Origin of the sequence: Pseudomonas sp. HR96, from assembly GCF_034059295.1 — a bacterium.
Classification (GTDB): Bacteria; Pseudomonadota; Gammaproteobacteria; order Pseudomonadales; family Pseudomonadaceae; genus Aquipseudomonas.
The window spans coordinates 2,715,402-2,773,072 of the sequence record NZ_CP139141.1; the positions used below are offsets into that span (position 1 = coordinate 2,715,402).

Annotated in this window: 39 protein-coding genes and 1 pseudogene (2 of these 40 cut by a window edge); 21 read left to right on the plus strand and 19 right to left on the minus strand. The window is 66.7% G+C overall.

Translation table 11 applies throughout. From position 1 onward, the window contains the following. The 3 genes from SFA35_RS12240 to SFA35_RS12250 form a co-directional block, all read right to left on the minus strand. Positions 1-397: the 5' portion of a type II toxin-antitoxin system YhaV family toxin gene (locus tag SFA35_RS12240; protein WP_320578693.1), read on the minus strand. The gene continues 62 nt to the left of window position 1, outside the view; only the first 397 of its 459 coding nucleotides appear in the window; it begins with the start codon at positions 395-397; the stop codon falls past the left edge of the window. Beyond that, positions 394-711, minus strand: coding sequence for a type II toxin-antitoxin system PrlF family antitoxin (locus SFA35_RS12245; protein WP_320578695.1), 318 nt, complete (start codon positions 709-711; stop codon positions 394-396). Before SFA35_RS12245 ends, SFA35_RS12240 begins: the two co-directional genes overlap by 4 nt. A 345-nt stretch (positions 712-1,056) precedes the next feature. Further along, positions 1,057-1,971: a LysR family transcriptional regulator gene (locus SFA35_RS12250; protein ID WP_320578697.1), complete on the minus strand. Its 915-nt coding sequence runs from the start codon at positions 1,969-1,971 to the stop codon at positions 1,057-1,059. 215 nt (positions 1,972-2,186) lie between these two features. Between SFA35_RS12250 and SFA35_RS12255 the strand changes: the two genes are divergently transcribed. The 6 genes from SFA35_RS12255 (at position 2,187) to pgm (ending at position 12,089) form a co-directional block, all read left to right on the plus strand. After that, on the plus strand, positions 2,187-3,203 hold the full coding sequence (locus tag SFA35_RS12255) for a zinc-dependent alcohol dehydrogenase family protein (protein WP_320578699.1): 1,017 nt from the start codon (positions 2,187-2,189) through the stop codon (positions 3,201-3,203). Between the two features lie 209 nt (positions 3,204-3,412). Further along, the gene (locus SFA35_RS12260) at positions 3,413-4,936 is read left to right on the plus strand and encodes a hypothetical protein (protein WP_320578701.1); all 1,524 of its coding nucleotides are present in this window, start codon (positions 3,413-3,415) and stop codon (positions 4,934-4,936) included. After that, positions 4,933-6,327 (plus strand): PLP-dependent aminotransferase family protein, encoded by a 1,395-nt coding sequence (locus SFA35_RS12265; RefSeq protein ID WP_320578703.1) that lies wholly within the window; start codon positions 4,933-4,935, stop codon positions 6,325-6,327. Before SFA35_RS12260 ends, SFA35_RS12265 begins: the two co-directional genes overlap by 4 nt. Positions 6,328-6,390: 63 nt before the next feature. Beyond that, positions 6,391-8,082 (plus strand): VRR-NUC domain-containing protein, encoded by a 1,692-nt coding sequence (locus SFA35_RS12270; protein WP_320578705.1) that lies wholly within the window; start codon positions 6,391-6,393, stop codon positions 8,080-8,082. Next, positions 8,079-10,343: an ATP-dependent DNA helicase gene (locus tag SFA35_RS12275; protein WP_320578986.1), complete on the plus strand. Its 2,265-nt coding sequence runs from the start codon at positions 8,079-8,081 to the stop codon at positions 10,341-10,343. Before SFA35_RS12270 ends, SFA35_RS12275 begins: the two co-directional genes overlap by 4 nt. A 105-nt stretch (positions 10,344-10,448) precedes the next feature. Beyond that, positions 10,449-12,089, plus strand: coding sequence for a phosphoglucomutase (alpha-D-glucose-1,6-bisphosphate-dependent) (gene pgm / locus SFA35_RS12280; RefSeq protein WP_320578707.1), 1,641 nt, complete (start codon positions 10,449-10,451; stop codon positions 12,087-12,089). Positions 12,090-12,366: 277 nt separating this feature from the next. Here the strand turns inward: pgm and SFA35_RS12285 are convergent, their stop codons facing one another. Next, positions 12,367-13,065, minus strand: coding sequence for a pirin family protein (locus tag SFA35_RS12285; RefSeq protein ID WP_320578709.1), 699 nt, complete (start codon positions 13,063-13,065; stop codon positions 12,367-12,369). A 208-nt stretch (positions 13,066-13,273) separates the two neighbouring features. Between SFA35_RS12285 and SFA35_RS12290 the strand changes: the two genes are divergently transcribed. Beyond that, complete coding sequence (locus tag SFA35_RS12290) at positions 13,274-15,547, plus strand: UvrD-helicase domain-containing protein (protein ID WP_320578712.1); 2,274 nt, start codon at positions 13,274-13,276, stop codon at positions 15,545-15,547. A 7-nt stretch (positions 15,548-15,554) separates the two neighbouring features. Here the strand turns inward: SFA35_RS12290 and SFA35_RS12295 are convergent, their stop codons facing one another. Then, positions 15,555-15,815 carry a DUF1652 domain-containing protein gene (locus SFA35_RS12295; RefSeq protein ID WP_320578713.1) on the minus strand — a complete coding sequence of 87 codons (261 nt, stop codon included), beginning with the start codon at positions 15,813-15,815 and terminating at the stop codon, positions 15,555-15,557. 386 nt (positions 15,816-16,201) lie between these two features. On the opposite strand from SFA35_RS12295, the gene SFA35_RS12300 reads away from it, so the two are divergent. Continuing rightward, on the plus strand, positions 16,202-17,827 hold the full coding sequence (locus SFA35_RS12300) for a methyl-accepting chemotaxis protein (protein WP_320578715.1): 1,626 nt from the start codon (positions 16,202-16,204) through the stop codon (positions 17,825-17,827). A 57-nt stretch (positions 17,828-17,884) separates the two neighbouring features. Beyond that, positions 17,885-19,075 (plus strand): pyridoxal phosphate-dependent aminotransferase, encoded by a 1,191-nt coding sequence (locus tag SFA35_RS12305; RefSeq protein ID WP_320578717.1) that lies wholly within the window; start codon positions 17,885-17,887, stop codon positions 19,073-19,075. Positions 19,076-20,866: 1,791 nt separating this feature from the next. Here the strand turns inward: SFA35_RS12305 and SFA35_RS12310 are convergent. From SFA35_RS12310 to SFA35_RS12340, 7 genes are all read right to left on the minus strand, one after another. Then, entirely contained in the window at positions 20,867-21,841 is a 975-nt protein-coding gene (locus SFA35_RS12310) for an NAD(P)-dependent oxidoreductase (RefSeq protein WP_320578719.1), read from the minus strand. Between the two features lie 21 nt (positions 21,842-21,862). Then, positions 21,863-23,167, minus strand: a complete 1,305-nt coding sequence (locus SFA35_RS12315) for an MFS transporter (protein ID WP_320578722.1) — start codon at positions 23,165-23,167, stop codon at positions 21,863-21,865. A gap of 27 nt (positions 23,168-23,194) precedes the next feature. Next, positions 23,195-24,145, minus strand: coding sequence for a sugar kinase (locus SFA35_RS12320; protein WP_320578724.1), 951 nt, complete (start codon positions 24,143-24,145; stop codon positions 23,195-23,197). After that, entirely contained in the window at positions 24,138-24,929 is a 792-nt protein-coding gene (locus tag SFA35_RS12325) for an AP endonuclease (RefSeq protein WP_320578726.1), read from the minus strand. The genes SFA35_RS12320 and SFA35_RS12325 overlap by 8 nt, the downstream gene beginning before the upstream one ends. 72 nt (positions 24,930-25,001) lie before the next feature. Next, positions 25,002-26,012: a LacI family DNA-binding transcriptional regulator gene (locus SFA35_RS12330; RefSeq protein WP_320578728.1), complete on the minus strand. Its 1,011-nt coding sequence runs from the start codon at positions 26,010-26,012 to the stop codon at positions 25,002-25,004. A 102-nt stretch (positions 26,013-26,114) separates the two neighbouring features. After that, a complete protein-coding gene (locus tag SFA35_RS12335) occupies positions 26,115-26,756 on the minus strand; it encodes a DUF1345 domain-containing protein (RefSeq protein ID WP_320578988.1) in 642 nt (213 codons plus the stop codon). A gap of 146 nt (positions 26,757-26,902) precedes the next feature. Next, complete coding sequence (locus SFA35_RS12340) at positions 26,903-27,916, minus strand: aldo/keto reductase (protein WP_320578731.1); 1,014 nt, start codon at positions 27,914-27,916, stop codon at positions 26,903-26,905. Between the two features lie 145 nt (positions 27,917-28,061). On the opposite strand from SFA35_RS12340, the gene SFA35_RS12345 reads away from it, so the two are divergent. From SFA35_RS12345 to SFA35_RS12355, 3 genes and pseudogenes are all read left to right on the plus strand, one after another. Next, a complete protein-coding gene (locus tag SFA35_RS12345; protein WP_320578733.1) occupies positions 28,062-29,168 on the plus strand; it encodes a sugar diacid recognition domain-containing protein in 1,107 nt (368 codons plus the stop codon). Between the two features lie 111 nt (positions 29,169-29,279). After that, on the plus strand, positions 29,280-30,416 hold the full coding sequence (locus SFA35_RS12350) for a glycerate kinase (RefSeq protein ID WP_320578735.1): 1,137 nt from the start codon (positions 29,280-29,282) through the stop codon (positions 30,414-30,416). A gap of 257 nt (positions 30,417-30,673) precedes the next feature. Further along, a pseudogene (locus SFA35_RS12355) lies at positions 30,674-30,811 on the plus strand (glycerate kinase); the annotation flags it as partial. Positions 30,812-31,154: 343 nt separating this feature from the next. Here the strand turns inward: SFA35_RS12355 and SFA35_RS12360 are convergent. Continuing rightward, the gene (locus tag SFA35_RS12360; RefSeq protein WP_320578738.1) at positions 31,155-32,351 is read right to left on the minus strand and encodes a hypothetical protein; all 1,197 of its coding nucleotides are present in this window, start codon (positions 32,349-32,351) and stop codon (positions 31,155-31,157) included. 180 nt (positions 32,352-32,531) lie between these two features. Here SFA35_RS12360 and xerC point away from each other — a divergent pair, with 180 nt between their 5' ends. Further along, a complete protein-coding gene (xerC, locus tag SFA35_RS12365; protein WP_320578990.1) occupies positions 32,532-33,398 on the plus strand; it encodes a tyrosine recombinase XerC in 867 nt (288 codons plus the stop codon). Positions 33,399-33,492: 94 nt separating this feature from the next. On the opposite strand, the gene SFA35_RS12370 is transcribed toward xerC, so the two are convergent. After that, the gene (locus tag SFA35_RS12370; protein WP_320578740.1) at positions 33,493-36,891 is read right to left on the minus strand and encodes an EAL domain-containing protein; all 3,399 of its coding nucleotides are present in this window, start codon (positions 36,889-36,891) and stop codon (positions 33,493-33,495) included. 247 nt (positions 36,892-37,138) lie between these two features. Between SFA35_RS12370 and SFA35_RS12375 the strand changes: the two genes are divergently transcribed. The 6 genes from SFA35_RS12375 to garD all read left to right on the plus strand — a co-directional run bounded on the left by SFA35_RS12375 (position 37,139) and on the right by garD (position 46,800). Then, positions 37,139-40,000, plus strand: a complete 2,862-nt coding sequence (locus SFA35_RS12375) for an EAL domain-containing protein (RefSeq protein WP_320578742.1) — start codon at positions 37,139-37,141, stop codon at positions 39,998-40,000. A gap of 146 nt (positions 40,001-40,146) precedes the next feature. Then, on the plus strand, positions 40,147-41,064 hold the full coding sequence (gene panE, locus SFA35_RS12380) for a 2-dehydropantoate 2-reductase (protein ID WP_320578744.1): 918 nt from the start codon (positions 40,147-40,149) through the stop codon (positions 41,062-41,064). Between the two features lie 36 nt (positions 41,065-41,100). Beyond that, on the plus strand, positions 41,101-42,531 hold the full coding sequence (locus tag SFA35_RS12385; protein ID WP_320578745.1) for an NAD-dependent succinate-semialdehyde dehydrogenase: 1,431 nt from the start codon (positions 41,101-41,103) through the stop codon (positions 42,529-42,531). Between the two features lie 180 nt (positions 42,532-42,711). Further along, positions 42,712-43,623, plus strand: coding sequence for a 5-dehydro-4-deoxyglucarate dehydratase (kdgD, locus tag SFA35_RS12390; protein WP_320578747.1), 912 nt, complete (start codon positions 42,712-42,714; stop codon positions 43,621-43,623). Positions 43,624-43,796: 173 nt separating this feature from the next. Continuing rightward, positions 43,797-45,152: an MFS transporter gene (locus SFA35_RS12395; protein ID WP_320578749.1), complete on the plus strand. Its 1,356-nt coding sequence runs from the start codon at positions 43,797-43,799 to the stop codon at positions 45,150-45,152. A gap of 94 nt (positions 45,153-45,246) precedes the next feature. Continuing rightward, on the plus strand, positions 45,247-46,800 hold the full coding sequence (gene garD, locus SFA35_RS12400) for a galactarate dehydratase (RefSeq protein ID WP_320578752.1): 1,554 nt from the start codon (positions 45,247-45,249) through the stop codon (positions 46,798-46,800). Positions 46,801-47,733: 933 nt separating this feature from the next. On the opposite strand, the gene SFA35_RS12405 is transcribed toward garD, so the two are convergent. The 5 genes from SFA35_RS12405 to SFA35_RS12425 all read right to left on the minus strand — a co-directional run bounded on the left by SFA35_RS12405 (position 47,734) and on the right by SFA35_RS12425 (position 54,558). Further along, entirely contained in the window at positions 47,734-48,429 is a 696-nt protein-coding gene (locus SFA35_RS12405) for a GntR family transcriptional regulator (protein WP_320578753.1), read from the minus strand. A gap of 39 nt (positions 48,430-48,468) precedes the next feature. Continuing rightward, positions 48,469-50,397, minus strand: a complete 1,929-nt coding sequence (locus SFA35_RS12410; RefSeq protein WP_320578992.1) for a cation-translocating P-type ATPase — start codon at positions 50,395-50,397, stop codon at positions 48,469-48,471. Between the two features lie 107 nt (positions 50,398-50,504). Continuing rightward, the gene (locus tag SFA35_RS12415) at positions 50,505-51,548 is read right to left on the minus strand and encodes a protease modulator HflK (protein ID WP_320578755.1); all 1,044 of its coding nucleotides are present in this window, start codon (positions 51,546-51,548) and stop codon (positions 50,505-50,507) included. Continuing rightward, positions 51,545-52,588, minus strand: a complete 1,044-nt coding sequence (locus tag SFA35_RS12420; RefSeq protein WP_320578756.1) for a protease modulator HflC — start codon at positions 52,586-52,588, stop codon at positions 51,545-51,547. Before SFA35_RS12420 ends, SFA35_RS12415 begins: the two co-directional genes overlap by 4 nt. Beyond that, positions 52,585-54,558: a protease modulator HflK gene (locus SFA35_RS12425; protein ID WP_320578758.1), complete on the minus strand. Its 1,974-nt coding sequence runs from the start codon at positions 54,556-54,558 to the stop codon at positions 52,585-52,587. Before SFA35_RS12425 ends, SFA35_RS12420 begins: the two co-directional genes overlap by 4 nt. 165 nt (positions 54,559-54,723) lie before the next feature. Between SFA35_RS12425 and SFA35_RS12430 the strand changes: the two genes are divergently transcribed. Then, positions 54,724-56,232 carry a glycosyltransferase family 39 protein gene (locus tag SFA35_RS12430; protein ID WP_320578759.1) on the plus strand — a complete coding sequence of 503 codons (1,509 nt, stop codon included), beginning with the start codon at positions 54,724-54,726 and terminating at the stop codon, positions 56,230-56,232. 72 nt (positions 56,233-56,304) lie between these two features. Next, on the plus strand, positions 56,305-57,671 hold the 5' portion of the coding sequence (locus tag SFA35_RS12435) for a glycosyltransferase family 39 protein (protein ID WP_320578761.1). 142 nt of this gene lie beyond the right edge of the window; the window shows 1,367 of its 1,509 coding nt (coding positions 1-1,367); the start codon lies at positions 56,305-56,307; its stop codon lies beyond the right edge, outside the window.

Genomic DNA, 57,671 nt, shown 5'->3' on the forward strand with positions numbered 1-57,671 from the left:
TGCCCCGGCCCAGCATCCTCTCGAACACGGCGTAAGGATCTGACCGGCTGCCTGCCGAGCGCAGGGTCTGCTCATCGTTGACCCAAGCGTAGACGATGACCCTGGACTTGGAGTCATAGCGGAAGAACAGTCGAAATCGCCGGCCGACCTTCGCTCTTCGCCAGTGGCGGTAAGCGGTACCCAGCGTATTGCCCTGGCGGAACTCGTCTCGCGCCGGATCGCCGGGAACCGTGTCGAGCATCAACTGACTCAGCGCGCGCAGCAGTTTGACGTTGGCGTTGTTTGCGCATCCCTCAGGATCATGCTGCTCGGCTCGCCGGGCGGCCTCTTGCAGCCGGCGTAATTGTGCGACCACGCCTTCGTGAAACAGCAGTGTCCAGCCATGGCGCTGCGTCAAAGCGCAACCTCGCCCTCGATATCTTCATCCAGGTTCAAATCATGGCCTGTATAGCCCTGCAAGGTATGGGTCAAATCGGCTGGCAACGCCGTCAGGTGGCGCCCCGCGCGAATGTCCGCCTCCAGCAGGTCGAGAAACGCGCCAATGGCCGGGTCTTCATGCGGTGTAGCGGCTCGCGTGACGATGATCTCGCCATCGCGAAGGTCGAAAGCGATCTTGCCGCCCGTATCAAGCCCTAACAGTTGTCGAACGGCCTTGGGCAAGGTGATCTGCCCCTTGGAGGTCAGCGTGGCGGTTTCATGGATGGCTGGCATGGCGGTGCTCCGGGTCCGAATGGTCATAAAGTAAGGAAATATCCTTACTTAGTCAAATGGGTCACGTAGAGCCGAAGCGTGTAGATGGGTCAATTTGCCTTCCTTGGCAATGGTACCCGACGCAGCATCCTTGATCGGCTAACGGTGAGCGATGATCGAGAAACGCGATGGCGTACCAGGAAACCAGTCCAGAGCCAGGAGCACCGAGGATGCCCTAGTACACCTGCCTCGCCGCGACATGCTTCGATTTCGATCGCTTGGTCTTCAATGCGCTTATAAGTCTGCGTATGAACATCGGTGGTGTCAGCGAGCCTGTCTGGATCGCTGGGCCTGCCATTCCGGTTGTCAGAGGCTATCCGGATCCCCAAAAAACATCTGAATCCGCGACCGCAACCAACGCTCACCCGGATCATTATCCTGCGACCCGCGCCAGGCCATGTGCAGCTCGTAGGTCTGCATCTCCAGCGGCGGATCCTCGGCGCGAACGCCGCCAGCGGCGGTCAGGGCCTCGGCGGTGTAGTCGGGGACCATGGCGATGATGTCGGTACCGCTGATCAGCGTGCTCAGGCCGTTGAACTGCGGCACGGCGAGGACCACGTGGCGCTTGCGGTCGAGTTTTTCCAGGGCGGTGTCGATGAAGCCGCTCAGGTCCCCGGCGTAGGACACCAGCGCGTGCGGGCGGGCGCAGAAGTCGTCGAGGCTGAGTGGGCCGGGCACGCTGTCGGCGCGCAGCAGCTTGGGGGTGCTGCGGCGCAGCACCTTGCGCTTGGCGTTGGCTGGAAGTTCGTTGGTGTAGCTGACGCCGATGGAGATCTCCCCGGAGGCGAGCAGCGCTGGCATTAGGATGTAGTTGGCGCGGCGCACCACCAGCACGATGCCGGGCGCTTCGGCGCGCAGGCGCTTGAGCAGCAGCGGCAGCAGGGCGAACTCGGCGTCGTCGGACAGGCCGATGCGAAACACCGCGGTGCTGGTGGCCGGGTCGAAGTCGGCGGCGCGGCTGACGGCGGTGGAGATAGAGTCCAGCGCTGGCGACAGCAGGGCGAAGATCTCCACCGCGCGCGCCGACGGCTCCATGCTGCGCCCGGTGCGCACGAACAGCGGGTCGTCGAACAACCCGCGCAGACGCGACAGCGCGGCGCTGATGGCCGGCTGGCCGAGGAAGAGTTTTTCCGCGGCGCGGGTCACGCTGCGTTCGTGCATCAGGGTTTCGAAGACGATCAAGAGGTTCAGGTCGACGCGGCGCAAGTCGTTTCGATTCATCCGGGTTCGCTTCGCTGAAAATGAAGAAGATGGGACGCGGCGTGAATCTTACGGGTAAAGGCTGTTAATCTGCACCGGAAAAATGAGTTTTCCTGCAGCCTGCAGGTCCATTAATCAATGGCAGGCATGGTGACTATCAATCGCCACTGATGGTCTGGCGGCCTAAGCCCGTATAGAGTTCAGGGCATTAGAGGTTCAATAAGGCGAGGTTTGCGATGTCCCGCACGATTCGTTTCCACAAGTTTGGTCCGGCCGATGTGCTCAAATGCGAAGAGCATGCGGCGCCGTCTCCGGCAGCCGGGGAAGTGCAGGTGCGGGTCGAAGCGATCGGCATCAGCTGGTACGACATTCTCTGGCGGCAGAACCTGGCGCCCTCCCAGGCACGTCTGCCGGCTGGTATCGGTCAGGAAATGGCCGGGGTGATCACCGCCGTCGGCGAGGGTGTCAGCGAGTTCGCCGTGGGCGACAAGGTGGCCAGCTTCCCCGGTCAGAGCCCCAACGACTACCCGGTCAGTGGCGAGCTGATCCTGATGCCGACCCACTCGCTGACCCGTTATCCGGAGATCCTCACCCCGGTCGAAGCCGCCGTGCACTACACGCCGATGCTGCTGGCCTGGTTTGCCTACGTCGAACTGGCCCGCACCAAGCCCGGGCAATACGCTCTGGTGACGGACGCCAGCCACTGCGCAGGGCCGGCCTTTGTCCAGCTGGGCAAGGCCTTGGGCATCAAGGTGATCGCCGCGACCAAGCAGCCTGAACAGCGCGAATACCTGCTGGCCCTGGGCGCCGAGAAGGTCATCGTCACCGAAGAACAGGATCTGCTGTTGCAGATCCGCAAGTACACCCAGGATCGTGGCGTGGACATGGTCCTCGATGGCCTGGGCGGGCCGCAGATGGCCCTGTTGGGCGATGTCCTGGCGCCGCGCGGCAGCCTGGTGCTGTATGGCCTGCAGGGCGGCAACCAGACGCCGTTCCCGGCCTGCGCGGCGTTCCAGAAGAATATCCAGTTCTTCGTGCACTGCCTGGGCAACTTCATCGGCAAGCCTGAGCTGGGCATTGCCCAGGACAGCGAAGCGGTGCAACGAGCCCTGCGCGACATCAACCAGCTCACGGCCGATCGCGTGCTGGTGCCCCAGGTGACCAAGGTGTTTCCTTTCGAGGAATTCGTCGCGGCCCACCGTTACATGGACCAATGCCCGTGCGGAGGCCGTGTGGCCCTGCAGATCGGCTGACCACTGCCGATCGAACCTGTAAAACGGCTCACGCCGCCTGCCTGAAACCCTGTGGAATCTGACCGATTCCACAGCCCTCGCAACATTTGTCAGAAATTTCCCTATTCATTTTCGGAAAACGGGCGTTGTTCCGCACCCGTCCCATGGGTTGTCATCACCTGGCGAATTTTCAGTGTCGGTCGCTGACACTCCAGCCGTCGGGTATCTCCATGAGTGCAACTTCCAGTCGTAGTGCAATTCATAGCCAGGCCATGTGCCGCATCCATGAACAACTGCTCACCCGCCTGTGCGCCGCACTGGCGCCCAGCCAGCGGGCGGCGGTGCAGTTGCTGGCCCAGCGGGTACGGATCGCCGCCGGGGGTGGTGGCAACCTGGGCCGCTTCCGGGTCCTGGTCGGCTGTACCGGTGGCAAGGACAGCCTGCAGGCCCTGGCATTCCTGCGCGCGGCGCAGTTGAACATTGCCCGCAGCCACCCGCGCACCTTTATCCTGCGCGTGGCCCTGTGCCGGCCCGCCGGGGCCCATCCGCAGGCGTTCGACAACCTGATGCGCGCCTGCGACGCGTTGTTCCTGCAGGAAGATCACCGCGTCGAGCTGTTGCTGCACGAGGGGCAGGAGCTCACGCTGCTCGGTGCCGCCGATGCGCCGCCGGCGCCGAACGAGGCCGCTGAAGTCCAGGTCAAGGGCGAGCCGCTTGACGAGCGCCTGAATCTGCTGGTCAGCGGCCACCTGAGTGGCGGCAACGAGCGGGTGATGTTCGGCAACGGTCATTATTTGGCGATGGCCGCGACCTGCCAGCGGGCGCTGGCCTGGGGCGGCCAGGTCGGCGCCATGGTAGTGGCCGAACCGCCGCGCCGGCTGCGTCACTACCTGGCCTGGGGCCTGCGTGCGGCGCGCCAGGCCGGTTTGCCGGCCCATGCGGGCAACCTGATGGCAGCGCTTGAGGGGCTCGCCGACGCTTATTATCGTGAGCTGCACGGCCGGCCAATACCGCCGCCCAGCGGCCTGGCGGCAGGCGCACGCGCGGCGGTGGAGCTGATTGGCCTGCACGATGTCCTGGAAGGGCACAGCCCCGAACACTGGCGTCTGCTGACGGATTTTCTCGGTTACCGCTACCTGGGCCTGGACAGCGCCTGTCATGAGCTCGACAGCGCGCGGCCATCGTTGCTGGCGCACCTGCACGGGTTGCGCTGCGAATACCTGCGTGGCAAGGGCTACCCGCGCGGTGTGCACGACTACCTGCGTGCGGCGGTGCCGCTGTTGCGCTCGCGCGGCATGCCGGAGGCGTGGATCCGCCGCAGCCTGGCCGAGTGGCACGGCGACAGTGGCACTGCCGAGCAGCGCGCGCTTGCCAACCAGGACGCCCTGGCCGGTTACGGCATCGACGAGGGGCAGTGGGTGTGCATGCTGTTTGCGCCCTTCGTGGGGCATGGCGCGGGCCTCAAGCATTATCTGCAGGTCTGCCACCCGCAGCGTCTGCCGGCACTGGCCGAGCTGCATGGCGCTCTGCAAGGCCAGCCGGCCACGGCGCGCAGCCGCGCCTGGCTGACGGCGGTCAGTGGCCTGTCGGCCGCGACCTTGCGCCGGCTGTACCACTTGCCGGCGCTGGCCCAGCGCGATGGCCGGCCCAGCCTGCTGGCGGGGCTGCTGGCCAGCGACCCGCAACGTTACCTGCGCCCGCCGGCGCCCTTGACCGGGCCGGCGGTACGCGACCTGATCGCGGGGCGCTCATGAACGGCGCACGCTCGCAGTTCGCCTACCAGGCGGTGTATCGCTACCTGTGCGGCCTGATCGACGCCGGCGACAGCCAGCCTGGGCAACGCCTGCCGGCCCTGCGCGCACTGGCCCGACAGCTGCAGGTGTCGATCGCCACGGTACAGGCCGCCTACTCGCTGCTGGAGGCCCAGGGCCGAGTCTATTCGGTGGTCAAGTCCGGTTATTACCTGAGGCATCCTGCCGTTGACAGCGCCGGTGACGGTGACGGTGACGATCCGCTGTTGCAGCGCATGAACGCCTGCGCCCAACAGGCGCGCATGTGCGTGCTCAGCCACAGCCACGACCCGGGGCTCACCGGCGCCTTGCAGCAGCGCGAGCGCGAGCTGTGGCGCCGCAATGCCAGCAGCCGGCCGGCACATCCCTGCGGCGACGCCGTCTTGCGCCGGGCATTGGCGGCGCGCTACAGCCGCTCGCCGGGCGACTGCTGGCATGCCGACCAGGTGTACGTCGCCGCCGACGCCTGCGCGGTGTTGCAGGCGCTGGTGCTGGCCCTGGCGCTCAAGGGCGCCACGGTGCTGGTCAGCGTGCCCTGTGCCTGGCCCTTGCTGCACAGCTTGCGCAGCTGCGGTGTGCGGGTGCTGGAGGTCGCCCTGTGCCCGCGCGGGCGGCTGGACCTGGAGCAGCTGGCGCACCTGCTCAAGACCCATGCGGTCAAGCTGATACTGCTCGACTCGCGGGTCAGCTGGCCCCAGGGCACGCTGATGCCCTTGAGTCAGCGCCAGGCGCTGGTACGGCTGTTGGCCCTGCACGGCACCTGGCTGCTGGAAAACGACAGCATGGGCGACCTCTGCGTGCGGCCCAGCCCCTGCCTGCGCGAGCTGATGGACCCCGACCGGCTGCTGGTGTTCGCCTCGCTGCAGCCCACTCTGGGCCCCGAAGGCGCCTACGGCTATCTGCTTGCACGGCATCTGGGCCGCGAGCTGCGCAGTGTATTCATGGCCCGGGCGGGCAGCCTGGCGCCGCTGCGGCAGCAGGCGATCGGCCAACTGCTGGACAGCGGCCAGGCCGACCGCCATCTGGAGCAGCTGCGCGCCAGCCAGCCGGGGCGGATGGCCGCCATGCACCGCGCCCTGGCGCTGCACCTGCGCGACCACCTGGACTACCGCCTGCCGCTGGCCGGCAGCGCACTGTGGGTGCGCAGCCGGCGCCCGGTGGAGATGCCGCAGGTGTTCGAGCAACTGCTCGAGCGCGGCATCGTCATCGCGCCGGGCGAGCTGTTCAGCCTGCAAGGCCACTGTCGCCAGCACCTGCTGCTGGCTCAGCCCGCAGCCGACGTGCACGCCGCGCCGTGGCCGGCGCTGGCCGAAGTGCTGGCCGGACAGGCCGCTGGTCCAGCGGATTTGCCATGAGGGTGGTCTGTATGTATAACCAGTGTCCTGCCGTTCTTGATAACCCGCTGATACCGCCGTGCCGTGAACATCGACGCCTTCGACGACCCTTTCTATTACCTGGCCAACTTCCGCCGTGTGCTGGCCTGGCTGGCGCAGCGCTATGCCGACTTGCTGGATGCCGAGGAGCAGGCCTTCATCGCCGGTTTCGAGCAGGCGCCGCAGGCCTCCCAGGCCCTGCTGGTGCGCATGGTCATGCGCAAGGGCGAGCATTTTCGCGAGAGCGCGCTGGCCTACGCCGAAATCGGCTGCCCACGACAGGCTGCCCAGGCCTTGCTGGCTGCCGGCTGGCTGCAGGGCCAGGCGCCGATGAGCCTGGCCGAACTGTTCGATGTGCTGCGCAAGGCCGAGCTGCTCAGCTGCTTCACCGAGCAGTTCGCTCGCCTGGGCGCCCGCGCGGCGCTGCGCAAGGCCCAGCTGTATGACGCACTCAGCGAGTGGCATGAACAGCAGCAGCCGTTCGCCCAGTGGTGTCCGCAGCATCCTGAACAGGTCTACAGCCTGCAGGTGCGAGCGCTGTGCGATCGACTGCGGCTGATGTTCTTCGGCAACCTGCGCCAGGGCTGGAGCGAGTTCGTGCTCGCCGACCTGGGTGTGTTCCGCTACGAAAGCGTCAGCCTGGACAGCGCGTCCCGGGCCTTGCGCCACCGCCATGACCTGCAGCAGTACCTGGCCCTGCATGCCTGTCGCCAAGCCCTGGAGCAGGGCGCCGACCTGCACCACAGCGGTCGCGCCATCGCCGCCCTGGACAGTGACAACCCCTGGCTGCTGGCGCGGCGCGACAAGGCCCTGTTCCAGATCGGCCAGTTGCACGAAAAACAGCAGGATTGGCCGGCTGCGCTGCAGGTCTATGAACAGTGCACCTGGCCGGGGGCCCGCCTGCGCCGCATCCGCGTGCTCGAACGCAGCGGCGCCGATGCCTTGGCCCTGGCCCTGGCCGACAGCGCCAGCGCCGCCATCGAGAACGCCGCCGAAGCCCAGGCCTTGCAGCGCATCGTGCCACGGCTGCGGCGACGCCTGCAGTTGCCGGTGCCCGCGCGGGCCCGCGCCGCCAGCGTCGCCCGGCTGGACCTGACCCTGCTGTTGGACGCCACTCCCGCCAGCGTCGAAGTACGCGTGCGCGATCATCTGCATCAGGACCAGGCGCCGGTGCATTACGTGGAAAACACCCTGATCAACTCGCTGTTCGGCCTGTTGTGCTGGCCGGCGATCTTCGCCGCCGTGCCGGGGGCCTTCTTCCATCCGTTCCAGAGCGGCCCGGCCGACCTGCATCAGCCCGACTTCCACAGCCGCCGCGCGGCGCTGTTCGACGCCTGCCTGGGGCAACTGGACGATGAGCGCTGGAAAGCCAGCATCCGCACTTGCTATGCGCAGAAGTGGGGGTTGCAGTCGCCCTTCGTGTACTGGGGTGCGCTGACCCCCACGCTGCTGGAGCAGGCCCTGGCCTGCCTGCCGGCGCAGCACCTGCGCCACTGTTTCGTGCGCCTGCTGGAGGACATCCGCCACAACCGAGCGGGGATGCCCGACCTGATCCAGTTCTGGCCCGAGGAAGGGCGCTACCGCATGATCGAGGTCAAGGGGCCCGGCGATCGGTTGCAGGACAACCAGCTGCGCTGGCTGGAGTTCTGCGCGCTGCACCAGATGCCAGTGGAAGTCTGCTATGTCCAGTACACCGTGCAGTACACCGGCGGCGCCGGCGCGGCCGAATGCGCCTGATCTACCAGATCGCCGTGCGCGCGCTGTGCGAGTTCACCGCCAAGGTCGGCGACCTCGACCTGCGTTTCACCCCGTCGCCCACGGCCCAGGAGGGCATGGCCGGGCACCGTCGGGTCGCGGCCGGGCGCGGCGGCGACTATCAAAGCGAAGTATCGCTCAGCGGCGGCTACGGGCCGTTGCAGGTGCGCGGCCGCGCCGACGGCTATGATCCGCGGCTCAACCGGGTGGAGGAGATCAAGACCCATCGTGGTGACCTGGCCCGGCAGCCGGCCAACCACCGCCAGCTGCACTGGGCGCAGGCCCGGGTGTACGCCTGGCTGCTATGCGACCAGCTGCAACGCAGCGAAATGCGCGTGGCGCTGGTCTACCTGGATGTCGACAGCGACCGCCAGACCCTCTTCGAGGAGACCTGGAGCGCCGCCGACCTGCGCACCTGGTTCGAGCAGCAGTGCGAGATCTTCCTAGCCTTCGCCCGCCATGAGCTCGAGCGCCTGGCCGAGCGCGACCAGGGGCTGCGCGAGCTGCGCTTTCCCTATGCCGATTTTCGCGCCGGCCAGCGTGACCTCGCCGAGACCGTGTACAAGGCCGTCAGCACCGGCCGCTGCCTGCTGGCCCAGGCCACCACTGGCATCGGCAAGACCCTGGCCACACTGTTCCCGCTGCTCAAGGCGGTGGTGCCCCAGCAGCTGGACAAAATCCTCTTCCTCACCGCCAAGACCCCGGGCCGTCAGCTGGCCCTGGACGCCTTGCAGCAGCTGCAACGCAGCCAGCCCGGGCTGGCCCTGCGCAGCCTGGAGCTGGTGGCCCGCGACAAGGCCTGCGAATACCCGGACAGAGCCTGCCACGGTGACGCCTGCCCGCTGGCCAAGGGGTTCTACGACCGCCTGCCCGCCGCTCGCACGGCGGCCCTGGCGCGGCCCATGCTCGACCGCCAGAGCCTGCGCGAGGTGGCCCTGGCCCATCAGGTCTGCCCGTACTACCTGAGCCAGGAGCTGGCGCGCTGGGTCGATGTGGTGGTCGGCGACTACAACTACTATTTCGACCTGACCGCCTTGCTGCATGGCCTGGCCCTGGCCAACCAGTGGAACCTGGCGCTGCTGGTGGACGAGGCGCACAATCTGGTCGACCGCGCGCGCATGATGTACAGCGCCACCCTCGAGCAATGGCGCCTGAAGGCGCTGCGCAAGGCGCCACCGGCGCGGCTCAAGAGTGCCTTGCAGCGCCTGGACCGCGAGTGGAACGCGCTGTACCGCGAGCAGGGCGCGCCCTACCAGGCGTATCCGCGGCTGCCGGACAAATTCCTGCTGGCGCTGCTGCGCTGCGTGTCGCTGATCGGTGAGGAGATGAACGAGCAGCCGTTGACCCTCGATCGACCCTTGCTGGACTTCTACTTCGAGGCGCTGCAATTCACCCGCGTCGCCGAGCTGTTCGACGAGAACTATGTGTTCGACATCAGCCTGCGCGAGACGCCCGGGCGCAAGCCGCTGGCCAGCCTGTGCGTGCGCAACGTGGTGCCGGCCAGCCTGCTGGCGCCCAGGCTCAAGGCGCCGCGCAGCAGCGTGCTGTTTTCCGCCACGCTCAACCCGCAGCGCTACTACCGCGACTTGCTGGGCATGCCTGCCGACTGCGCGTGGCTCGACGTCCAGTCGCCGTTCCATTCGGCGCAGCTGCAAGTGCGCATCGCCGATCACATATCCACCCGTTACGCCCATCGCCAGGCCTCGCTGGCACCGATCGTCGAGCTGATGGCGCAGCAGTACGCGCAAGCGCCGGGCAACTACCTGGCGTTCTTCAGCAGCTTCGACTACCTGCAGCAGGTGGCGACGCTGATGGCCCGCGAGCACCCGCAGATCACCCTGTGGCAGCAGCAGCGGCAGATGGACGAAGCGGCGCGGCGGGGCTTTCTCGAGCAGTTCGCCGAACACAGCCAGGGGATAGGCTTCGCCGTGCTGGGCGGCGCCTTCGGTGAGGGCATCGACCTGCCGGGCCGGCGCCTGATCGGCGCGTTCGTCGCCACTCTGGGGCTGCCGCAGCTCAATCCGGTCAATGAGCAGATCAAGCAGCGCATGGCGGCACTGTTTGCCGCCGGCTACGACTACGCTTACCTCTACCCCGGCCTGCAGAAGGTGATACAGGCGGCCGGCCGAGTGATCCGTGGGGTCGAGGACCAGGGCGTGGTGGTGCTGATCGACGACCGCTTCGCCGAGGCCAAGGTGCAGCGTCTGTTTCCGGCGTGGTGGGCCTTGCAGCCACCGCCCTGAGTTATTTGTACGGGGCCGGGGATAGAACCGCGGGCAGGATAGTCAAAGTGCCAGTAAACTGTCACACGATCCTTCACCGTCATCTTTTTGTACCCGAGGTTTTGCATGAAGCTCAGTCCGTTTGCGGGCAAACCTGCTCCCGCCGAGTTGCTGGTCGACATCCCGCGACTGGTCACTGCCTATTACACTGGCCAGCCCGACGCCAGCGTCGTTACCCAGCGCGTCGCCTTCGGCACCTCCGGCCACCGCGGCAGCTCTTTCGACCTGGGCTTCAACGAAGGCCATGTGCTGGCTATCAGCCAGGCCATCTGCCTGTATCGCCAGAGCAAGGGCATCGATGGCCCGCTGTTCGTCGGCATCGACACCCACGCCCTGTCGACTCCGGCCGGGGCCAGCGCACTGGAAGTGTTCGCCGCCAACGGCGTACAGGTGATGATCGCCGAAAACGACGAATACACCCCGACCCCGGCGGTGTCCCACGCCATCATCTGCTACAACCGCGGTCGCGAGCGTGGCCTGGCCGACGGCGTGGTCATTACCCCGTCGCACAACCCGCCGCAGAGTGGTGGTTTCAAGTACAACCCACCCAACGGCGGCCCGGCTGACACCGACGTCACCAAGTGGATCGAGGCCAAGGCCAACGAACTGCTGGGCGAGGGCCTCAAGGGCGTCAAGCGGATCAGCCTGGAGCGTGCCCTCAAGGCCGACACCACGCACCGCCATGACTACCTGAACACTTACGTCGCCGACCTGGAAAACGTCATCGACTTCGCCGCCATCCGCAACGCCGGCCTGCGCCTGGGCGTCGACCCGCTGGGCGGGGCCGGCGTGCGCTACTGGTCGGCGATCGCCGAGCACTATCAGCTCGACCTGACCGTGGTGAACCAGTACGTCGACCCGACCTTCCGTTTCATGAGCGTCGACTGGGACGGGCAGATCCGCATGGACCCATCCTCGCCCTATGCCATGCAGGGCCTGATCGGCCTCAAGGACCGCTTCGACGTGGCATTCGCCTGCGACCCGGACCACGACCGCCACGGCATCGTCACCCCCAGCGGTGGCTTGCTGGCACCGAACAATTACCTGGCCGTGGCCATCGACTACCTGTACCGCAACCGTCCGCAATGGCGCAGCGATGCCGCCGTGGGCAAGACCGTGGTCAGCAGCGGGCTGATCGACCGCGTCACCGCACGCCTGGGTCGGCGCCTGTACGAGGTGCCGGTGGGCTTCAAGTATTTCGCCGACGGCCTGTTCGAGGGATCGCTGGGCTTTGGCGGTGAAGAGAGCGCGGGCGCCTCGTTCCTGCGCCGTGATGGCACGGTGTGGAGCACCGACAAGGACGGCCTGATTCCATCGTTGCTGGCCGCCGAGATGACCGCCACCCAGGGCAAGGACCCCAGCCAGCTGTACCTGGACCTGACCGCCGCGCTGGGCACGCCGTATTCGACCCGGGTCGAAGCCAAGGCCAACCCGCAGCAGAAGGCGTTGCTGGGCAAACTGTCGCCCGAGCAGGTCAAGTCCAAAGAGCTGGCGGGCGAGCCGATCGAACAGATCCTCAGCCACGCACCGGGCAACAACCAGGCGATCGGCGGGCTGAAGGTCAGCACCGCCAACGGCTGGTTCGCCGCGCGGCCATCGGGCACCGAGGATATCTACAAGATCTACGCCGAGAGCTTCGTCGACGAGGCGCACCTGCAGCGCCTGGTGGCTGAGGCGCAGGTGCTGGTGGATACCGCCATTTCCTGATGGGTCTGCCCGGGAGTTGCCAGGCCCCACCGGCCGCCTGCGCGGCCTGTCGCCAGCTACGCCGGCTCCTACGTCCCGATCCATATGCATCTAACGGCACCGATAACCGCCTTCGATGTCAGGCGGTCTATCGCCAGGCACCAAGGCGGTCATAGGTAATGCCACTGGAACGGCGCGTTCGAAGCAAATGTGGGAGCCGGCGAAGCTGGCGATAGGCCGCGCGGGCGGCCGGTGGCGGCCGTGATTGAGTCTAAGGCCGGCCCAAGCTGGCCAACCCTCAAGCCACATCCACCAGCACAATCTCGCTGTCCTGCAGCGCCGTCACGCGCAGCAGGCGCTCGTCTTGCACGGCCACGCCATCGCGCTCGGCCGCCTGCAGCCCGTTGACCTCGATCAACCCGGTGGCCGGCACCAGATAGGCCTTGCGCCCGGCATCCAGGGCATATTGCGCAGTGTCCCCAGCCTTGAGCTTGGCTGCCACCAGGCGCGCGTCGGCGCGGATGCGCAGGCTGCTGTCATCGTCCGCACGGCCGCTGGCCAGGGTCACGAAGCCTTCGCCGCGCTCGCCCTTGGGAAAGGGTCGTGCGCCCCAGCTCGGGGCTTCGCCGGTCTTGTCCGGGATGATCCAGATCTGGAAGATGCGCGTGTCGCCGTCTTCCAGGTTGTATTCACTGTGGGCGATGCCGGTGCCGGCACTCATGACTTGCACGTCGCCCGCTTCGGTGCGGCCCTGGTTGCCGAGGTTGTCCTGGTGGGTAATCGCCCCTTCGCGCACGTAGGTGATGATTTCCATGTTCTGGTGCGGATGCTGCGGGAAGCCGGTGCCGGAGGCGATGACATCGTCGTTCCACACCCGCAGGTTGCCCCAGTGCATGCGCTGCGGGTCATGGTAGCTGGCGAAGGAAAAGTGGTGGTGGGCGTCCAGCCATCCATGGTTGGCGGCGCCAAGGGTGTCGAACGGTCTGAGTTGCAGCATGGGAACTCCGATGGGTTGACTCGGCACGTCAGCATGACCGAGTACTACGGGCGGAATGATCGATCAGCCCCTGTCCGAATAAAAGCGCATATATTCCACCGAACCTATCGATTAATCAGATGCAAAACCTCAGGCTTCAGTGTGGCATAGTGGTCCAATTCATTGATCTGCCTCGAATGTTTCCGTTTTGTGTGCCACTGGAGCCCGAATGTCGCCATCATCGCCCGACCGACCGTTCATCCAGCGCCTGTCGCGGCGCCTGTTCGGCGCCCGTGAGCCAGCCACGGTAGGCGAACCGGTGATTGCCCAGGTGCCTGCTGCGACGCTGCCAGAGACGCCGGTGCTGTTCGACGACTGGACCCTGCCGTTGCCCTCTGCGCTGCGCAAGCGCATCCAGGCTGAGGTAGCGCAACGCCTGCCAGCGCAGGCCCAGCCCAGCGCGGCGCAATGGCGGATGATCTTCAGCCGCACCCCGGCCACCCAGGTGGTGGCGGGCGCCGGCGCCGGCAAATCGACCTCGCTGGTGCTGCGCCTGCTGGTGCTTCACCACTACCTGGGCTACGAGCTGGCGAGCACTACGGTCATAACCTTCACCCGCGAGTCACGTAACGACTTCATCAAGAAAATGCTGCAAGTCTTTGATTTATGGGAAATAAAGCTAAGCCAGCAGCAGGCCGGCGAGGTGGTGCGCACCTTTCACTCGCGGCTGCTGCCGCTGGTGCGCAGCCTGCCCGGGCTTGCGCAGGTGCAGGCCTTCGAGACCCTTGGGGTGCAGGAGCAGGGCGCCAGCGGTAACCCGTTCGATCTGCGTATCAATGACGCCCAGCGCGCCTTGCTCAATGCCTGCTACAGCGCCTTGCTGACCCGCGACTCCCGGTTTCGCCAGCTGATCGCGGCGCTGCGCCTGCAAGCCTTTGCCCTCAAGCGCCTGGATCGCGACCACCCCGAAGTGCGCAAACGCATGACGGTCACCGCACTGGCCGCCGGGCGTGATGAAGAGCTGTGCGACCTATTGGAAGATCAGTGGTACCACGCCGGGGTCTGGCCCATCGAAGGCATCGAGCCGCAGCGCAAGGCCGTCACCATCAACGGCGGTACCTTTCATTGCCACGGCTACATCGCCGAGCTCGACGCCTGGGTCGTGCTGGGGGTGGACCCCAGTGCCGACGCGGATATGACACGTAAGGGGGCCAGGCTGCCAGTCCGTGCGGAGTGGGCGGTCAAGCGCACCCTGTTTCAAGCTTTCTGCGATAAACCCTTGATATGGTTGGATACTTATCAGCAGGGTCAGCGCCTCTGGGGCGCCCTGGCCGGCAGTTCGGTGGCCGGTCCCGGTTTCGATTATCAGGTCAAGGGCGATACCGCCGCAGCGCCGTTGCTGGACGCTTTCGCGGCCACCGCCGGCTTTATCGAAAACCTCGGCCTGGACGTCAGCGCCGCGATCGGAGCCATGGACCACGCGCTGCTCGGTGATGACAGTGGCTTCCTGCAGGCGCTGGCGCTGTTCTGGCCGACCTTCAACGACTTCCTGCACCAGCAGCCGCCGCCGGTCATGACCTACAACGCCATGTTCGCCACCCTGGGCGAGCAGGCGCCGGAAAATCTGGCGTTGGTGCCCGATTCGCTGCTGCAAGGCATGACCCATCTGATGGTCGACGAATTCCAGGACATCTCCCCGCAAATCGTCGGCTGGGTGCGCGCTTGCCTGACGGAAGTGCGTCGCCGCGCGGTGCAGCGGCCGGCGGCGACGTCGTTGTTATGTGTCGGTGATGATTGGCAGTCGATCTATGGCTGGCGGGGCAGCGCCGCGCATTATTTTCTCGCGTTCGATCGTGAGTTCCCCGCAAGCAAAACCACCCGCGTGCTGCTCAGCGACAACTATCGCAGTCACCAGCACATCATCGACGCCGCCGAGCATCTGGTGCAGCCGGTGCGTTCGTTGCCAGGCAAGCGGGGCAAGGCCCGTGAGGGCCTGCCGACAATTGCGGTGCAGGTGTTCGAACGCAATGATCGGCAGTTGGCACAGCAGGTACGAGCGCACCATGAAGCAGGCGATTCGATCTTGATATTGTTTCGAAAATCCTCAGATAAATCACTGATCTATAACGAATTATCAAATCTACTTAAAGTGGATTATAGCAGTGGCGAACGGCGCATTCGCCTGCTCACCTACCACAGTGCCAAGGGCCTGCAGGCCGATGCGGTCTTTCTGGTGGGCGACTGCCGCTATGCCAGTGAGCCGCCGTATCGCAATGAAGTGTATCGCCTGGCCGGGTTTGCCGAGCCGGGGCAGGCTGACGCCTACGATGCGGCCCAGCGAGAGGAAATCCTGCGGCTGGCCTATGTGGCGGTCACCCGCGCCGTGCGCCATTGTTATTGGTATGTGGAACCCGCCCGTGGGGAAACGGCCGCTGTCGCCCGGGCCAGTGACAGGGTCGCGGGCAACAAGCCGTGGTTCGAGGATAGGCGCGGGGCGCAGTGAGTCGGGCCTAGCCGACTTCGCACAAGGTCCGTGGGGGTTCGAACGCTTCAAGTTCGGCCTCGACCGCCTCGATGATGCGTTCGACATCGGCTGCGTTCATCACGCTGGCGCAGGGCAGGCCGGCAATCGCGATGCGCGTCTCGCCGGTGGCGCGGTCGAACAGGCGCGCGACCATACTGGTGGGTGTGTCCATGCTGCCCTCGAAGCCGAGGGGGTGAAAGTGCCAGCGCATCACCTGGCAGGCGTTGGGAAAGGTCATCTTGTTCATGGTGCCCACCTTGAAGAAGAGCGGCCTGTGGCAGCCGCTGGCAGGAAAGACCAGAGCGTGAACTCATACGTGCAGTGCAATTAAACCTAGCATTGGTGCGCGACAAAGTTGTGAATATTTTGCCCCTTCCATCAACTATTCCCGGGTTTGTTGATGACGATCACGTTTGCGCCGACCGGTGGCATTTTTTATACGCATCAGTGGCAAGTGCCACTATTTTGATACTTTGCCACACAAGCGATGAACTTCAGTGGCTCAGCCCGGGTACCTCGGTAACAACCTTATTTATTTGCTGCAAGCCCTTCATTTGCTGGAGATATGGCCGATAGACCGGTAACCGCAGGAAGCGACAATCAGATTCTCCTCCCTTACAAGAGCAATCGGCCATGTCCTTCAGATCGCTGAATATCGCGCCTCGTGCCTTCCTCGGATTTGCCTTTATCGCCTTGCTGGTCGTTGCCCTCGGGGTATTCGCTTCCAGTCGCATGGCCATCATTCGCCAGGCGTCCATCGACATGACCAGCAATCAGCTGCCAAGTCTCGAGTACCTGGGCAACATGACCGAAGACGTGCTGCGCCTGCGCATCGTCTCCTTCCGCGTGCTGGTCAATCGCGAGCCGGCGGCCTTGAGCGACAGTGAACGGCGCATTGCCGAGCTGGTGGGCAAGCTGCGTCAGGCCCAGGGCAGCTATGCCGCATTGCCTGCCGATGCCGACGAGGCCGCACTGTACAAGACCTTCACGGTGACCCAGGAGGCCTACCTGCAGGCCCAGAACGACATGCTGGCGTTGTCCCGCGAGAACAAGCTGGAGCCCATGCGCGAGCTGATCAACACGCGGATCAAGGGCGGCACCGACCAGATGGGCGAGCAGCTCAACGGCCTGGTGGCGATCAACAAAGCCGGCGCCCTGGCCGCCGACCGTGCGGCAGCCGCGCGCTACGAACAAGCCAACTGGACGGTCATCGGCGTGGCGCTGTTCGCCTGCCTGGCCACGGTGCTGCTGGCCTGGCTGCTGACCCGCAGCATCGTCGCACCGCTGCAGCAGGCGCTGGCCGCCGCGCAGCGGATCGCCGGGGGCGACCTCAGCCAGGCCATCCCGGTCGACGGCGGCGACGAGCCGGCCCGGCTGCTCGGCGCGTTGGCCGAGATGCAGACCAGCCTGCGCCAGACCATCGAACGCATTTCCGGCTCGGCAACTCAACTGGCGTCCGCCTCGACCCAGTTGTCGGCGGTCACCGAGGAGGCCTCCCGCGGCCTGCTTCAGCAGAACAACGAGATCGAGCAGGCGGCCACTGCCGTCAACCAGATGACCAGCGCGGTGGAGGAGGTGGCGCGCAACGCCGTGTCCACCTCCGAGGCGTCCCAGGACTCCAGCCGCGTCGCCCAGCAGGGCCGCGACCGGGTCGGCGAAACGGTCAGTGCCATCCAGGCCATGACCGGCGACCTGGGCCACACCGCGACCTTGCTGCAAGGCCTTGCCGTGCAGGGCCGCGACATCGGCAAGGTGTTGGACGTGATCCGCGCGATCGCCGAACAGACCAACCTGCTGGCCCTCAATGCCGCGATCGAAGCGGCCCGTGCCGGTGAAGCCGGGCGCGGCTTCGCCGTGGTGGCTGATGAAGTGCGCGCCCTGGCGCACCGCACTCAGCAGTCGACCCGGGAAATCGAACAGATGGTCGCCGGCATCCAGCAGGGCACTGGCGAAGCGGTGAGCTCGATGCAGTCCAGCAGCGAGCGCGGGCAGACCACCTTGCAGCTGGCCCAGGCCGCTGGCGGTGCCCTGCAGCAGATCACCGAGTCGATCGGCATGATCAACGAACGCAACCTGGTGATCGCCAGTGCCTCGGAAGAGCAGGCCCAGGTCGCCCGCGAGGTCGACCGCAACCTGGTCAACATCCGCGACCTGGCCAGCCAGTCGGCTGCCGGCGCGCACCAGACCAGCGCTGCCACCCACGAGCTGTCGCGCCTGGCCGTGGACCTCAACAACCTGGTGGCCCGTTTCGTGATTTGACCTGCCGGCGCAAGGTGTTAGGGTCGTGGTTTGACGCGTATCGACAGGGAGCCACGCATGCGCTTTTCGACCTTGACCCAACGCATTGCCGGTGACGGCGCCGATGCCTGGAAGATCCACTACCGGGCGCTGCAGATGCTCGAAGCCGGCCGCGACGTGCTGCTGCTGTCGGTGGGCGACCCGGATTTCGACACCCCGGCGCCCATCGTCGACGCTGCCGTCGCCAGCCTGCGCGCCGGGCACACCCACTACGCCGCCGTGCGCGGCAACTTGTCGCTGCGCCAGGCGATCGCCGAGCAACACAGCCGGCGCAGCGATCGGCCGGTGGACGCCGATGCCGTGGTGGTGCTGGCCGGCGCCCAGTGCGCGGTGTTCTGCGTGGCCCAGTGCGTGCTCGAGCCGGGCGACGAGGTGCTGGTGCCCGAACCCATGTACGTGACCTACGAGGCGGTGTTCGGTGCCTGCGGGGCGCGTGTGGTGCCAGTGCCGGTGCGCCCGGAAGACGGGTTTCGCGTGGCCCCGGCCGAAGTGGCGGCGCGCATTACCGGCAAGACCCGCGCGCTGATGATCAACAGCCCGCACAATCCTACCGGCGCTGCCCTTGACCTGGCCATCTGGCAGGGCCTGGCCGAGCTGTGCGTGGCCCATGACCTGTGGCTGATCAGCGATGAGGTGTACAGCGAGTTGCTGTTCGAAGGCCGGCACATCAGCCCGGCCAGCCTGCCGGGCATGGCCGAGCGCACGGCGACGATCAATTCGCTGTCCAAATCCCACGCCATGACTGGCTGGCGCGTGGGTTGGGTGATCGGCTCCCGTGAATTGGCCGCGCACCTGAGCCACCTGGCGCTGTGCATGCTCTATGGCCTGCCGGGGTTCATCCAGGACGCCGCCGAGGTGGCGTTGCGCAATGAGCTGACGCAAGTGGCGCAGATGCGCGAGATCTACCGCGAACGCCGCGACCGGGTCTGCGCCGCACTGCAGGATTGCCCGGGGGCGCGGGCGCTCAAGCCTGACGGCGGCATGTTCGTGATGGTCGACATTCGCGCCACGGGTCTGAGCGCCCAGGCCTTCGCCGACCGCCTGCTGGACGAGCAGGGGGTGTCGGTGCTCGCCGGCGAGGCGTTCGGCCCGAGTGCGGCCGGGCACATCCGGCTGGGCCTGGTGCTGGACGCAGACCTCCTGGAGGAGGCGTGCCGGCGGATAGCGGCCTGTGCCGCGCCGCTGGCGGGGGCTCGGGGCTTGTCTTGAGAGTCAATCACGGCCGCCAACGGCCGCCCGCGCGGCCTATCGCCAGCTTCGCCGGCTCCCACATTTGCTTCGAACGTGCCGTTCCAGTGGCATTGCCTATGACCGCCTTGGTGCATGGCGATATGCCGTCGAACATCAAAGGCGGTTATCGGCGATGCCACTGGATGCATATAAATCGAAACAGATGTAGGAGCCGGCGCAGCTGGCGATAGGCCGCGCAGGCGGCCGCTGGTGGCCATATTGGACATTTCGCCAGGCACCAGGAAGATCAAACCGGCCTGGCGGCCTCTCGGGGTCTGCGACCCCTCCCACTTTGATCGCGAATCCCTTGTGGGAGGGGGCGAAGAACCCGAGAGGTCGGCGGGCCGGTCTTGAGATTCAATCACGGCCGCCAACGGCCGCCCGCGCGGCCTATCGCCAGCTTCGCCGGCTCCCACATTTGCTTCGAACGTGCCGTTTCAGTGGCATTGCCTATGAGCGCCTTGGTGCATGGCGGTCTGTCGTCGAACATCAAGAGCGGTCATAGGCGATGCCACTGGATGCATATAAATCGAAACAGATGTAGGAGCCGGCGCAGCTGGCGATAGGCCGCGCGGGCGGCCGCTGGTGGCCATATTGGACATTTCGCCAGGCGCCAGGAAGATCAAACCGGCCTGGCGGCCTCTCGGGGTCTGCGACCCCTCCCACTTTGATCGCGAATCCCTTGTGGCAGGGGGCGAAGACCCCGAGAGGTCGGCGGGCCTGTCTTGAGGCTCAATCAAGGCCACCACCGGCCGCCCGCGCGGCCTATCGCCAGCTTCGCCGGCTCCCACATTTGCTTCGAACGTGCCGTTCCAGTGGCATTGCCTATGAGCGCCTTGGTGCATGGCGATATGCCGTCGAACATCAAAGGCGGTTATCGGCGATGCCACTGGATGCATATAAATCGAAACAGATGTAGGAGCCGGCGCAGCTGGCGATAGGCCGCGCGGGCGGCCGGTGGTAGCCATATTGGACATTTCGCCAGGCGCCAGGAAGATCACACCGGCCTGGCGGCCTCTCGGGGTCTGCGACCCCTCCCACTTTGATCGCGAATCCATTGTGGGAGGGGGCGAAGACCCCGAGAGGTCGGCGGGCCTGTCTTGAGGCTCAATCACGGCCGCCAACGGCCGCCCGCGCGGCCTGATCGCGGGCTTCGCGCGCTCCTACGGTGGTTTCGGGCGCATGCATTCATTTGATGTTCCACGATAGACCGCCAAGCCCCAAGGCGGTCATAGGAGATCAGCCTGGAACGGCACGTTCGAAAAAAACATGGGAGCGCGCGAAGCCCGCGATAGGCCGCGCGGGCGGCCGGTGGTAGCCATATTGGACATTTCGCCAGGCGCCAGGAAGATCAAAACGGCCTGGCGGCCTCTCGGGGTCTGCGACCCCTCCCACTTTGATCGCGAATCCATTGTGAGAGGGGGCGAAGACCCCGAGAGGTCGGCGGGCCTGTCTTGAGGCTCAATCACGGCCGCCAACGGCCGCCCGCGCGGCCTATCGCCAGCTTCGCCGGCTCCCACAGTTGCTTCGAACGTGCCGTTCCAGTGGCATTGCCTATGAGCGCCTTGGTGCATGGCGATATGCCGTCGAACATCAAGAGCGGTCATAGGCGCTGGCACTGGATGCATATAAATCGAAACAGATGTAGGAGCCGGCGCAGCTGGCGATAGGCCGCGCGGGCGGCCGCTGGTGGCCATATTGGACATTTCGCCAGGCGCCAGGAAGATCAAAACGGCCCGCTGGTCTCTCAGGCACATAGCCCCGAGGTATTCAGGCAAACGCCAGCGGGTTCACCAGGTTGGCCGGCCGCTGGCCCTGCAGCGCGGCGATCATGTTGCGCACGGCGCAGGCGGCCATGGCTTCGCGAGTCTCCTCGGTGGCCGAGCCGATGTGCGGGGTGGCGACCACGTTGTCCAGTTCAAGCAGCGGCGAATCATGCCCCAGCGGTTCGCGTTCGAACACATCCAGCCCGGCACCGCGAATGCGCCGCTGTTGCAGCGCGTCGATCAGCGCCGCCTCGTCGACCACCTTGCCGCGCGAGATGTTTACCAGGATGGCCCCGGGCTTCATGAGGGCGAGCTGCGCGGCGCCGATCAGGCCCTCGGTGCGGGCGGTCAGCGGCAGGGTCAGGCAGACGAAGTCGGCCTCGCCCAGCAGCTGCTCCAAACTGCAATGGCGCGCGCCGAAGCGCTGCTCCACGGCGGGCTTGGGCGAATGGCTGTGGTACAGCACCGGCATGCCGAAGCCCAGATGCCCGCGCTGGGCAAGGGCCTCGCCAATGCGGCCCATGCCGACGATGCCCAGGGTCTTGCCGTGCACGTCGGTGCCGAAGTGCGCCGGGCCGATGTTGCGGGTCCATTGCCCGGCCTTGACCAGGCCGGCCAGCTCCACCACCCGCCGGGCGCTGGCCAGCAGCAGGGCGAAGCCGGTGTCGGCGGTGGTCTCGGTAAGCACATCGGGGGTGTTGGTCAACAGGATGCGGCGGCGGGTCAGGTCGTCCACGTCATAGTTGTCGACCCCCACCGAGACGCTGGCCACGGCGCGCAGCTGCGGCGCCAGGTCGAGCAGCTCGGCGTCCAGCGCCAGGCTCGCGCCCAGCAGCCCGTGGGCGCCGGGCAGGGCCTCGCGCAGGCGCTGCAGGCCGTCACGCTTGGGCTCGTCGATGAACACCACCTCGGCGTGCTGCTGCAGTTCGGCCAGCAGCGGGGCGGAGAGTTTCTTGTACAGTACGACAGTCGGTTTCATCAGCTCAGGGCCTTGTGCAATTCATGGGTGCGCCGTGGCGGGGGCCGGGGCGGGTGTGGCGACGCGGACCTCGCTGTCCGAGCCGCTGGGACGCAGCAGCAGCGTCAGCACCGCCGAGACCAGCAGCGCCGCGCTCATCAGCAGGTACGAGGCGCCCGGGTTGCCGGTGCTGCTGTTGAGGTAGCCGACCAGCCACGAGCCGCCGAACGAGCCCAGCGCGCCCATGCTGTTGATCAGCGCCATGGCGCCGCCGGCGACGTTGGCCGGCAACACTTCCGGGACGATGGCGAAGAACGGCCCGTAGGGCGCGTACATGCAGGCGCCGGCCAGTACCAGCAGCGAGTAGGACCACCAGAAATGCTCGCCGCCCAGAGCGTACGAGGCATAGAAGGCCAGCGCGCCGAGCAGCAGCGGCGGCCAGACGAAGCGTTTGCGCCGCTGCAGCTTGTCCGAGCCCCAGGACACCAGCAGCATCGCCAGCGCCGCTGCCAGATACGGCACCGAAGCCAGCCAGCCGGCCTCGACCATGTCCATCTGCGCGCCTTGCTTGAGGATCGACGGCAACCACAGGACGAAGCCGTAGACGCCGATGCTCCAGCAGAAGTATTGCAGCGACAGCACGATGACCTTGCCCGAGCGGAAAGCCTGGGCGTAGTTCTTCACTGGCTTGATGCCCACCTGCTCGGCGGCCAGGGCGTCATCCAGGGCCTGGCGTTGCGCGTCGTCGAGCCACTTGGCGTCGGCCGGGCGTTCGTCGACCAGGCGCCACCAGATGAAGGCCCAGACGATGGCCGGCAGGCCTTCGATGATGAACATCCAGCGCCAGCTCAGGTGCTGGATCAGGTAGCCGGACACCACCGACATCCACAGCAGGGTCACCGGGTTGCCGAGAATCAGAAAGGTGTTGGCCCGCGAGCGTTCGGCACGGGTGAACCAGTGGCACAGGTACACCAGCATGGCTGGCATCACCACCGCCTCGACCACGCCCAGCATGAAGCGGATGGCGATCAGCCAATAGGCGCTGTCGACCATGCCGGTGAGGCTGGCCAGCACGCCCCAGGCGATCAGGCTGACGAAGATAAGCTTCTTGACGCTGCGCTTTTCGGCGTAGATCGCTCCCGGGACCTGGAAGAAGAAATAGCCCAGAAAGAACAGCGCCCCCAGCAGCGACGACAACCCCGGGGTGATGTGAAGGTCCTCGGCCATCCCCGAGGCAGCGGCGAAGCCATAGTTGGCGCGGTCCAGGTAGGCCAGGCTGTAGGTGATGAAAACGATCGGCATCAGGAACCACCAGCGACGGGTGGCGAGTTTTTTTATAGTTTGCATGATCTCGTTCCTAAGCAGCGTTGGGCTTCACGCCGGCCGTTTCAGGCTGGCCGCCAGCAGTTGGTCACGGGTGGGCAGGCCTTCCATGTCACCGGGGCTCTGCACCGCCAGGCTGCCGACCCAGTTGCCGCGATCGACCGCCTGGGCAATGTCCAGGCGCTCGAGCAGGGCGCTGATCACGCCCACGGCAAAGCCATCGCCGGCTCCTACGGTATCGACCACCCGCGCTACCGGATGTGCGGCGGCCAGGCCTTCGCGGGTGGCAGTGCGGTAGTACGCGCCTTGGGGGCCCAGCTTGATGGCCACCGCTTCGGCGCCCAGGTCCAGGTAGAACGCGGCAATGTCGCGCGGCTCGTCGAGGCCGGTCAGCAGCTGCCCCTCGGCCAGCCCCGGCAGCACCCAGTGGGCGAGGCTGGCGAGATCGTTGATCTGCTCGATCATGCGCGCCTGGCTGCCCCACAGGCTCGGCCGCAGGTTGGGGTCGAAGGACACGCTGCGCCCGGCCTCGCGCATGCTTTGCATGAGGTGGCGCGACAGCGCGTTCATGCTCGGCGACAGCGCCGGCGGGATGCCGGTGGCGTGCAGGTGGCGGGCTTGCAGCAGCGCCGCCGGGATGTCGGCGATACCCATGTGGCTGGCCGCCGAACCGCGTCGGAAATATTCCACCGCCGGGTCTTCACCGTCGTCGGCCAGGGACTTGAACTGCAACCCGGTGGGGTGCTGCGGGTCAACGCCCACGTGGCGGCAGTCCAGGCCTTCACGCTCCAGGCTCTGCACCACGAAGCGGCCCAGCGAGTCGTTGCCGACCCGGCTCAGCCAGGCGACGTTGAAGCCCAGGCGGGTGAGGCCGATGGCGACGTTGTTGTCGGCGCCGGCAATGCGTTTGTGAAAGTGCTGCACCTGGGCCAGGTCGCCCGGTTCGTCGGCCACCAGCATGGCCATGGTTTCACCAAAGCTCAGAACGTCGAAATCAGCCATGGGCCACCTCCTGCCGGGGTTCGATGGCGGTGGGTTGACCGAGGCGGGCGAGGGTGGCGCAGTGCTCGGCAGTCAGGGCCAGGAGGTCGTCGCCCTGCAGGGGAAACTCCACGGCGCGGACGATGCCGCCGGGCATGCGGGCCAGCAACTGCTGCCAGAGTTGCAGGTCCTCGGGAGTCGGCGGCACCGCATGCCATTTGCCCTCACGGCGCTGCACGCCCTTGCAATGCAGGTACTGCACCCGATGACCCAGCTCCAGCGCGGCGGCAAAGGCCGACTCGTTCTGCCAGTGCCAGTTGCCGGCGTCGAAGGTCATGCCCACCGGCACGTCCAGCGCGGCGGCCTTGTCGAAGAACTGAACCAGCGGGGCAATACGCCCGCCCTGCGGGGTCTGGTCGTTTTCCACCAGCAGGCGCACCGGGGTTTCGCGCAGCAGCGGCTTGAGCGCGGCGACATCGGCCAGCGGCGAGTAATGCCCCAGGGACACCTTGAGCCAGACCGCGCCGAAGCGCTGCGCCTGCTGCAGCGCTTCGGCCACTGCCGGGTTGGGGGCGGCCTGATCGAGCTGCCAGAGCTCCAGCGGCGAGGAATACACGCACGTCAGCCCGGCATCGGCGATGGCCGCCGCCGTGGCAGCAGGCTCCGGCAAGCCGAGCTCTTCGCGCAATTCGATCCAGGTGACGCCGGCGGCGGCCAGCAGGGGGATGAAACTGGCCTGGCCGCGACGGCGGACATAGTCGGCACCGTAGGCGCCCAGGCTGATGGAAACGGGGTAGAGAGTCATTATTGTTGGGCCTCTGAAACCGATTACATTGTCAGGAATGTCGACCGCATCGCGTCGCCTTGATTCAATCGCTCAAGCGGTCTGTACCGGGGTGGAGCCGCGCACGATGAGCTGCGCGGCAAAGTCGTGGGTCTGCACCGGCGCGGTGCTGCCGCGCAGGCGTTCGAGCAGGCATTCGAAGGCGCGTGCGCCGATGTCGTGGGTCGGCTGGGCCAGGGCGGTGATGCCGCCGGCCACCAGTGGGTACCAGTCGAGGTCGTCAAGGGCGATCAGGCCCAGGGTGTTCAGGGCGTCCGGGTAGTGCTTGCGCAGCGCCAGGGTGCAGGCCAGTGCGGCCATGCCGTTGGCGCAGAACAGCGCCTTGGCGCCGGCGGTAGGCTGGGCGAGAAACCTGCCCAGGGCGATCACCAGGTCGTCACCGAGCTCCAGTACCGGTGCGCCAGGCACCAGGCGGGTGAAGGCCTCGATGCGCTCGATGCGCGAACTGGTGAAATCACGCGGCTCACTGACCAGCGCCAGCTGGCGGTAGCCGCGCTGTTGCAGGTGCTCGACCGCCTGGCGCACGGCGTCGGCGTTGTCCAACCCGACCAGGTCGCCCGGCAGCTGCTCGACCTTGCGGTCGACCAGCACCATGGGCAACTCGCGCTGCAACTCGCGCAGGGCGTCCAGGTGGCGCCCCAGCGTGTTGACGATCAAGCCTTCGACGTTGTACGAGCGCAGCGCCTGCAGCTGCAGGCTCTCCTGTTCGGGGTCGCGGTCGGTGTTGCACACCACCAGGCTGTAGCCGTGACGCCGGCAGGCAGTTTCCACACCGTGCATCACCGCGATCGAGTAGGGGTTGCGGATATCGGCCACGAGCATGCCGATCAGCCGTGTGCGCCCGCGTTTGAGGCCGCGGGCCATCTGATTGGGGCGGTAGCCGAGGACGGCGATGGCCTGTTCGATGCGCAGGGCAATGGCGTCGGAGAGCAGCGCCTTGTCGTCGCCGATGAAACGCGACACGCTGGCCTTGGAGACGCCGGCATGGCGGGCGACGTCGAGCATCGTCACGCGAGCGCGGGGGGAAGAGCTGAGAGATGTCACGGCCTGATTCCTGCTGTTGCTATTGTTATGGGTGATGCCAGGCGGTTGAAACCGGTTTCAAGGCGTCATCAAATCACCAAAGCTGCGGCCCGTCAATGCGCTTCAGTTGATCAGGCCCGCCGCGATATTGATCGAGAAACCGAGGATGGCGGTGTTGAAGACGAAACCCAGCAGCGAATGCCCCAGCACTACCCGGCGCATGGCGCGCGAAGCGACACCGACGTCGGAGGTCTGCACGGCGACGCTGATGGTGAAGGAGAAATACAGGAAATCCCAGTAGTCAGGCCGGCTTTCTTCTTCGGGAAAGCGCAGCACCGGCTGGCGCGCGTCACTGGTGTAGAAATGCCGGGCGTAGTGCAAGGCGAAGATGACCCCGGTCAGCAGCCAGGAGCCGACGATGGTCAGCCCGGTGACGCCATAGTGCAACGCCTGCACGTCGGGCTTCATGCCCTTGCTGCCGGCCAGTTCCACGCCGATGGCTGCCAGGCTGGCGATGATCGCCACGCACACGGTAATCAACACCATGCCCGCGTTCTCGTCCTCGACCTGCGCGGTCTCACGCACCTGATCGGCGCGGGCATGCAACGTCAGCCACAGCACCAGCGCCAGATAGAACCACACCCCGGCATTCCAGCCGGTGAGGATGCGCATGCCCAGATCATGGATGGGTACCAGCGCGCCGATGACGATGCCGAGCAGGGCGGCGCCGGTCAGGCGTGGATGGGTACGGGCGAGGGTGTGCAGGGCCATGGGATTTTTCTTGGGAGGGGGGCGCTTATCTGGCAGTGCGCAGCGGTTGGAGTTCCGCCATGGACCTGTACGCTTGAGGGCCTCTGTCGATCGCCAATGGCGCGGACGGTGCCAGCCCGCACACCGTCCGCAGCCAGGCCCTAGACAGTCACCGGCACCCGCCCGCTGACAAAATGCCCGACATCATTGAAACCATGGGTCGAGGCATGCCCCGGCGTCACCAGCGAATCGATGAAGGCTTCATCCTCGGCGGTCAGCTGCACCTCCAGCGCCTTGCCGTAGGTGTCCCATTGCTCCTCGGTGCGCGGGCCGACGATGGCGGAACTGACGGCGCTGTTGTTGAGCACCCAGGCGATGGCGAACTCGACCATGCCGACGCCTTTCTGTGCGGTCCAGGCCTGGACCTTCTGGGCGATGGCCAGCGATTCCTGGCGCCATTCGACTTCCAGGATGCGCTTGTCCTGGCGCCCGGCGCGGCTGTCGGCGGCGGGTTCCACGCCCGGCGCGTACTTGCCGCTGAGCACGCCGCGGGCCAGGGGGCTGAACGGCACCACGCCGAGGCCGTGATAGGCAGCGGCGGTCAGTTGTTCGGTCTCCACCTGGCGGTTGACGATGTTGTACAGCGGCTGGCTGGCCACTGGCGGCTCGACCCCCAGCTGCCGGGCGACGTGGGCGATCTCGGCGATGCGCCAGCCACGGAAGTTGGACACCCCCCACTGGCGTACCTTGCCGGCGCGGATCAGGTCGCCCATGGCGCGCACGGTCACTTCCAGCGGCACCTTGAGGTCGTCGCGGTGCAGGTAGTACAGGTCGATGTAGTCGGTGTCCAGCCGGCGCAGGCTGCCGTCCACGGCGTCGAACATGTGTTTGCGGCTCAGCCCGCTGCGGTTGGGCAGGCCGTCGGTGGGGCCCATGGCGACCTTGGTGGCCAGTATCCAGTGCTCGCGGTGGTTGGCGATGCCTTCGCCGACCACCTCCTCGGAGCGCCCGGCATTGTAGACGTCGGCCGTGTCGATGAAGTTGATGCCCTGGTCGCGGGCCTTGTCGATGATGCGCAGGGATTCATCATCGGCGGTCTGCTGGCCGAACATCATGGTGCCCAGGGTCAAGGCGCTGACTTGCAGGCCGGACTGGCCGAGTGAACGATAGAGCATGTCGCAATCCCTTTGCCGGTGAAGTGAGGCGCCAGTTATGCCATGACTGGCGCTGTGGGGGCACCCCCGCCAGATGAAAATTTGCACCTGTGGCCCTCGGCCATGGCGGCGCGCTATCCTTCTTGGTTTCACCAGGCGCATTGCTATGTTCGAACTCGATCACGACCTGGCGCAGGACATCGTCGACCGCGCCATGGCGATTCTGCCGTTCAACGTCAACGTCATGGACAGCCAGGGGTTGATCCTGGGCAGCGGCGAGCCGCAACGGGTCAATACCCGCCATGAAGGCGCACAGTTGGTGCTGGCCAACGGTCGGGTGGTCGAGCTGGACTCCCAGGCGGCGGCCTGCCTCAAAGGCTCGCAACCGGGGGTGAACCTGCCGTTGCTGCTCGATCAGCGCCTGATCGGCGTGCTGGGCATCACCGGCGAGCCGGACCAGGTGCGGATCTACGCCGAACTGGTGCGCATGACTGCCGAAATGCTGGTGGCCCAGCGCCACATGCAGGCCGAACAACAGTGGCGCCGTCAGCGCAGCGACGACGTACTTGGCTTGCTGCTGGGCGGTGAAGGCGATGCCGCGCGCCTGCTGGAAGAGGCCCGGCAGCTGGGGCTCAAGCCGCAGCTGGCGCGCACGCCGTACCTGCTCGAACTGGCGCCGCGTCATTCCAGCGAAGGTTTGGCGGCCTGGTTGAGCGCCCATTTCGCCGACAGCTGGTGCGTGAGCATGACCGGCGCTGCCTTGCTCTGGTGCCGCCCGGCGCAGGGCTCGCTGGACCTGCCGCGTCTGCTCGAGCGCCTGGCTGGCAACGGTTGGCCAGTGCTGCGCCTGGCCAGCGCGGGGCCGGCGGCGGACCTGGCCGGCCTGCGGCGCAACTGCCGACGGGTGGGCGACCTGCTCGCCTACGGTCGCGACGTGCTGCCCCAGGTGCAATGGCTGACCCTCGAACGCTATCGCCTGCCGGCCCTGCTCTGGCGCCACCGCGGCGACGATTCGCTGGAGGAGTGGATCGAACCGCTGCAGCGGGTGCAGGCCCGCGACGCCAACGGCCAGTTGCTCGGCACCCTGCGCGCCTGGTGCGAACACGACGGCCAGAGCCAGCACTGCGCCGATGCGCTGGGTATCCACCGCAACAGCCTGCGCTACCGCATGGAACGCATCGCCGAGCTCAGCGGCCTGGACCCCATGACCCTGCAAGGCATGCTCGCCCTGTACATCGGCGTGCAACTGCTGCCGGCCGCTGCGCCTTTGTAGAAATGACCAACAACCGGGGATGCCAGTTGTGCACGGGCCAGACGCCTGGGCGGCCGGAAATCGGCATATTGTGCCTGACCACTTGGGCAAAATAACAAGGAGCACAACCCCATGAAAATCGTTATCGCCCCCGATTCGTTCAAGGACAGCCTCAGCGCGGCCGGCGTCGCTGCCGCCATTGCCCAGGGTCTGGCCCAGGTGCTGCCGGACGCCCAGCTGCTGCAATGCCCGATGGCCGACGGCGGCGAAGGCACCATGGAAGCGATTCTCGCTGCCTGTGCCGGGCAGATGCGCAGCCTCGTCGTCAGCGGGCCCTTGGGCCGGGAAGTGCAGGCGCGCTGGGGTTGGCTGGCGGACAGCCACACCGCGATCATCGAAATGGCCGAGGCCAGCGGCCTGCAACTGGTGGAGGTCGCCCAGCGCGATGCCTGCGTCAGCAGCACCTTCGGCACTGGCCAGTTGATTCTCGCGGCGCTGGACGCCGGCGCCCGGCGCATCATCCTCGCCATCGGCGGCAGTGCCACCAACGATGCCGGCAGCGGCATGCTCAAGGCGCTCGGTCTGCAATTGCTCGACGCCCAGGGCAGCGACCTCGCCCCGGGTGGCCTGGCACTCGGCGGCCTGGCCCGGCTCGATGCCAGTGGCCTGGACCCGCGCCTGGCCCAGGTGCGCTTCGAGGTGGCGGCAGACGTCGACAACCCGCTGTGCGGCCCCCAGGGTGCCTCGCACATCTTCGGCCCGCAAAAAGGCGCCTCGCCCAGCCAGGTCGAGGCGCTGGACCAGGCCCTGGGGCACTTCGCCGATCACAGCCTGCGCGCCCTCGGGCGCGATGTGCGCGATCAGCCGGGTAGCGGCGCGGCCGGTGGCATGGGCTTTGCCGCCAAGGCCTACCTGGGCGCGACCTTCCGCCCGGGGGTGGAAGTGGTCGCCGAGCTGACCGGCCTGGCCGCTGCCGTGCAAGGCGCCGACCTGGTGATCACCGGCGAAGGCCGTTTCGACGCGCAGACCCTGCGCGGCAAGACCCCCTTGGGCGTGACCCGCATCGCCCAGGCCGCCGGCGCGCCGGTGATCGTCATCGCTGGCACCTTGGGCCAGGGTTATGAGGAACTGTACGAACACGGCATCAGCGCCGCGTTTTCAGTGGCCAGCGGGCCGATGACCTTGCAGTTCGCCTGTGAAAACAGCGCGCGTCTGCTGGCCGAAAGAGCCCGGGACGTGGCGCGGGTGTGGCTGTTGCGCTCGGCGTGAGGGGCGTGACGCTTTTCGCCAGCCATGCCCGGATCAAACCGGCCTGGCGGCCTCTCGGGGCGTTGCCCCTCCCACGGGCGCCGATCCTGTGGGAGGGGTCGCAGACCCCGAGAGGCCGCCAGGCCGGCTTGACTTGGGGGCTCTTCAGCCCTGACGCATGAAAAAACCCGCCACAAAGCGCTTGAACGTCTCCAGGCTCTTGAAGTCGGCCAGGCGCTTGAAGGTCTCCGAGCTGGGCTCCGGGCCCTGTGGCGACGTACGAACACGGTATCAGCGCCGCGTTTTCAGTGGCCAGCGGGCCGATGACCTTGCAGTTCGCCTGTGAAAACAGCGCGCGTCTGCTGGCCGAAAGAGCCCGGGACGTGGCGCGGGTGTGGCTGTTGCGCTCGGCGTGAGGGGCGTGACGCTTTTCGCCAGCCATGCCCGGATCAAACCGGCCTGGCGGCCTCTCGGGGCGTTGCCCCTCCCACGGGCGCCGATCCTGTGGGAGGGGTCGCAGACTCCGAGAGGCCGCCAGGCCGGCTTGACTTGGGGGCTCTTCTGGCCGAAAGAGCCCGGGACGTGGCGCGGGTGTGGCTGTTGCGCTCGGCGTGAGGGGCGTGACGCTTTTCGCCAGCCATGCCCGGATCAAACCGGCCTGGCGGCCTCTCGGGGCGTTGCCCCTCCCACGGGCGCCGATCCTGTGGGAGGGGTCGCAGACCCCGAGAGGCCGCCAGGCCGGCTTGACTTGGGGGCTCTTCAGCCTTGACGCATGAAAAAACCCGCCACAAAGCGCTTGAACGTCTCCAGGCTCTTGAAGTCGGCCAGGCGCTTGAAGGTCTCCGAGCTGGGCTCCGGGCCCTGTGGCGACTGGGTCAGGGATACCGACAGGATGCGGTCGCCGGTCGCGCTGAGCACCAGCTCGTCCATCACCGCCGCGCCGATCACCGGGCGGCGCATGGTGACCTTGACGCCTTTGCCGGCCATCCAGTCGATCAACCCGACCAGCATTTTCAGCGGCTCGCGCTCGTCGTCGCGAAACACTGGGAACAGCTGCGCCCGTGACAGCACCGGCAGCGTCGCCAGGTGGATCATCTCGTAGAACTGGCGGTGCGCCTGGGTGGTCGAGTACAACGCCAGCGCCAGCAACGGCCCGGGCGTGCGCGCGCCGCCCCACAGCGAATGATGACCCTGGAAGTCGAAGCCGGCGGGCTGAGGTTCGGTGATCACCTTGCGTGCGCGTACCTCGGTGACACAGTCGAGCAGCAGCCCATGGCGGCGCTGCTCGCCGAACGCCTCGGACCCTTGCAGGCGCGCCTTGAGCATCATCATGTGCTTGATGTCCAGGCGTGTCTGCAGGTAGTGGCTGGCCGGCACCCGGTCGATCAGTGGATAGCGCGCTGCGGCGTCGCGCAGCGCGGCGAACTGGGCGCTGAGGTCGCGCTTGCCGGCAGTGGCGTAGACGTTCAGCGCCGAGGCCTCGACCAGGGTCAGCAGCAGCGACAGCAGCCTATGCGGTTCGCGGCTTTGATCGGCGAGGGTGGAGGTTTCGCCAGTGCTCGCCACGCTGGCGGCGCTGAATTCGCCCAGCAGGCGCAAGGGACGATCCGGTGCCAGCCAGCTGGCAGGTGCTTCATGGGCCTGGGTGTGGCGTTCGCCCGGCTCGCGCAGGTCCTTGGTGAAGGGGCAGTCGGGGGCGTGGTCCGGCGTGCCGGGGTTGTTCTTGAGGAACAGGGTGCCGGTGTCGCTGTTGAGGGTCACGTTGAGCACCGGCCGGCGCTGTGGCTGGCAGTCGCAGGCCAGCCACTGGCCTTCACCGCGCAGCTTGAGCAGCCACTGGTTGGCTTGCAGCAGCCGCACGTTCTCCAGGCGGTTCTGGACGAAGCCTTCGAGCAGGGACTGTTCGGCGGGGGTCAGACTGCGCACGGGCGCGCCGGTCTTTTCGATGATGTGCATGGTGGTCAGCGTCCGAGCAGGGTTTTCAGGGTCAAGCCGGCTGGGCCCGTTCCCTCGTCTGCCGGGCAAGCGGGCCAAGCTCCGTGCAGCCTGCTAACATGCCCGGCCTTCAGTTGCGACACAAGGTCCCACGGTTTGCTCGACCCGCACAATCCCCTGCAGCAGTACCTCGCCCGGCTGATGCCGTCCAGTCAGTTGACCTTGCGCTATGTGCTGCAGGACGCCGCCGATCGCCTCGGCTTTGGCGACAGCGACATCAACGAGGTGCCCTGGCACCAGCTGCAGCCCGGGCATATCGGCAGCCTGGTGGCGGCGTTGCGGGAAGACGGCTATGCCCCCAACACCTCGTCGTTGTACGTCAATGCCTTGCGCGGGGTGATCAACGAGGCCTGGCGCCTGGGGCTGATCGAGCACGACCACCTGCTGCGCATGCGCTCGGTCAAACCCGCCGCAGGCACCCGGCTGGGTCAGGGGCGCAACCTGCGGCGCACGCTGATTCGCGAACTGATGGCGGTGTGCGACAGCGACCCGCGGCCCCAGGGCCGTCGCGACGCGGCGGTGATCGCGCTGCTGTATGGCTCGGGCATGCGCAAGTCCGAATCGGTCAACCTCGACCTTGCCCAGGTCGACTTTGCCGAGCGCAGCCTGCAAGTCACCGGCAAGGGCAACCGGCAGCTGCTCAAGTACGCCCCGGCGTGGGCCTTCGAACGCCTGGGTGCCTGGCTCAAGCTGCGCCGTTCGCTGCTGCCGGCCGGCGTCGGCGACGATCCTTTCCTGTTCAACCGCATCCGCCGCGGCAGCCATGTCACCCGCGAGCGCATCACCAAGCACGCGATCTACTACATCGCCCGCCAGCGCGGGGCCCAGGTCGGCGTGAAGATCATGCCCCACGACTTTCGTCGCTCGTTCATCACCCGGGTCATAGAGGAGCACGACCTGTCGATCGCCCAGAAGCTGGCGCACCACAGCAACATCCAGACCACCGCCAGCTACGATGTGCGCGACGACAACGAGCGGCGCCGGGCGGTCGACCGTTATGAGCTGTGAGTGGCGGCCGTGTTGTCGCAAAAAGCCCATTGACCTGTCTCGCCGAGCGTGACGATGAGGCCCCAAGCCTTGGGCTGACGCCAGGCACCGTCTTTCACACGCTGGCGGGCAGCCTCAGCACCGGGCGCGCCGTTAGCCAGGCTTCGAACTGCGCGGCCGGCATCGGCTTGCCGATCAGGTAGCCCTGGCCGGTGTCGCAGCCGGCCGCGCGGAGGAAGTCGTACTGCTCCTGCGTTTCGATGCCTTCTGCGGTGACGTGGAAGTTCAGCGCGCGGCCCAGGTCGATGATCGCCCGGGTGATGGCCACGTAGGTGCTGTCGCCCGGCAGGTCGCGGATGAACGCCCGGTCGATCTTCAAGTTGTCGATCGGCAGCATCTTGAGGTAGGCCAGCGACGAGTAGCCGGTGCCAAAGTCGTCCACTGCAGTGGTCACCCCCAGGTGTTGCAGGCGGGTCAGCACTTCGCTGGCCTGGTCCTGGCTCTCCATCAGCAGGCTCTCGGTCACTTCCACTTCCAGCGCGCAGGCTGGCAGGTCGTGGCGTTGCAAGGCCCGGCGCACGCTTTCGACGAAGTCGCTGCGATCAATCTGCGGCGCGGCGACGTTGATGGCGATGCGCCCGTCGAAAATGCCGCGGTCCAGCCAGCAGCGAAGTTGCGCGCAAGCCTGGTCGAGCACCCATTCGCCGATGGCGATGATCAGCCCGGTGCGTTCAGCCAGAGGGATGAAATCGGCGGGCATCACCATGCCATGCTGCGGGTCACGCCAGCGCAGCAGCGCCTCGGCGCCCTCGACGGCGCCGCTGGCCAGATCGAGCTTGGGCTGGTACCAGAGTTCGAACTCGCCGCACTGCAGGGCGCGGCGCAGTGCCGCTTCCATGGACACGCGCTGCTGGATGAACTCGGTCATCTGCCGCTGATAGAAGCGGAACCCGTTGCGGCCGGCTTCCTTGGCGCCGTACATGGCAGTATCGGCATGGCGCAACAGGACTTCAGGCGACGCGCCGTCGCTTGGGCAAATGGCTACGCCGATGCTCGCGGTCACCAGCGCGTGGGTGCCGTTGAGGTCGAACGGCCGCTGCAGCGTGTGCAGCAGGCCCTGGACCAGGCTGACGGCGTCTTGCGGGCTGTCCAGGTCGTTGAGAATGAAGGCGAACTCGTCGCCGCCCAGGCGCGCCACGGTGTCGCTGGCCGGCGTGGCCGCCAGAAAGCGCTGCGTGGCCTGTTGCAGCAGCAGGTCGCCCATGGGGTGGCCGAGGGTGTCGTTGACCATCTTGAAGCCGTCGACGTCGAGGATCAGCACCGCCATGCAGCTGTCGTTGCGCAGCGCCCGGGCAATGCTGTCGGCCAGCCGGCGCTGAAACTGCACACGGTTGGGCAGGCCGGTCACCGCATCGAAGTGGGCCAGGCGCTCGAGCTCGGCCTGGGCATGCTTGATGCTGCTGATGTCGGAGAACACCCCGACGTAGTTGACCCGTTCGCCACGCTCGCTGGTCACGGCGTTGATGGTCAACCACTGCGGGTACTCTTCGCCATCTCGGCGCCGGCTCCAGATCTCGCCGCGCCAGTGGCCCTGCGCGCGCAGGCTGTCGCGCATGCGCCGGTAGAAGTGCCGGTCATGGCGGCTCGAACGCAGCAGGCTGCGGCTGCCCAGCACCTCATCGGCGCTGAAGCCGGTGATGGTGGTGAACGCGCGGTTGACCCGCACGATCATGCCGTTGGCGTCGGTGATCATCACTGCATCACCGGTGTTGTCCATCACCAGGCCGGCCAGGCGCAGCTCTTCGGTGGTCTGGCGGATTTCGGTGATGTCGTTGGAAATGCCCAGCACGCCGAGCAGACGGCCGTCAGCGTCGCGCAGCGGGCACTTAGTGGTCAGGTAGGTGCGCAGGCCGCCGGGTTCATGGTGGGTGTCCTCGAAGCGCTGGGCAGTGCCGCTGACCAGCACTGCCTGGTCGTCGAGCTCCTGCAGGCGGGCGTCCTGGGTCTGCATGAAATGGCTGCGCCGATGGCCGACGATCAGCTCGCTGGGGTGGCGCACCGAGCGCTCGTAGAGGTGGTTGCACAGCAGCAGCCGCGCCTCGGTGTCGAACATGTAGATCAGCGACGGGGCGTTGTCGACGATGGCCTGGAGCAGGGCCTTGTGCTCGAGCAACTGCGCTTCGGCGTGCTTGCGCTCAGAGATGTCGCGGGCCACCGCGTAGGTGACGCAGGCGTTGCCCAGCAACATGGTGCACAGCGTGACTTCGGTGGGGAAACTGCTGCCATCGGCACGCTGGAACTGCCACTCGAAGCGTTGCACGCCCTGTTCGCCGGCCAGTGCCCGCATGCGGCTGGATTTGTCGGTGGAACGCTGGCCGTCCGGCTGCCAGATCGGCGACAGGTCGACCGCCGGCACCGCCTGGAACTGCGCCGCGTCGGTATAGCCGAAGGTGCGCGCGGCGGCGTCGTTGGCTTCGATGCATTGGCCGTGGTGATCGACGATCCACACGGCGTCGGGGGAGTGTTCGAACAGGTTGCGAAAGCGGTCTTCACTCTGCATCAGCGACATCTGGATGGCGCGGCGGTCGTCGACTTCCAGCTTCAATTCGCCGTTGCGCTTGTGAATCAGCCGGTAGCTGCGCGCCAGTTGTGCGGCGAACAGCGACAGCAGTGCCGTGGACACCAGGCACAGCAGGAACAACGGCGAGTCCAGCACGCTGAACCGACTCCAGCCGCCGCGCGGGCGGCCGACCAGCTGCCAGGTGCCGCCCGGCACGTCGATCTGCACCCGCGAGACTTCCTGGTCGAACAGGGCGCCATTGCCCCAGATGCGATCGCCATTGGCACCCTGGCCGTCGCGCCCACGCAGGGCCAGGTCGAGGTCGTCGACCGAGCCCAGGCCGGCGGCCCGCACGAAGTCATCGACGTCGGCCACCACCGAGACGCTGCCCCAGTAGCGCGGCCCGGCGGAACCGGCGACGAAGATCGGGCGACGGTAGACCAGGCCTTCGCCGCCCAGAATCAGCGGCACGGGGCCGGCCAGCACCGGCATGCCGAGCATCCGGGCGCGGCGCACCATGGGGTACAGCTCGGGGTAGTCGCGGATGTCCAGGCCAATGGCGCGCTCGCTGCCTTCGCGCGGATAGATATCGTGCACCACGTCGCCTTGTGCGGTCACGATGTTGCGCAGGTACGGCGAGGCGTTCAATACTTCCCGGGACATCGCCTGAAACAGCCCTGCACTGATTTCACCGTTCACCGTGAGCAGCTGCGCAATCCCTTCGATTTCGCTGAACGCCATGCGCACGCGGCTGCCAACCTCGGTGCGCAGGGCGCTCAGGCGCAGATCCACGCCGGCGCGCTGTTCGCGCTGGCGGGTCTGCACGTCCAGGCTGCCAACGCACCACGACAGCACACAGCCGATTACCAGGATGCCCAGCGGCAGCAGGTAATAGGCATAGGCACGACGCGTTTCGCGGGTTGCCGAGGCGAATGGGGTGGACAGGTTGGTCATCGATGCCTGTGAAGTCAGCCAGTGGAAATAGGGTTGCCTGGCTTATCTATCGGATCGGCTTGGCAAAAATTGAGCCGCATCGGGGAACAGCCGACGAGCAGTGCACCAAGGCGGTGCCTCTCGGGGCTTGATAATGTCATATTGCCACTATTTAACGCAGGCGGTGGCGGTCGATGGAATATGGCCATTTGCCTATTGCCAGTTCACACGAACATGCGCACAGTCTGCTTATGAGCACGGAGCACTTATGAGTTCACCGGTTACCCATCCATCTGGCCAGCCCATGACACCCCGCGAGCAGTCCGTGACCACCGCGTCGCTCGACGACCCGGGCACGCTGCTGGGCGTGGCCGGGCAGGGGGCCATGACGCGCTGGGTCGCCTACCGCGTGGGCGACCAGTGCCATCTGGTCGGGCAGGGCGACCCTCTGGCGCAGTGGCCGGCGAGCATCGCCCATGAGGCGTTCGAGGCGTTCTGCGTCACTCGCAACCTCTGCCGCTGGCCGACCGGGCGCGGCGAGAGCGTGCTCGGCTGGCTGCTGGCACCGCGCGAAGAGGCCGGCAACCCGGCCCTTGCCGACCTGGCCCGACGCCTGGGCCTGAAGGTGCAATCCGAAGCCCTGGCGCGCGCGCAGAACACCCAGCGGGTGCTGTACGAAATCACCTATCTGGCCAGCTCCACCTCCGATCGCGGCGCCTTCCTGGAGGGCGTGCACCGCCAACTGGCGAGCCTGATCGATGCGGAAAACTTCTACCTGGCGTTGTACGAGCCCCACAGCGGCAAGATCACCTACCCGTATTACGTCGACATCATCGATGTCGAGGCCATCGAACCCGAGGCCTACGAGTTCCTCAACCCCGATCACCTGTCGCTGACTGGCGTGGTGCTGACCAGCGGCCAGCCGCTGCTCACCGACGCCGCCGGCATCGAGGCGGCGCACGCTGAAGGGCGCTTTCATTGCGTCGGCCATCGCCCGGAGTTCTGGATGGGCGCGCCTCTGAAAAACGCTTCGGACGAAGTGTTTGGCATGCTCGCCATGCAGGTCTACGACGTGTCGCGGGTCTACAGCGCCGAAGACCGCGCCTTGTTCCTGGTGGTGGCGCGGCACGTGGCCATGGCCCTGGACCGTATCCTGCACCGCGCCGATCTCGAAGAAACCGTCTCGCGGCGCACCCAGGAGCTCTCCGAGCTCAACCACGCGCTGCGCCAGCAGGTGGCCGAGCGCGAGCGTGCCGAACACTTGCAGAGCGCGCTGTTCCAGATCGCCGAGCTGTCCAGCCAGCCCGGCGACATGGCCGAACTGTTCGAGAGCCTGCACGGCATCGTCGGCGACCTGCTGTCGGCGGAAAACTTCTACATCTCCCTGTTCGATCACAGCACTGGGCTGGTCACCTTCCCGTACTACGTGGACGAGAAAAAGGACGCCAACCCGCCGCCCCGTCGTGGCCGCCGCGGCCTCACCGAGTATGTGATCCGCCAGCGCCGGCCGTGCCTGGTCGACTACGACGACGCCACGCTGCTGACCGAGCGCGGCGAAATCGAGGTCAGCAACGATCCGATCCGCTCGCAGTCCTGGCTGGGCATTCCGCTGTTCGACGGCGACCTGGTGCGCGGCATCCTCGCCGTGCAGAGCTACACCCCGGCGATTCGCTACACCCAGCGCGACCAGGAGCTGCTGACCTTCGTTTCACGGCACATCGACACCGCCCTGTCGCGGCGCAGCGCCGCCGAAGCCATCCATGCCGCCAACCTCAAGCTCGAAGCGCGGGTGCAGAGCCGCACCCGCGAGCTGGACCACGCCAACGCCAAGCTGCAGCACGAGAACGCCCATGATGCCCTGACCGGGCTGCCCAACCGCACCCATCTGCTGCAACGCCTGGACGCCGCCTGGCAGGAGTTTCTCGACAGCGAGCGCCAGGTCACGGTGATGTTCCTCGACCTGGACCGGTTCAAGATGGTCAACGACAGCTTTGGCCACCACTACGGCGACCTGCTGTTGACCCAGGCCGCCGAGCGGCTGCGCGGCTGCCTGCGTGAGGGCGATCTGCTGGCGCGGCTGGGCGGCGACGAGTTCGCCGTACTGGCCCCCGAGGCCACCCTGGAGGGTGCCGTGGAGATCGCCGAGCGCATCCTGGTGGCCTTCGACCTGCCGTTCTTCATCGACGGGCACACAGTGTTCTCGTCCTGCAGCGTCGGCATCGTCAACGCCGACCGGCAGTTCCACAACGAGCCGGCCGATTTGCTGCGCGACGCCGACACCGCCATGTACCGGGTCAAGAACGGCGGGCGCGACAGTTATGCGGTGTTCAACCAGGAGCTGCGCCGCGAGGTGTCCGACCAGGTCGAGCGCGAGGGCGCGCTGCGCAACGCGCTCAAACGCGACGACGAGCTGCTGCCGTACTTCCAGCCGATCGTCGACGTCGACAGCGGCCGCCTGCTGGCGCTCGAGGCGCTGATCCGCTGGCGCCAGCCCGATGGCCGCATCACCCCGCCCGGGGATTTCCTGCCGGCCCTGGAAGGCCTGCGCCTGATCGGTCGACTGGACCTGTACATGCTCACCTGCGTCGCGCAGATCCTCGCCCAGCCGCAGCATGCGCATTGGCCACCGGTGCACATCAACTGCTCGAGCTACAGCATCACCCGGCCGGAATTCGCCGACGAGGTGCTGGCCTTGCTCGCCCGCCACGAATTGGCGCCGTCGCGCATCTGCCTGGAGCTCACCGAGGGCGCCCTGGTGGCCGAGCCGGACCTGGCCCGCAAGACCATGAAGCAGCTGGCCGACGCTGGCGTGTCGGTGGTGCTCGATGATTTCGGCGCCGGCTTCTCGTCGCTCAGCTACGTGCACCAGTACCATTTCAGCGGCTTGAAGATCGACAAATCCTTCATCCTCGAACTCACCAGCAGCTCGCGCAGCCGTGCCATCGTGCGCGCCATCGTGCGCATGGCCGAGTCGCTCGACCTGACGGTGGTGGCCGAAGGGGTCGAGGACGAGGCCACCCTGGCGCTGCTGCGCGAGATCGGCGCCGGCCAGGCCCAGGGCTATTACTTCGCCCGGCCGCTGTCGCAGGAGGATCTGGTAGCGCGGTTTCTGCCTGTGCAAACCCAATGACGGTTCAGAGCGTGATGTTGGAGGGCCTCAGCCCCCTGCACACAGACCGGCAAACCCGCCGCTCTATATGAGGCCCCACATCTAATCCTTGCCTGCGGGCAGCATCAGGCCTAAAGTTCTCGGACTCATATCCAAAGGCAAACTTTATGCGTGTGCTGATTGTCGGGGCCGGTGCGACCGGTGGCTTCTTCGGGGCGCGGCTGGCGCAGGCCGGGCGCGACGTAACCTTCTTGGTGCGGGCCGGCCGCGCCGCAGTACTGCGCCAGGAAGGCCTGCAGGTGCTCGGCCCCCACGGCGATTTCACGGTGACGCCCAAGCTGGTGACCGCCGCCGACCTGGACCGCCACTACGACCTGATCATCCTCACGGTCAAAGCCTACGCCCTTGATCAAGCCATGGCCGACATCGCGCCCGCCGTCGGCCCGCACAGCCTGATCCTGCCGGTGCTCAACGGCGTGCGCCACCTCGATGCACTGGCGACGCGTTTCGGCGCCCAGGCGGTGATCGGCGGCGTCTGCAAGATCATCGCCACCCTCGACGGGCAGGGTCGCATCGTCCAGGGCGCGAAAATCAACGAACTGTTCTACGGCGAGCTCGACGGCCAGCGCAGCGAACGCCTGGGCAAGGTGGACGAAACCCTGGCCAATGCCGGCTTCACCACGCGCTGGGCCGACGACATCCAACGCGACCTGTGGGACAAATGGATACTGCTGGCCTCCCTGGGCTGCATCAACAGCCTGATGCGCGCGACCATCGGCGAAGTGGCCAGCACCGAAGCGGGCCTGGCCTTCAGCAATGCTCTGATCGACGAGGTGGTCAGTGTCGCCGCCGCAGCTGGATATCCGCCCGGCGAGGAGTACCTGGCGCAGACTCGCCGCGCCCTGACCTTGAAAGACTCGGCGCAGACCTCATCTATGTACAGGGACCTGCAAGCCGGTCAGCCCATCGAGGCCGATCAGATCGTTGGCGACCTGCTGGTCCGTGCGCGCCAGGCGCACCTGCCGACGCCCTTGCTGGCGGCGGTCTACGCCCATCTTTCGGTGTATCAGCAGCGTCTGCGCTGAGCACCGCGTTCAATATTCTCGAGGGGAACCCGCACCATGTATCCCGACGTACAGCTCTACATCGATGGCCAATGGCGGCCAAGCCTCAGCGGCGCCAGTCTGGCCGTGCTTGACCCCGCCAGCGGCGACACCCTGGGCAGCGTCGCCCATGCCGGCATCGCCGACCTCGACCTGGCCCTCGCGGCCGCCGAGCGCGGCTTCCAGGTGTGGCGCAAGACCTCGGCCTTCGACCGCTACAAGTTGATGCGCAAGGCCGCGCAGATCGTGCGCGATCGCGTCGAAGTGATCGCCCGCATCATGACCCAGGAGCAGGGCAAGCCCCTGGCCGAATCCCGCGCCGAAACCCTGGCTGCCGCCGACATCATCGACTGGCTGGCCGAAGAAGGCCGCCGCAGCTACGGCCGGGTGGTGCCACCGCGCAGCGACGGCGTGGAGCAGAAGGTGATCATGGAGCCGGTCGGCCCGGTGGCCGCCTTCACCCCGTGGAACTTCCCGATCAACCAGGTGGTGCGCAAGCTGTCCTCGGCACTGGCTGCCGGCTGCTCGATCATCGTCAAGGCCCCGGAGGAGACCCCGGGTTCGCCGGCCGAGTTGATTCGTGCGTTCGCCGACGCCGGGGTGCCGGCCGGTGTCATCGGTTTGGTCTATGGCGTGCCGGCCGAAATCTCCAACTACCTGATCCCGCACCCGATCATTCGCAAGGTGACGTTCACCGGCTCCACACCGGTGGGCAAGCAGCTGGCCGCCCTTGCTGGCCAGCACATGAAGCGCGCCACCATGGAGCTGGGCGGGCATGCTCCGGCGCTGGTGTTCGCCGACGCCGACCTAGACAACGCCGCCAAGCTGCTGGCCGCGTCCAAGTTCCGCAACGCCGGGCAGGTGTGCGTCTCGCCCACTCGTTTTTTGGTGCAGCGCGAGGTGTTCGAGCCGTTTCTGGCCAAGTTCATCGAGCACGCCAAGGGCATCAAGGTCGGCAACGGCCTGGAGGAGGGCGTGACCATGGGCCCGCTGGCCATCGACCGCCGTGTGCCGGCAGTGGCCGCGCTGGTGGATGACGCGCGCGAGAAGGGCGCCACCGTGCACCTGGGCGGCAAGGCCATCGACGGCCCCGGCTATTTCTATGCGCCAACCGTCCTCAGCGGCCTGAACCAGGGCATGCGCATCATGAACGAGGAGCCCTTCGGCCCCGTGGCGCTGCTGATTCCATTCGACACCCTGGAAGAAGCACTGGCCGAGTCCAACCGCCTGCCGTTCGGCCTGGCGTCCTATGCCTTCACCACTTCGACCCGGACTGCCCAGGCCTTGAGCAGTGGCATCGAGGCGGGCATGGTCACCATCAACCACCTGGGCATCGGCTTGGCGGAGTTGCCGTTCGGCGGCATCAAGGATTCGGGCTATGGCTCGGAGGGTGGTACCGAGGCCATCGAAGCCTATCTGAATACCAAGCTGGTCACTCAGCTGGGTTGATGGATCTGTGGGGCCAGGCTTGCCCGGGAACAGGTGGACGCCGTTCCCGGGCAAGCCCGGTCCCACAGAAAATATTTAGCAGAGGGGGATAGTCATTCCTGTAGTTGTACGATAACGTAACACCCAGATTCGCAACAAAGCGATTCCATCCTCTTACCGTGCGTCCAGGGTGATCTAACAATGACTCCACAAGAACTCAAATCCATCGTCTCCGAAGGCCTGCTGTCTTTCCCGGTGACCGATTTCAACGCTCAAGGCGACTTCCATCAGGCTGGCTACATCAAGCGCCTGGAATGGCTCGCCCCGTACGGCGCCAGCGCGCTGTTCGCCGCCGGTGGCACCGGTGAGTTCTTTTCCCTGGCCGCCAGCGAATACTCGCAAGTCATCAAGACCGCCGTCGATACCTGCGCCAAGAGCGTGCCTATTCTCGCCGGTGTCGGTGGTGCCACCCGTCAGGCGATCGAATACGCTCAAGAGGCCGAGCGCCTGGGCGCCAAGGGTCTGCTGCTGCTGCCGCACTACCTGACCGAAGCCAGCCAGGACGGCGTTGCCGCCCACGTCGAAGCCGTGTGCAAATCGGTGAAGATCGGCGTGATCGTCTACAACCGCAACGTCTGCCGCCTGACCCCTGTGCTGCTGGAGCAACTGGCCGAGCGTTGCCCGAACCTGATCGGCTACAAGGATGGCCTGGGCGACATCGAACTGATGGTCTCGATCCGCCGCCGCCTGGGCGACCGCTTCAGCTACCTGGGTGGCCTGCCTACCGCCGAAGTCTTCGCGGCGGCCTACAAGGCCCTAGGCGTGCCGGTGTACAGCTCGGCGGTGTTCAACTTCATTCCGAAAACCGCGATGGACTTCTACCACGCGATTGCCAAGGACGACCACGCCACCGTGGGCCGCTTGATCGACGACTTCTTCCTGCCGTACCTGGACATCCGCAACCGCAAGCACGGTTACGCCGTGAGCATCGTCAAGGCAGGCGCCAAGATCGCCGGCTATGACGCAGGCCCCGTGCGTACCCCGCTGACCGACCTGACCGGCGAAGAGTATGAAATGCTCGCCGCGCTGATGGACAAGATGGGCCCGCAATAACCCGCTGGTTGCTTCACGCAGCACCCTGCACCGGTAAAGCCTGCTCGCGATTGCAGTCACTGGGGTCTTGATCGAACCTGTGGCTGTAGAGCGGGCAAGCCGCGTTCGTGCAGTGGGAAGGACACACAGAAGTATTCCCCGCAAAAAAAATAATGAGTGGGAGCACCACCTGCATGCTAGCCAACAAGAAAACGCATGTCCGTTATCTGATCCTGTTCATGCTGTTCATCGTGACAACGATCAACTACGCCGATCGCGCGACCATCTCCATTGCCGGCTCCAGCCTGCAAAAGGACCTGGGCATCGACGCCGTCACCCTCGGCTTCATCTTCTCGGCGTTCGGCTGGGCCTACGTCATCGGGCAGATCCCCGGCGGCTGGCTGCTCGACCGTTTCGGCTCGAAGAAAGTCTACTTCTACAGCATCTTCATCTGGTCGCTGTTCACCATTCTCCAGGGCTTCGTCGGCTACATGCCGGTGGCCAACGCCGTGGTCGCGCTGTTCATGCTGCGTTTCATGGTCGGTTTCGCCGAAGCCCCGGCCTTTCCAGGCAACGCGCGGATTGTTGCGGCCTGGTTCCCCACCGCTGAACGCGGCACCGCTTCGGCGATCTTCAACTCCGCGCAGTATTTCGCCACCGTGCTGTTCTCGCCGCTGATGGGCTGGATCGTCCACAGCTTCGGCTGGGAGCACGTGTTCATCGTCATGGGCTCGCTGGGCGTACTGTTCTCACTGGTGTGGCTCAAGTACATCCACAACCCCAGTGACCACCCGATGATGAGCCAGGCCGAACTGGACCTGATCCGCAACAACGGTGGCGTGGTGGACATGGACAAGGGCGCCAAGCAGGGCGGCGGTCCCAAGTGGGGCTATATTCGCCAGCTGCTGACCAGCCGCATGATGCTCGGCATCTACCTGGGCCAGTACTGCATCAACGGCATCACCTACTTTTTCCTCACCTGGTTCCCGGTGTATCTGGTGCAGGAACGCGGCATGACCATTCTCAAGGCCGGCTTCATCGCCTCCTTGCCGGCCATCTGCGGCTTCATCGGCGGCGTGCTCGGTGGGATCATCTCCGATGCCTTGCTGCGCCGTGGCCACTCGCTGACCTATGCGCGCAAACTGCCGATCGTCTGCGGCCTGCTGCTGTCCACCAGCATGATCATCTGCAACTACGTCGAACTGGACTGGGTGGTGGTGGCGTTCATGGCCCTGGCTTTCTTCGGCAAAGGCGTGGGTGCGCTGGGTTGGGCGGTGATGTCGGACACTTCGCCCAAGCAGATCGCCGGCATCAGTGGCGGCCTGTTCAACATGTTCGGCAACATCGCCTCGATCACCACGCCAATCGTCATCGGGTTCATCATCAATGCCACCCACTCGTTCAAGTGGGCGCTGGTGTATGTCGGCGCCAACGCGCTGGTCGCGGTGTTCAGCTATCTGGTGATCGTCGGCCCGATCAAGCGTGTAGAGTTGCGTGACGAGGACGGTCGCCTGGTCGAGGATGCCCCGGCGCCGCTGCCCGCTCGTTGAACCCTGCTGCAGCATCATGCAACACCCCCCGTCGACGCAGAGCGACGGGGGCAGAAAACAGCCTAAGCCTGAGCGACAACAAGAAGGTGCCCCCATGCAGTTGATCGAACATTCCGACTCCCCGCGTTACGTGCGCCTGCACCCCGACGACAACGTGGTCGTGGTGGTCAACGACCAGGGCGTGGCCGAGGGCAGTCAGTTTCCCGACGGCCTGACCGTGATCGAAGGCGTGCCGCAGAGCCACAAGGTGGCGACCGTGGACATCCCCAAGGACGGCAAGGTGCTGCGTTACGGCCACATCATCGGCTACGCCCTGCAGGACATCCGCCAGGGCAGCTGGGTGCGCGAGACCATGCTGGCCATGCCTTCGGCGCCGCCGCTGGACAGCCTGCCAATGTCCGACGCCGTGCCGGCGCCGCTGCCACCACTGGAAGGCTTCACCTTCGAGGGCTACCGCAATGCCGACGGCACCGTCGGCACCCGCAACATTCTCGGCATCACCACCACGGTGCAGTGCGTGACCGGCGTGCTTGACCACGCGGTCAAGCGCATCAAGGCCGAACTGCTGCCCAAATACCCCAACGTCGATGACGTGGTGGCGCTGACCCACAGCTACGGCTGCGGCGTGGCCATCACCGCGCGCGATGCCTATATTCCCATCCGCACCGTGCGCAACCTGGCGCGCAATCCCAACCTGGGCGGCGAAGCGCTGGTCATCAGCCTGGGCTGCGAAAAGCTGCAGGCCGGCCAGGTGATGCACGAAGACGATGCTTCGGTCGACCTCAGCGAGCCATGGCTGTACCGCTTGCAGGATTCCAGCCACGGGTTCGGCGAGATGATCGACGAGATCATGACCCTGGCCGAGACCCGCCTGAAAAAGCTCGACCAGCGCCGCCGCGAAACCGTGCCGGCCGCCGAGCTGATCCTGGGCATGCAGTGCGGCGGCAGCGACGCCTTCTCCGGCATCACCGCCAACCCGGCGCTGGGCTTTGCCTCCGACCTGCTGATCCGGGCTGGCGCGACGGTGATGTTCTCGGAAGTCACCGAGGTGCGCGACGCCGTCTACATGCTGACTTCGCGGGCCGAAAGCCAGGAAGTCGCCGCCGAGCTGGTGCGCGAGATGGACTGGTATGACCAGTACCTCGAGCGCGGCGCCGCCGACCGCAGCGCCAACACCACGCCGGGCAACAAGAAGGGCGGGTTGTCGAATATCGTCGAGAAATCCCTGGGCTCGATCGTCAAGTCCGGCAGCAGCGCGATCAACAGCGTGGTCGGTCCCGGCGAGCGCTTCAAGCGCAAGGGCCTGACCTTCTGCGCCACTCCGGCCAGCGACTTCGTCTGCGGCACCTTGCAATTGGCGGCGGGGATGAACCTGCACGTGTTCACCACCGGCCGTGGCACGCCGTATGGCCTGGCCATGGCGCCGGTTGTAAAGGTTTCGACCCGCACCGAACTGGCCGAGCGCTGGCCGGACTTGATCGACGTCGATGCCGGGCGCGTAGCCACCGGCCGTGCAACCATCGAGGAGTTGGGCTGGGAGTTGTTCCACTACTACCTGGACGTGGCCAGCGGGCGCAAGCAGACCTGCGCCGAGCATTTGAAGCTGCACAACGATATCGTGCTGTTCAACCCGGCGCCTATCACGTAGGGGCTGGCTGAAGTTAGATAGCGCCAGGTGCCCGAAGATCAAACCGGCCTTGCGGCCTCTCGGGGCGTTGCCCCTCCCACGAGCTGGGGTGCGAATCCTGTGTGGGAGGGGTCGCAGACCCCGAGAGGCCGCAAGGCCGGTCTGCAGATTCAGCCGACCACTATCACGTAGGGGCTGGCTGAAGTTCGATAGCGCCAGGCGCCCGAAGATCAAACCGTCCTGGCGGCCTCTCGGGGCGTTGCCCCTCCCACGAGCTGGGGTGCGAATCCTGTGTGGGAGGGGTCGCAGACCCCGAGAGGCCGCAAGGCCGGTCTGCAGATTCAGCCGACCACTAAAGCCCCGCCAGGGTCTCGCGCAAGGTGTCTTGGCGCCTATCACGTAGGGGCTGGCTGAAGTTAGATAGCGCCAGGTGCCCGAAGATCAAACCGTCCTGGCGGCCTCTCGGGGCGTTGCCCCTCCCACGAGCTGGTGCGAATCCTGTGTGGGAGGGGGCGCAGACCCCGAGAGGCCGCAAGGCCGGTCTGCAGATTCAGCCGACCACTAAAGCCCCGCCAGGGCCTCGCGCAAGGTGTCTTGGCGCCTATCACGTAGGGCTGGCTGAAGTTAGATAGCGCCAGGTGCCCGAAGATCAAACCGGCCTGGCGGCCTCTCGGGGCGTTGCCCCTCCCACGAGCTGGGGCACGAACCCTGTGTGGGAGGGGGCGCGGACCCCGAGAGGCCGCAAGGCCGGTCTGCAGGTTCAGCCGACCACCACATTGGCGCCTATCACGTAGGGGCTGGCTGAAGTTCGATAGCGCCAGGTGCCCGAAGATCAAACCGGCCTGGCGGCCTCTCGGGGCGTTGGCCCTTCCACGAGCTGGGGCACGAATCCTGTGTGGGAGGGGGCGTAGACCCCGAGAGGCCGCAAGGCCGGTCTGCAGGTTGAGCCGACCACTACAGCCCCGCCAACGCCTCGCGCAGGTTGACTTCCGGGGCCGTCGGTTCGTCCAGCGCCAGCTGGTTTTCCAGCTCATCCAGATGCGCCATCAACACCTGCACGGCCAAGGCCTGATCGCCCGCACTCAGGGCATCGAGAATCTGCTGGTGCTCGTTGGAGGCGCAGGCCGGCACGTCGTTGCGCTGGTACAAGGCGACGATCAGCGAGCTGCGCACCATCAGGTTGTCGAGGATCTCGGCCATCACCGCATTGCCACTCAGCTGCGCCAGCAACAGGTGAAACTCACTGAGCTCGCGCACGATCAACCGGCGGTCGCTGCTGGTGGTGGCTTGGCGCTCGTTGGCCATGTGCTGGGCGATGCGTTCGCGCTGCTCGTGGAGGGTCTGCGCCGAGATGCTTTCGACGATCGCCCGCTCGATGGCGCGCCGTGCGGCGAACACCTCGCGGGCTTCCCGGGCGCTGGGTTGGGCAATGATGGCGCCGCGGTTGGGCTCGATGGTGACGATGCGCTGCATGGCTAGGCGCTGCAGGGCCACCTGCACGTGATTGCGGTTGGCCTGCAGGGTGTCGACGATCTGTGCCTCGATCAGGCGGGTGCCTGGGCGCAAGCGATGCTGGGCGACGCCCCTGGACAGCACATCGACGATGCGCTGGACTTCGAGCTGCTTGGCGGTAACCGTGGTGAGACCCATCTAATCCTCAATCATCAGGCGCTGAATCGATTGCGCGCATTATCCGTCAGTGCGCCCTTCGACGGCAAACCCGCCGCCGGGCGGCAGAGCGTGCAGCGCCGCCAGCGGCTCTTCTACGCGCAGCAGGCGCCCGGCGTTGCCCAGCACCAGCAAGGTGCTGAGATTATGCAGGATAGCCGCGATCATCGCCCCGGCGGCGCCCAGCCAGCCGAAAGCCGCTGCGGCGACGATGGCCAGGGTCCAGCCCAGACCGATGGCCACGTTGACCTGCAGGGTGCGCCGGCACTGGCGGCTCAGGCGCACGCAGGTGCCCAGGCGGCGCAGGTCACTGCCGATCAGCACGATGTCGGCCGAGGCCAGGGCAATGTCCGAGCCGCCGGCACCCATGGCCACGCCCACCACGCCGGCCTTGAGCGCCAAAGAGTCGTTGATGCCGTCGCCGACCACCAGCGGGCGGAAGCCGCCACGGATCTCGTCGGTGACCCGGCTGAGCTTGTCTTCCGGCAGGGCCTGGGCCACCACCTCGCTGATGCCGACCTGCCGGGCCAGGGTCTGCGCCACCGGCAGGCGGTCGCCGGTCAGCAGCAATTGCCGGCCAAGGCCCAATTCACGCAGGTCGGCCATGGCCAGGCTGGCTTCCGGGCGCACCTGGTCGGCCAACAGCAGCCAGGCGCAGAAGCGCCCATTGAGCGCCAGGCCAGCGATCGGGCCATCGTGCTCGGGCACCGGCGGCAGGTCGATGCCCAGCTGGTTGAACAGCTCGGCGCGGCCCAGGGCCGCTTCGCCTTGCCCGGTGCTGGCGATCACCCCCAGGCCCTGGCGTTCGCGCAAGTTGTCCAGCACGAGCCAGGCTTGGGCCGGCACCGCGCTGGCCAGCGCGCGGCTGACCGGGTGGCTGCTGGCCGCGCCGAGGCTGGCGGCCAGGGTCAGCAGCAGGTGTTCGTCCTGCTGGGTGCCGACTGGCTGCTGCAACTGTTGCAGGCGCAGGGCGCCGTAGGTGAGGGTGCCGGTCTTGTCGATCACCAGCGAGCTCAGGTCGGCGAATTCTTCAAGGAATGCCGAGCTGCGAATCAGGATGCCATGGCGCGCCGCCACGGCGATCCCGGCAATCGCCGTGGCCGGCGCCGACAGCACCAGCGCGCAGGGGCAGGCAGCCACCAGCACGGCGAGCATGGCTTGCGGGTCTTTGCTGATGAACCAGGTCACTGCCGCGATCAGCAGCACCAGAATCATGTACTGCCCGGCATGGCGCTCCAGCAAGCGGGTGATCGGCGGCTTGGCCCGTTCGGCTTTTTGCATGAGCGCAATGACCTTGCCCAGCGTCGAGTCCTGCCCGGTGCGCGAGACTTCGATGCGCAACAGGCCGTCGAGGTTGATCGCGCCACCGAACACTTCCATGCCCGGTGCCACCTGCACCGGCACCGATTCGCCGGTAATCGGCGCGGTGTCGAGGCTGGCTTCGCCGTCGCGCACCCGGCCATCGGCGGGGATGCGGTCGCCGGCACGCACCTCCACCAGGTCGCCGCTGCGCAACTGGCTGTTGTCCACTTCGCTGACCGTGCCGTTGGCAGCGATCAGCCGCGCCTGGCTGCGGGTCAGCTTGCCGAGGGACTCGATGGCCTCCTGGGAGCCGATCACGCTGCGCTCCTCGAGCACGTGGCCAAAGATCATCAGCACCGGCAGCAGAGCGGCGGTCAGCAGGTCGCCGGTGGCCCAGGCGCCGAGCAACGCCAGGGCGACCAACTGATCGGTAATGCCGTGCAGGCTGGGAAAGCGCAGGCTGTACCAGGCCGAACGCAGCACCGGCACCGCCACCAGCAAGGACGCGGCGCCGAACAGCAACTGGCCGACGCCGTCCTGTTGCGGGTCGAACCAGCGCCTCAGCAGGCCCAGGCCGAGCAGGCCGAGGGCGATCATGGCGATGCTCAGCTGGCGCGCGGCCGAGCGTTGCTCGTCGCGGGTCAGCATGGCCCCGGTCAGGTGACCGTGGTTGTGGCCGCAGTGGCTGTGGTCATCGTGCTCGTCATGAGCATGGTCATGGCCATGATCATGCGCAGGGTCGTGCGTCGGAGTGCTCATGGTGGGCTGCCTTGCAGGATCAAGCGGCTGTCGTCGCGCGGGTCGACGGTGGTCACCGAGCCGGCCTTGGAGAGGATGCTCGGCACGCGTTCACGGTACAGGCGCTGGAGCAGGCCCGGATCGCTGCGGTCGCGCTCGGTGGCGGCCAAGCTGCTGATGGTTGCGGTGTCGCTGTTGGCCTTGGCCAGGCGTTCGCTGGCCTGGGCGTGGGCCACTTGCAGGGTGCGGTCGGCGTCCTGGGTGGCGGCCTGGCTGACCCGGGCGGCGTCGTTGCGGGCGCTGGCGATGTTCTGCTCGGCGCGCTGGCTGGCGGTGAGGACGGCATTGAAGGCGTTCACCGCGCCCTCGGGCAGGCTGGACTGCAGGTCGACCCGCTCGATGTGAATACCCAGGCCGCTGCCGCTGGTTTGCAGCGCTGCGAGGCTGTGGTTGATGCCTTGCACCAGGTCACCGCGCAGGCGCTCACGGCGTTCGGCGGCCTGGCTGTCGCTGCCGATCAGCTCCGGACGCGCCACCAGAATGGTGTCCAGGTCGCGCGAGGCGCACACCGCGACCGCGCTGCGGGCCACCAGGCGGTCGAGGGCAGCGGCCAGGTTGGCCTGTTGCAGCACGTAGGCGTAGGGGTCGGTCACCTTGTAGAACACCCGCACGTCCAGCTGTACCACGCCGGAGTCGCCGGTCAGCAGGTAGCCGGCGCCGGCCACTGCGTCGTTGGACAGCAAGGTGTTCATGTCGGTCTTGCTGGCCGGGTTATCGCGCAGCAGCGTCTGCACGCGCTGGTCGATCACGCGGTCAGGGGAGGGCAGCAGCACCACCTGCTCGAATGGCTCGGGCCAGGCCAGCAGCAGGCCGGCGCCTTGCACCCGTTCCAGGGCGCCCATGCGGATGACCACCGCGCGGCTCTCGGGGCCGACCTGGCGGATGTTGCCCAGGCCCCAGGCCAGTGCGGTGAGCAGGGTGATTGCGTAGAGCGCTAGAAACGCCAGCCGCCCGGCTTGCCACCACGGCCCTTGACCGGCGGCGGAGGGCGCTGCACTCATGGTTGATTCCCCGCCGGCGCCGGCAGTTGCGGCGGGCCGTCGACCAGGGCGCGGAACGGCGCAGCGTCGGTGCGCAGGACCAGGCGCGTGCCGGCATTGACGATGCTGCCCAAGGTGTCCAGCGAACGCAGCAGGTTGTACAGCTGCGGTGCGCTGGCGTAGGCCTTGCCGTAGATCTGCGCGGCTTCGACGCGCGACTGCGCCTCGACGTCGGCGGCCTTGACCGTGGCGTCGGCTTGCAGGATGCGCGCGTCGCGTTCGGCCGCCGAGCGGATCTGCGCCGCTTGACGCTTGCCTTCGGCGGTGCGCTCGGTGGCGATGGTCTCGCGTTCGGCGCGCATGCGCTCGACGGTGGCGTTGAGGGTCACGGCGGGCAGGGTCAGGCGCTCGATGCCGACCTGCTGCACGCGCACCCCGTAGGTGCTGAGCAGGGGCCCAGCGATCTGCTGGCGCACATGTTCCTCGAAATCGGCGATGTGCACCTGGTTGGCATCGGTGTTGACCAGATTGGCCAGGTCGAAGCCGCTGGCGCTGGTCTCCAGCGCCGAACCCAGGAAGGTGCGGATCTGGCGCGCCGCTTCATCGGGCTGGTTCTGCACTGCGCGCATGAAGCGCTGCACGTTGTCCGGGTCACCCTGCACCTGCCAGGCCACGTAGGCCTGGACAATGATGCGCAGGCCGTCGCGCGTGCCGACGTCCTGCAGGCCGCTGGAGGTGGTGTGCAGGCGCAGGTCGACCGGCACCGCCGATTCGAACGGAATCGGCAGGCGCCAGGCCAGGCCCGGTTCCAGCAGCACACGGCCCGGGTTGCCGAAGCGGGTGATCACCGTGGCTTCGCCGGAACGCACCTGCACCAGGCACGCAGTCGCAAGGCCGAACAGGGCAAGCACGCCGGCCAGGGCCATGCGCCGCCAGGGGCGTGCGCGCGGGCCGGCCGGTGGACTCGACAGCGGCGGGTGGTGGTGATCGTGGCCATGGTGATCGTGGCCGTGGCCGGGCTCGTGATGCTCGTGCCCGGCGTGGGAATGGGGTGCGCTCAAGGGGCTACTCCTGCGGCAGAGCGGTCAACGCCCGTTGGGGTGGGGGCGGGGTCGACCGGCGCGGCAAAGCTTCTCAGGTCGATAGTCGGCGGCTGGCTGCCGGTCAGGCGGTGATCGAGGATCAGCGCGTGGGCGTGGCTCAAGCCGAGCGCCAACTGGGTGAAGTATTGTTCATCGATGAACGCCTGCCCGGCGCTGCGCCAGGCCTGCTCCTCGGCGCCGAAGCGCAGCTGCGCGGCGCGGGCCGTGCCCAGGGTTTCCTGATGGGCAGCGCTGGCGGCATCGGTGAGGTCGGTGGCCTGCATCTGCGCATCGTTGAGCGCCTCGCTGGCCTTGCCGCGTTCACGCGAGATCAACGCCTGGGCGCTGATCTGCGCGGCCTGCACCGAGTGGTAGGCATTGGCGGCGCCGGCCGGTGGGTGAATGGCCTCGACCACCGTGGCCAGCAGCTCGACGCCGCTGTCGAGGCCGTCGAGATCGGCCTGCACGGCCTTGCCGATGTTCGCCGACAAGTCGTTGCGGCCTTCGCCCAGCAGGTCGTCGAGGGTGCGCCCGGCAAACTGGTGCACCAGCACGCGGCTGGCGGTGCTGCGGATCAGGGCCGGGATGTCGGCGCTGTGGTAGGTGGCGGCCAGCGCCGCCTGGTCGCTCAGGCCGATGCGGTAGACGAAGCGAATGTCCATGTTGACGATCTGGAAGCTCTGCTTGTCGTTGGCGGCGCTGGCGATGACCTGGGATTTTTCGCTCTGGTGGGTGGCGTCCCACAGGCGGTTGGCGCTGACCGGCGCCGGCCCGTCGGTGCCCGCCAGCTCTTCGCTGGCAGTGTTGCCTTCGCCGCTGGTGGCCAGTTCATGGATCACGCCGTTTTCCACCGCGCGCACCTGGCCGAAGGGCCAGGGCAGGCCGACATGCAGGCCCGGGCCGTAGACCTGATCGGGCTTGCCGAAACGCTCGTAGATGCCACGGCCGTTCATGGCGATCTGGGTCACGCCGCTCAGGCCCCAGCCGATCAACAACATCAAGCCCAGCACCGGCAACAGCGCGCGGCGCATGAAGCCGAACGCCCAGATCTGCCGCAGGTCAATGCCGAAACGCTCGTGGACCTGGTCCTGCAGGCGCCCCAGCGGCCGTGGCGGCCATTGCAACAGGCCGGCCAGCAGGCTGTCGGCGACGATCTGTGGCTCAAGGCTCGGGCGCTGGGGGTTGAACATGGAAAAACCGGCGCGCACCAGCAGCTCGATCGCCACCAGCCCGGGCAGCAGCCCGGCGAGCACCGCCAGGCGCAACGGCCAGACGCTCTGCGGCCCGGCGAAGAACAGGCAGAGCACGGCGATGGCCAGGCACGCCAGCACGACGCGCAACTGCAGGGCCAGGCCGTGGGCCTCGGGCCATTCCTGGGCGTCGGCGTGGGCCATGTGGCGCTCGAGTACCAGCAGCGCGAACGCGAGCACCAGGCCCAGCCCGGCAACCACATAGGCGCTCTGACCCACGGCGGCGGGCATCAGGTTCAGCTGCCAGGCGCTCTGCAGCACCCACAGCGCCAGCAGGCTGGCGGCGATCATCCACAGCGCGCTGACGCCCAGACGGCCGACCAGGCGCTGGCCGCGGGCGACCACGCGATTAAGCAGGCGATCGTAGGCGCTGAGGGAGGTATCGAGCACTGCCGGCTCGCTGTTCGCCACGGCGCCGAGGCCCGACTGCAGGGCGCGCTCACGCCACTGTGCGATACGCCAGGCCCAGTGCACGTTGCCCGCCAGCAGCAGGCCGGCGCTACCGAGCAGATAGAGCAGGGGAGTCCAGAGCGTGTCTGCCGCGAACAGGCGGATGAAGACCCCGGCCAACAAGGCCAGGCCCAGGCTCACGGCCAGGGCGATCAACAACCATGACAGCCGCCGCGCTTGCCAGCCTGCGCGCTGAAAGCGCGGCAAGCCGTGCAGGTCTTGCCCGCCGGCACTCAAATCTACCCTCACACCGAACGCCTCTGTAGAAATCGCGGCGAGTCTAGCCGTTTGCGCGTAACTTTATAACAATACGTGTCAAAGTTTCATCTTGCCGATTATCGCCAGTTTTTATTCAGTGAGTTCACCGTGGATTGACTATCTTCAGGGAACTCCACGGCCACGGCAGTCCATCCCTTGCAAAAGCCTGCTCCACCTTTCTTCGCTGATCCGTACGTACTGGGGCTGGCGCTGCTGGCCCTGGCAGTACGCCTGGTGCATTTGCCCGAGCGGGCGCTGTGGTTCGACGAGGCCTACAGCGTGCTGATCGCCAAGCAGCCAGTGGCGCAGATCTGGTCACTGGTAGCGGCCGACGTTCATCCGCCGCTTTATTACACCCTGTTGCATCTGGCCATGGCGCTGTTCGGCGACGGCCTGTGGGTGGTGCGCGGCTTGAGCGCGCTGGCTGGCACCCTGGCGGTACTGACCGGCGGCTACTGGGCGCGGCGCATCGCCTCGCACCGCGCCGCCTGCCTGGTGCTCCTGCTGCTGGCGGTGCAGCCGATCGCGGTGCGCTACAGCCAGGAAGCGCGGATGTACGCGCTGCTGGCCTTCTGGCTCATGGCAGCCAGCCTGATGCTGACCCTTTGGCTGCAGGCGCCCCAGCGTTGGTACTGGCCGCTGCTCTATGGCGTTCTGGCGGCTGCGGCGCTCTATACCCATTACTTCGCCGCGCTGGGTCTGGCCGGGCACTGGGTCGTAGCGTTCGGCAGCGCCCAAGGCCGCCAATTGTTGCTGCGCCGCCCATCCTGGTGGCTGGCGCATGGGCTGGTCCTGCTCCTGCTCGCGCCCTGGCTGCCGAGCCTGTGGCTTCAACTGCATGCGCTGGGCAACATGGACTGGGTCGCGCCCCTCAGCACCGAGCGGGTGCTGAGCACGCTCTGGGAATTCTTCTGGATCGTCGACACGCCGCTGCCGCAGACGCTGCTGTGGCTGGGACCGCTGCTGATCGCCTGGACGCTCTGGCTCAACCCGCCACGCAACCCCGAGCGTTCGCTGGTGACCCTGCTGGCCTTGGCACCGCTGGTGCTGGCCATCCTGGTGTCGCTGTACCGCCCGCTCTTCACCCCCCGCTTTTTGAGTTTCTGCGCCTTGCCACTGGTGATGGTGCTGGGGCTGGCGCTCGATCGGTTGTTCACCCGGCCCCATCGGTCAGCCGCATGGGCAGCACTGGCCCTGACGTTGGTGGTGCAGGGCGGGGGGCTATTGAACGCCTATCGCCACGGCGAGCAACTGAACGGCGACGGCTACGCCCATGCGGGTGTGCCGGGTCTCGCTGCCGCGCTGCTGCGCGAACGCCAGCCCGGCGACGAGGTGGTAGTGCAGAGCCTCGACTACCTCAGCCTGCTCTACTACTTGCGCGCCTACCCGACGCCCTGGCTGTGGCTCACCGGTGACCCACCGCCTTTCCGCGGCCCGGACGTGCTCCTGTACCTCACCCCTCGTGCGCCCTGGCTCTGGCGCTTCAGCGAACTGCCTTTGTCGGCCTGTGGCCTGTGGCTGTTTTCGCCGAGCAGCGCCGAGGTCGCACGACCGCCTGGGCGGGACTGGCAAGCGCAGCGACACCGTGAGGCCAGCGGCCTGCGGCTGGACTATTTCAGCCGCCGCGCCTGCACCGCTGGCGAGCCGCTCGGTCAGTTGCCCTGAGCGTGTTGATCGACAGCGGGCGTGCGCCGTCCTATGGTAAGGGTACTATCCCCGGCAGAGGCATCGCCCGCAGTGAAACAACGCCTGGCGCCGGTTTTCACCGACCCCGTGGTGGCCGGCCTGCTTCTGCTGGCCCTGGGCTTGCGGCTACTGTGGCTGCCCGAGCGTACCTTGTGGTACGACGAAGCCTACGGGACGCTCATCAGCGCTCACCCGCTGGGCGACATCTGGGCGTTGGCCGGCAACGACGTGCACCCGCCGTTTTATTACTTCTGTGTGCACTTGGCCATGGCCTGGTTCGGCGACAGCCTGTGGGCCATCCGCGGGGTCAGCGTGTTGGCCGGCACCCTGACAGTGCTGCTCGCCGGTTACTGGGTTCGCCTGTTCGCTTCGCGCCGCGCCATGCTCGTCGCTTTACTGCTGCTGGCTATGCAGCCCATGGCCGTGCGCTACAGCCAGGAGGCGCGCATGTATGCGCTGCTGGCCTTGTGGCTGGTCGCGGCCGGGCTGCTGCTTTCCCTCTGGCAGCGCCGACCGCAACATTGGCGTTATCCGCTGCTGTACGCGCTGGTGACTGCGGCGGCGATGTACACCCACTACTTTGCGATCATGGGCCTGGCCAGTTTCTGGGCCTACGCGCTGCTCACCACCCGCGGCCGCGCCAGGCTGCTGCGCAACCCCCGCTGGTGGCTGGCCAACCTGCTGGCCGCCTTGCTGTATCTGCCATGGCTGCCGCACCTGTGGCAGCAGTTGCATATGCCCGAGGACCTGGAATGGATACCGCCGTTGACCCTGGCCACGGTGCCGACCACCCTGTGGGAGTTCTTCTGGATACTCGACAAACCGCTCGCAGACCTGCCGCCCCTGTGGCTGCTGGTGCCGCTGCTGTTGGGTTGGAGCCTGTGGCGGCTGCGTGGCGCGCAGCGCGGGGGTGATCGACATTTGCTGACGCTGCTGGCCTTGCTACCCCTGGCTTCGGCCTGCCTGCTGTGCTTGATCCAGCCGCTGTTCGTCGCCCGCTACCTGAGCTTTTGTGCCATCCCGATGGTGCTGCTGGTGGCCCTGGCCATCGACGCGCAATGGCAACGCAACGCTCGCGTCGCCGGATTGCTGCTGGTGGTGGTCTGCGCTGTGCAGGCCGCCGGCCTGGCCAACGGCTATCAATACGGCGAGCTGCTGGACAGCCCGCAGGGCGACCGCAGCGGCGTCGGCCCGCTGGCCGAGCAGATCCGGCAGCATTGGCGGCCCGGTGACGAGACCGTGGTTTACGCCGACGACGCCTACATGAGCGCCCTGTATTACCTGCGTCACCACCCGCTGCCCTGGTACTGGCTGAACCAGGGCGGCGCGCCGCCTGATAACGACGGCGATGCGACCCTGCTATACGAGCTGCCCCGGCCGCCCTGGCTCTGGCAGTATCAGCAGCTGCCGACCGGCAC

Excerpts from the sequence above, each read along its gene's own strand:
- SFA35_RS12245 (WP_320578695.1), bottom strand. The coding sequence starts at position 711 with ATGCCAGCCATCCATGAAACCGCCACGCTGACCTCCAAGGGGCAGATC.
- SFA35_RS12250 (WP_320578697.1), bottom strand. The coding sequence starts at position 1,971 with ATGAATCGAAACGACTTGCGCCGCGTCGACCTGAACCTCTTGATCGTC.
- SFA35_RS12255 (WP_320578699.1), top strand. The coding sequence starts at position 2,187 with ATGTCCCGCACGATTCGTTTCCACAAGTTTGGTCCGGCCGATGTGCTC.
- SFA35_RS12260 (WP_320578701.1), top strand. The coding sequence starts at position 3,413 with ATGAGTGCAACTTCCAGTCGTAGTGCAATTCATAGCCAGGCCATGTGC.
- SFA35_RS12265 (WP_320578703.1), top strand. The coding sequence starts at position 4,933 with ATGAACGGCGCACGCTCGCAGTTCGCCTACCAGGCGGTGTATCGCTAC.
- pgm (WP_320578707.1), top strand. The coding sequence starts at position 10,449 with ATGAAGCTCAGTCCGTTTGCGGGCAAACCTGCTCCCGCCGAGTTGCTG.
- SFA35_RS12285 (WP_320578709.1), bottom strand. The coding sequence starts at position 13,065 with ATGCTGCAACTCAGACCGTTCGACACCCTTGGCGCCGCCAACCATGGA.
- SFA35_RS12290 (WP_320578712.1), top strand. The coding sequence starts at position 13,274 with ATGTCGCCATCATCGCCCGACCGACCGTTCATCCAGCGCCTGTCGCGG.
- SFA35_RS12295 (WP_320578713.1), bottom strand. The coding sequence starts at position 15,815 with ATGAACAAGATGACCTTTCCCAACGCCTGCCAGGTGATGCGCTGGCAC.
- SFA35_RS12300 (WP_320578715.1), top strand. The coding sequence starts at position 16,202 with ATGTCCTTCAGATCGCTGAATATCGCGCCTCGTGCCTTCCTCGGATTT.
- SFA35_RS12305 (WP_320578717.1), top strand. The coding sequence starts at position 17,885 with ATGCGCTTTTCGACCTTGACCCAACGCATTGCCGGTGACGGCGCCGAT.
- SFA35_RS12310 (WP_320578719.1), bottom strand. The coding sequence starts at position 21,841 with ATGAAACCGACTGTCGTACTGTACAAGAAACTCTCCGCCCCGCTGCTG.
- SFA35_RS12315 (WP_320578722.1), bottom strand. The coding sequence starts at position 23,167 with ATGCAAACTATAAAAAAACTCGCCACCCGTCGCTGGTGGTTCCTGATG.
- SFA35_RS12320 (WP_320578724.1), bottom strand. The coding sequence starts at position 24,145 with ATGGCTGATTTCGACGTTCTGAGCTTTGGTGAAACCATGGCCATGCTG.
- SFA35_RS12325 (WP_320578726.1), bottom strand. The coding sequence starts at position 24,929 with ATGACTCTCTACCCCGTTTCCATCAGCCTGGGCGCCTACGGTGCCGAC.
- SFA35_RS12340 (WP_320578731.1), bottom strand. The coding sequence starts at position 27,916 with ATGCTCTATCGTTCACTCGGCCAGTCCGGCCTGCAAGTCAGCGCCTTG.
- SFA35_RS12345 (WP_320578733.1), top strand. The coding sequence starts at position 28,062 with ATGTTCGAACTCGATCACGACCTGGCGCAGGACATCGTCGACCGCGCC.
- SFA35_RS12350 (WP_320578735.1), top strand. The coding sequence starts at position 29,280 with ATGAAAATCGTTATCGCCCCCGATTCGTTCAAGGACAGCCTCAGCGCG.
- SFA35_RS12360 (WP_320578738.1), bottom strand. The coding sequence starts at position 32,351 with ATGCACATCATCGAAAAGACCGGCGCGCCCGTGCGCAGTCTGACCCCC.
- xerC (WP_320578990.1), top strand. The coding sequence starts at position 32,532 with ATGCCGTCCAGTCAGTTGACCTTGCGCTATGTGCTGCAGGACGCCGCC.
- SFA35_RS12370 (WP_320578740.1), bottom strand. The coding sequence starts at position 36,891 with ATGACCAACCTGTCCACCCCATTCGCCTCGGCAACCCGCGAAACGCGT.
- SFA35_RS12375 (WP_320578742.1), top strand. The coding sequence starts at position 37,139 with ATGAGTTCACCGGTTACCCATCCATCTGGCCAGCCCATGACACCCCGC.
- panE (WP_320578744.1), top strand. The coding sequence starts at position 40,147 with ATGCGTGTGCTGATTGTCGGGGCCGGTGCGACCGGTGGCTTCTTCGGG.
- SFA35_RS12385 (WP_320578745.1), top strand. The coding sequence starts at position 41,101 with ATGTATCCCGACGTACAGCTCTACATCGATGGCCAATGGCGGCCAAGC.
- kdgD (WP_320578747.1), top strand. The coding sequence starts at position 42,712 with ATGACTCCACAAGAACTCAAATCCATCGTCTCCGAAGGCCTGCTGTCT.
- SFA35_RS12395 (WP_320578749.1), top strand. The coding sequence starts at position 43,797 with ATGCTAGCCAACAAGAAAACGCATGTCCGTTATCTGATCCTGTTCATG.
- garD (WP_320578752.1), top strand. The coding sequence starts at position 45,247 with ATGCAGTTGATCGAACATTCCGACTCCCCGCGTTACGTGCGCCTGCAC.
- SFA35_RS12405 (WP_320578753.1), bottom strand. The coding sequence starts at position 48,429 with ATGGGTCTCACCACGGTTACCGCCAAGCAGCTCGAAGTCCAGCGCATC.
- SFA35_RS12410 (WP_320578992.1), bottom strand. The coding sequence starts at position 50,397 with ATGCTGACCCGCGACGAGCAACGCTCGGCCGCGCGCCAGCTGAGCATC.
- SFA35_RS12415 (WP_320578755.1), bottom strand. The coding sequence starts at position 51,548 with ATGAGTGCAGCGCCCTCCGCCGCCGGTCAAGGGCCGTGGTGGCAAGCC.